The organism is Streptomyces sp. NPDC059695, assembly GCF_042733785.1.
Taxonomy (GTDB): Bacteria; Actinomycetota; Actinomycetes; order Streptomycetales; family Streptomycetaceae; genus Streptomyces.
This window is the reverse complement of the sequence record NZ_JBHWFF010000001.1, coordinates 173185-225170: the sequence shown is the minus strand read 5'-3', so window position 1 is coordinate 225170 and position 51986 is coordinate 173185. Positions and strand designations below refer to the sequence as shown.

Here is a 51986-nt window from a genome sequence, read left to right as displayed (position 1 = left end):
GTGGGGTCGGTTTCCGCCTCGCGACTGCTGGCCGTTTCCCGCCCGCGGGGGGGGGGGGGCGGGGGGGCCCCCGGGGGGGGGGGCGCCGGGCCGCGGGGGGGGGGGGGCGGGGGGTGGGGGGGGGGGAGGCGGGGGCGCGGACGTCGGGGGCGGGGTGCGGGTGGTGGCGGACGGGGCGACGGCGGAAGGGGAGGCCGTGCGGGGAGTGGGCGACGTCCCCCTCGCCGGGGCGGTGCTCGGGCCGGCGCTCGGCGGTGCGGCGTCGGGGGTCGGGTCCGGCGCCGGCAGGTCGGGCATCGTGAGGGAGAGGCCGTCCGGGACGGCGTGGTCCGACTCGGAGGTCAGGCCGACGGTCAGGCCGATGCCGGCGGCGAGGGCGCCGGTGATCAGCAGCGGCAGGGACATGCCGCTCCGGTCGCGCACGGGCGCCTCGGCGGCCCGCCGGGCCCGTGCCGCCTTCCGTGCCGCCTTCCGTACGTGCCGGGGCTTCCTCCCGCCTCCGTGGCGTCCGCGGGACCGGGACTCCCCGGCGGCCGGCGGCGGGGCCGGCGTGACGTCGAACATCTCGACGTCCTGGACGCGAGCCCCCCGCCCGCCGTCGTCGGGCCGGGCGACCATGCCGAAGATGTGGTCGTCCGGCGCGGGGTGAGGGGGCTGTTCGGGGGCGCCGGACGTGACTGCTGTGGTCAGGGCAGCCCTGTTGGGCATCATCTGCTCCAGATGTGGTGAAGCCGTGGACGTTGCGGCGAAGCCGAGGAGAATTTGACTGGCATTCAATGCAAGCGTCAACTGCGCCCAACGTGTGCCAAAAGGGAACGTTCGCGACGTTGATTCTTAAACAACCCTTAATAAGTGACGCAGGTCACTCCCGCGTCCCGGGCAGGTCGTCACATCAGCAGCGAGCCCGGGTCCCTCACGAGGGGGGCCGTGCCCACCGAGTTGCTCACGTTGAACGTGACGCTCCCCGCGCGGTAGCGGTCCTCGGTCCACTCGATGGGGCGGCCGTCCTGATTGCTCGTCAGATGGCGCTGGCGCAGGAGCGGGCTCCCCCGGCGCACCCGCAGCAGACGGGCGTCGTCGCTCCCCGCGGGGACGGCGTCGATGAGGTGCTCGCCGTAGTGCGCGACGATCCCCGCGCCCTCGGCCATGCTGTCCATGATCGAGGAGCAGTCGGCCGGCAGGGACTCCACGGTGGGCGCGACCCACTCCGCGTACGCCGTGCGCTCCACCATGACCGGTTCGTCGTCCAGGCAGCGCAGGCGCAGGACGTCGAGGACCCCGGCCCCCTCCGGCAGTGCCAGGCGGCGCGCCTCCTCGGGCGTGGCCGAGCGGCGCTCGCGGTGGAGGAAGCGGCTGGACGACCGGTACCCCATGGTCCGCGCCCACTGGGCGAAGCTGTGCAGCTCGGCGAAGCTGTGGCGGCGCTCCCTGCGGAGCACGATGCGCCGGGCCCCCTGCCGCGAGCCGATGATGCCCTCCGAGGTGAGCAGGGCGACGGCCTGGCGCACCGTGCCGCGCGACGCGGACCAGCGGTCGGCGAGGTCGCTCTCGGACGGCAGCCGGGCGCCGACGGCGTACTCGCCACTGAGGATCGAGCGGCGGAGCCCCTCCGCGATCTCCATGTACAGCGCCGTCACCATGCCCCCATCTCGTCCGTGACTGTGCGCACCCGGTCACGGGGTGTGCTGTCCCTGTGCTCAGCCTAACCCGGCGATCCCGCGCCGTACGGCCCTGTCGATTCACCTCAAGGCCGCGCGGTTCACCTGTGGTTCACCACAACCCGCTCTTCCGGGAGGCGCCTGGAACGCGCCATGTCCCGTTCACTTTCCGGACAGGAAGCGCGGGCGAACTAAGGGCGGCTTGTTCAGACAAGTTCCGTCACTCGCTTCTGGGAGAACCCGTGCGCAGAACCCCCGTCCGCGGCGCCGCAGTCCTGCTCGGCGCCGTCGTCCTCACCACCGTCACCGCCTGTGGCGCCGCCCCCGAGGGCGCCGACGGCGCCAAGGGCGAGGGCGCGAAGTCGGCCACCGCGGCATCGGCCAAGGACTTCGGCGGCATGGACGCCCTCGTCGGGGCGGCGAAGAAGGAGGGCGCGCTCCACGTCATCGCACTGCCGCCGGACTGGGCCAACTACGGCGAACTGATCAAGGCGTTCGAGACGAAGTACGGCATCAAGGTCGAGAGCGAGAACCCGGACGCCTCCAGCGCCGACGAGATCGCCGCCGTCAAGTCCCGCAAGGGCCAGAAGCGCGCCCCCGACGTCCTCGACCTCGGCATCGCCTTCGCCCGCAGCGGCGCCGAGGAAGGCCTGTTCGCCCCGTACAAGGTCGAGGCCTGGGACAAGATCCCCGAGGCCCAGAAGGACGCGACCGGCCGCTGGTACAACGACTACGGCGGCTACGTCTCCATCGGCTGCGACGCCAAGCGCATCCCGAACTGCCCCAAGACCTTCGCCGACCTCCTCAAGCCCGAGTACAAGGGCAAGGTCGCCCTCAACGGCAACCCCACCAAGTCCGGCTCCGCCTTCGGCGGCGTCTACGCGGCCGCCCTCGCCAACAAGGGCTCCTTCGCCGACATCCAGCCCGGCATCGACTTCTTCGGCACGCTGAAGAAGAGCGGCAACTTCATCCCCGTCGAGTCCACCCCGGCCACCGTCGAGAAGGGCGAGACGCCCATCAGCATCGACTGGGACTACCTCAACGCCGGCTACGCCGACCAGTTCAAGGGCAAGGGCGTCGACTGGCAGGTCGCCGTCCCGACCGACGGCGTGTACGCCCAGTTCTACTCCCAGGCCGTCAGCAAGGACGCCCCGCACCCCGCCGCCGCCCGCCTCTGGATGGAGTTCCTCTACAGCACCGAGGGCCAGAACCTCTGGCTCAAGGGCTACGCCCGCCCCGTCCTGCTGCCGGCCATGACCGCCGACGGCACCGCCGACAAGACCTTCGTCGCCAAGCTCCCCAAGGTCGACGGCACCCCCTCCTTCCCGGCCTCCGCGGAGCTCGACAAGGCCAAGGCCACCCTCGCCGAGAAGTGGGACAAGGCCCTCTCCTGATGTCCTCAGCCACCCCCCTCCAGGGAACCGCCGGCGGCCCCGGCCGCCGGCGGCGCGGCCCCCGCACCTGGCTCGCCGCCCTCCCCCTGATCGCCTTCACCGCCCTGGCCTTCGGACTGCCCCTCGGCGCCCTCCTGTACGGCGCCGTCACCCGCACCGACCCGGCCACCGGCACCACCGCCCTGACCGGCGAGCACCTCAGCCGCTCCCTCCAGGGCCCCTACCTCGGCTCCCTCGTCGGCAGCCTCCAGCTCTCCGCGCTCACCGCCCTGATCGGCTCGGTCCTCGGCCTCCTCATCGCCCAGGCCGTCGTCACCTCCCGGTCCGGGGCCCTGCGCTCCGCCGTCCTCACCGCCTCCGGCGTCCTCGCCAACTTCGGCGGTGTCCCCCTCGCCTTCGCGTTCATCGCGACCGTCGGGATCTCCGGCGTCGTCACCCAGCTCGCCGACCTGACCGACCTCGGCTGGAACCTGTACTCCTTCGGCGGCCTCACCGTCGTCTACCTGTACTTCCTCATCCCCCTCATGGTCCTGGTGATCCTCCCCGCCCTCGACGGCCTGCGCCCCCAGTGGCGGGAGGCCGCGCAGAACGCGGGCGCCGGCGGGCGGCAGTACTGGCGCCACGTCGGCATCCCGGTCCTCGCGCCCTCGCTGCTCGGCGGGTTCGTCCTGCTCTTCGGCAGCGCCTTCGCCGCCCACGCGACCGCCGCCGCCCTCGTCGGCGGCTCCGTCCCCCTGGTCACGCTGAAGATCGCGGACGCCCTCTCCGGCAACGTCCTGGTCGGCCAGGAGAACGTCGCCCTCGCCCTCGGCCTCGACATGATCCTGATCGCCGGCCTGGTCATGGCGGTCTACCTCCCCCTCCAGCGCAGGAGCGCCCGATGGCTGCGATGACCCCCACCGCCCCGGACGTCACCCCGGAGCCGGGGACGCGGACGGCGGCCAGGCCCACCACCCCCGTACGGACCCGGCGACGACCCCGCGTCTGGCGAGGCCTCGTCCTCGGCCTCGGCGGCGCGTACTTCCTCGTCCCGCTCATCGCCTCCTTCGTCTTCACCGTCCACACCCCCGGCCAGGGCGTCTCCTTCGAGGCGTACACCGCCCTGCTCTCCGCCGACGGCTTCACCGAGAGCCTGCTGCTCTCCCTCGGCCTCGCCGCCGCCACCATCGCCCTCGCCCTGCTGCTCGCGGTGCCCGCCCTGGTGGCGGTCCGGCTCGGCGCACCGCGCCTGCGGCCGGTCGTCGAGGTCATGTGCATGCTGCCCCTCGTGGTGCCGCCGATCGCACTCGTCACCGGGATCAGCACCGTCCTGCGCTGGGGCCCCGACCACCTGTCGCGGACCCCGCTCTACCAGACGTTCCTCGCCGTCCAGAACGAGGACTTCCCCTTCGTCCTGGTCCTCGCCTACACCGTCATGGCCCTGCCGTTCGTGTACCGCTCCCTCGACGCGGGACTGCGCGCCGTCGACGTCCCGACCCTCGTCGAGGCCGCCCGCAACTGCGGCGCGTCCTGGCCCTACGTGATGCTCCGGGTGATCCTGCCGAACCTGCGCTCCTCGCTGGCCGGCGCCGCGTTCCTCACCCTGGCCCTCGTCCTCGGCGAGTTCACCATCGCCTCGATCCTCGGCTTCCGGCCCTTCGCCGTCTGGATCGTCTCCATCTCCGGCGCCCAGGCCCGCATGTCGGTGGCCGTCTCCCTCCTGAGCCTCCTCATCACCTGGGCGCTCCTCCTCGTCCTGTCCCGGGCCGGAACGGCGCAGACCGGAACCCCCGGAGCCCCCCGCACCTCCCGCAAGGAGTCCTGACCCATGACCTCTGCCACAGCGGAACGGACGGAGTCCACCGCCGCCACCGGGGCCCGCGTCGAATTCCGCGGCCTGCGCCGCGCGTTCGGCTCCACCGTCGCCCTCGACGGCCTCGACCTCACCGTCGAGCCCGGAGAACTCCTCGCGCTCCTCGGCCCGTCGGGCTGCGGCAAGACCACCGCGCTGCGGGTCCTCGCGGGCTTCGAACGCCCCGACGCGGGCGAGGTCCTCGTGGACGGGAAGGACATCACCCACGTCCCGGCCAACCGCCGCGACGCCGGCATGGTCTTCCAGTCGTACAGCCTCTTCCCCAACCTCACCGCCCGCGACAACGTCGCCTTCGGCCTCCGCGTCCGCAAGGCCGGGGCCGCCGAGCGCCACGCCCGCGCCGCCGAACTCCTCGACCTCGTCGGCCTGCCCGAGCACGGCGACCGCTACCCGCACCAGATGTCCGGCGGCCAGCAGCAGCGCGTGGCCCTCGCGCGGGCCCTCGCCCTGCGCCCCCGCGTCCTGCTCCTCGACGAACCCCTCTCCGCACTCGACGCCAAGGTCCGGCTCAGCCTGCGCGAGGAGATCCGCCGCCTGCAGCTCTCCCTCGGCATCACCACCGTGTTCGTCACCCACGACCAGGAGGAGGCGCTCTCCATGGCGGACCGCGTCGCCGTCCTCAACGCCGGGAAGCTGGAGCAGTGCGCGGCGCCGGCCGAGCTGTACCGCCGCCCCGCGACCGCCTTCGTCGCCGAGTTCGTCGGCACCATGAACAGGCTTCCCGGCCGCCTCACCGACTCCGGACTCGTCGAAGCGGCGGGCAGCCGCCTCCCCGTCGACGGGGACGTCTCCGGAACCCCCGACGTCGAGGTGCTCGTCCGCCCCGAGAACGTCACCGTGACCGCCGACGCCGACGGCGAGGCCGTCGTCGTCGCCACCTCCTTCTTCGGCTCCGTCACCCGGGTCCACCTCGACCACCGCGGTACGACCGTCAAGGCGGACCTCGCCTCGCGCGACGCGGGCGAACTGACCCCGGGGACCCGCGCCACCGTCGGCCTCGCCCCGCACCCGGTCCTCGTCGTCGCGCGGGCGGAGCGGTGAGCGGACTCGCCGCCGTCCTCTTCGACATGGACGGCACCCTCGTCGACACCGAGGTCCTCTGGTGGCAGGCCACGGAGGAGGTCGCCGCCCGGCTCGGGCACCGGCTCACGGACGCCGACGCGCCCGAGGTCGTCGGACGCGCCGTCGAGGACACCGCCGCCCACCTGGTACGGGCCACCGGCGCGCCCGACACGGAAGGCATCGTGACGACGCTCACCGCCGCCTTCCAGCGGCGGGTCGACGAGGGCGCCCCGATGCGCCCGGGCGCGGACCGGCTCCTCGCCGAACTGGGGCGGGCGGGACTGCCGTTCGCCCTGGTCAGCGCCTCGCCGCGCTCGGTGGTGGACTCCGTGGTCGGCGGCGCTCTCGCGCACGTCCCCTTCGCCTTCACGCTCTCCGCCGACGACACCGCACGGACCAAGCCGCACCCCGATCCGTACCGCACGGCGGCCGAGCGGCTCGGCGTCCCGGCGGCGGCGTGCGTGGCCGTCGAGGACTCGCCGGACGGGGCCGCCTCGGCCGACGCGGCCGGCTGCGCCGTGCTGGTCGTCCCCTCGCTCCTGCCGGTCCCTCCGGGGCCGGAACGGGTCTTCGCGCGGAGCCTGGAGGACGTGTCCCTCGACGGCCTGCGCCGCCATGTCCGGGCCAGAACCGCGGCCCGGAGCGCGGAGCGTCCGCAGCCGGGGAACGACGCCTGACGGAGGACCGGTACGGCGGCCCCCACCGGCCGGCCCGGCCCGTGACCGTCCGGACACGCCTCCCGCGTCCGGACGGGGGGCTGGGCGCCGCGACCGCCCCGTGGCCGGTCCGGACCGGCGAGGACCCCCTCGGCCGCCGACCCCGCCCCCTCCCCGGGGACCCGTCGAGTGGTCCCCCCGGCGGTCCCGTTCCTATCCTGGAGGAACGAGAGGTGAGGAGGGCCGCGATGGCCGCCGTCGCCGTGCACAGCGCCGTCCTGGGGGACGGGCGCCCCACGCTCCCGTACGCGGAGACGGGCCGGCCGGGAGGCGTCCCGCTCCTCCTGGTGCACGGCTATCTGGACTCCTGGTGGACGTTCGAGCCGCTGCTGCGCCTCCTGCCCCCCGGCCTCCACGCGTACGCCCCCACCCAGCGGGGCCACGGCGACGCCGACAAGCCGGCCGACGGCTATCTGCCGGAGGACTTCGCCGAGGACCTGATCGCGTTCATGGACGGCGTGGGCATCGAGCGGGCGGTCCTGGTCGGTGGATCGAGCGGCGGCGTGCAGGCCCGGCTCGTCGCCGGCCGCCGGCCGGACCGTGTGGCGGGCCTCGTCCTGCTCGGCGTCCCGGCCACCCTCGCCGACAAGCCGAGGTCCGCGGAACTCTGGGAGACCGTGAAGGAGCTGCGGGACCCCGTGGACCCTGCGACGGCGGCCGCGCTCGTCGACGGCATGACCGCGACCCCCATGGGGCGGGGCTTCCTGCAGACCGTCGTCGACGAGAGCCTCAAGGCCCCGGCCCACGTCTGGCGCGAGACCCTGCGCGGCCTGCTGGAGACCGACCTCGGGGCCACCCTGACGGGCATCCTCGTCCCGACCCTGGTCGTCTGGGGCGACCAGGACCCCGTCCTGACCCGCGAGGACCAGCAGACGATCCTCGACGCGATCCCCGACTCCCGGCTCGTCGTGTACGAGGGCGTGGGCCACGTCGCGTACTGGGAGGCCCCGGACCGCGTCCTGCGCGACCTGACCGCCTTCCTCACCGACCGCACCGCAGGACCGGCGGCCCGGGGCTAGGTCCTGGACGAGACGGACCCCGACGCGGTGATCAACGCGAGCAGCGGCGACGCGGACGGGGCGGTCACCGCCGAGGGCGGCCTGCACCTGGCCCGGGCGACGGCCCGGCGGGGCGTCCGACTGGTGCCTCCGCGGGGCCGGAGAGTTCCTGAGCCCCTGAGGGCCGGGAGCGCGGGAGGGGCGGTCAGACGGGGACGGGTCAGACGGCGGGGAGGGACGGGTCGGGCGTCCACGGGGTGGGGGCGTTGAGGGCCCAGCGCTCGTGGTCCCGCCAGGCGCCGCCGATGTACAGGTAGGCGGGCGAGACGCCCTCGTAGCGGAAGCCCAGCCGCTGGACCAGCGCGAGGGAGGCCTTGTTGTCCGGCTGGATGGAGGCCTCCAGCCGGTGCAGCCGCAGCTCCTCGAAGGCGTGCTCCAGGATCAGGGAGATCCCCTCGGTCATGTACCCCTGGCCCGCAGACGGCGCGAAGGCCGCGTATCCGAGGGACGCGCCCTGGTAGCGGCCCCGGATGATCGAGTTGATGTTGACCGTGCCGGCGAACGCCCCTGTCTCCCGGACACGGATCAGGAACCCCAGGTTGCTTCCGTCGTCGAAACGGTGCATCCAGGTCTGGAACTCCTCGGCCGTGGTCGGCAGTTGCATCCAGGGACCGTACAACGCGGAGCTCGCCCGCACGAGTGAGCAGAACTCGTCCTGGTCGGAGAGGGTGAGCGGGCGCAGTTCGACACGTGTCGTCTTCTTGGGCATGGGTCCACGGTAGGGCCTGCGAGGAGTTCCGTGATCACCCGCGGCGCGGACCCGGGCGCGGAACTGCCGGACGACTGCCGCCGCCGAGTGCCGACCCCGCCGGTCCGGCGTGCCTACGCTCCTGACTCCCGATCACCGCGAGACAGGAGTTCGTCATGGAGAGTCCGACGCGCAGGGCGACCGCGGCCGGTGCCGCCGCCCTGCTGGCCGCGGGCCTGGTGGCCGTGGTCGCCGGCGCCGAGAGCGAGGCGAGGCCGGCCGGGTCCGACCGCATCACGACCGTGGCCCAGCTCAAGGAGAACATCGGCGTCGCCGCCGAACGGGAGCGGCAGGACGGCGCCGCCGAGATCGGCGGGAACACCGGCGGCCAGGCCACGCGGCTCACGTCCCGCGCCGCCTGCTGAGGCGGGGGTGACCACCGTGGGCGGAGACGAGCAGGCGCGGACCTGGTGCCCCAGCGGCGACGCGCACGCGCCGGAGTCCGTCGTCCTGGGCGTACGGTCCGGGCCGGACGGGGGCGTGGTCTACCTCGCCGATCCGGTGCCCGCGTCCGAGGTCCTCGGGGACGTCCCCGAGGACATCGAGCCGCGCAGGGTCCTGCGCTTCGCCTCGCACTGCGCGAGCGACTGCGTCAACCGCAGGGGCTCCGACTGCACCCTCGTCGAGCGCGTCCTGGTGCGACCGGTCGCGCGCGAGGACGGCTCCGTCCCGCGGTGTCACCTGCGGCCCCGGTGCCAGTGGTGGACCCAGACCGGCGTCGCCGCGTGCCTGCGCTGCCCGGCCGTGTCCACCCGCCACCGGGTCGACGACACCCTCGCCGAGCTCGTGGCCGACCCGGCGACGACGAAGGAGCAGCTCGACGCCTGGATCGCGGCTGCGGGCTGACGCGCCGCCCCGGCCCGCCGCCCGGGCGGAAGGAGCGGGCCCCGGCCTCCACGCGAGGCCGGGGCCCGCTTCAGTCGTGCGGTGCCCCGCCGTCCGCGGGGAGGCCCAGGCGCCCGGCCAGCGTGGTGAGCGCCGGGCCGAGGGGGAGTCCGACACGGGTGAGGGCCTCCCGGTCGCCGCGGGTCGGGTCCCGGTTGACGATCAGTACCGGCGTCCCGGCGCGCGCCGCCTGGCGGACGAACCGGAGGCCCGACATCACCGTGAGCGAGGAGCCCAGGACCAGCAGCGAGGTCGCCTCCCGCACCAGCGCGCGGCAGTGCTCGACCCGCCGGGGCGGGACGGCCTCCCCGAAGAAGACCACGTCGGGCTTCAGGACGCCGCCGCACCGCGCGCACGGCACCACACGGAAGTCGCCCACCTGTGCGTCGGTGAGGTCGGCGTCCCCGTCCGGGTTGATCCCGGCCGCCACCGGCTCGAAGCCCGCGTTGGCCTCCTCGAGCCGCCGGGCGAGCTCGTGGCGCGGACTGTACGCACCGCAGGAGAGGCAGACCACGCGGGCCAGGCTGCCGTGGAGCTCGACGACCCCCTCGCTGCCGGCGGCCTGGTGGAGGCCGTCGACGTTCTGGGTGATCACGCCGGAGAGCAGGCCGTGGCGAGCGAACGCGGCCACGGCCCGGTGCCCGGCGTTGGGCCGGGCGCGGCCGAAGGTGCGCCAGCCGAGGTGACTGCGCGCCCAGTAGCGGCGCCGGGCCCCGGCGCTGCCGGTGAAGTCCTGGTACGTCATCGGCGTGTGCCGGCTGAGGCTTCCGCCCTCGCCCCGGTAGTCGGGGATGCCCGACTCCGTGGAGATGCCCGCACCGCTGAGCACCAGCACACCGCCGCCGCTCAGCGCGTCCGCGACCGGCCCCAGGTCCGTCGTACCCGGGGGCAGGTCCTCGTCGGGGGTCCAGCTCAAGGTGGGGCGCATGCGCATGCCGCCAGGGTACGGAACCGGTGCCCGGTGCGCGCCTGCTCCCGCGGGGTGACGGACGGCGACGGAGCTGTCACGGGGTCCGCGGCCCCGCCCCGACGCCGGCCGGGCGCGCCGAACACCCGGATTCCGCGCACCCGAGCGAGCGACCCGTCAGTTCATCAGGAGAAGGCGTGTCCCGGAAACGAGCTTCCTGTTCACGCTGGTGCTCTGCACGAAGATGGTGAATTCGTCGTTGTGGTCCGGCTTGACGCGCGTCTCCACGTCCGGAAGGCCGAGCAGCGCCCGCGCCTGGGGTCCCGTGTACACCCGGTCCGTCTTCTTCTCCAGTACCGCTATCTTCTTCCGCGCCTGAATCTTCTCGGGCTTGCTCAGCTGATAGAACGCACAGCCCGTGCGGTAGGAGTTTCCGGAATCGACGACCCATTCCCGGATACCCGCGTCACGTCCCACCGGAATGAGCTGGTATTCGGCCGCGTCCACCGGGGTGAGACCGGCCGCCTCGATCGTTTTGCTGTTGACGGTCTCCGCTCCCGTGGAGAACACCGCCCGCGATCCGCGAATGCCCTGGGTGCGACCCACCATGAACTTCTCGGTGGCCTCGCGGATGACCTCGCCGGCCTCCTCCAGGCCCCGGGTGCTCGTGGCGTCCCAGACGGCGATGTTCTCCTTCGGGAAGCCACAGTTCATGGCCTCCCGCTTGCCCATCTGGTCCGGTACGAGAACGGCCAGGGTCCAGTTGTCCTCCTGGGCCGCGATCATCCCGGCCACGGCCCCGACCAGTTCACGCGCGCCGAGTCCGGAGGCGTCCGCGCAGCGGTGACTCGCGTTCTCCTGACCGTCGGTCAGGACGAAGGTCAGGAAGCTGTGGTCGCCGTACAGCTGGGCGGTCTGCGCCAGCTCCCGCTGGGACTTGAGCGTGGCCGCGAGGAGCGCGGTCATTCCGCCGACCCGGTACAGCTGCTTCAGCGACGGCATCCGCAGAACGTCCTTGTCGTAGATGACGCATTCCACCTTGTCGGCGAACACGTACACCGTGACACGGGTTTCCTGGTCCAGCTCCCGCGACCTTCGGGCGAGATAGGCGATCTGCTGGTCGGCCACCTCGACGACCTTGCGGCTCAAATGCGACATGGACGAACTCGCGTCCAGGACCAGGGCGACGTGATTGATGTAGTTCTGAGCTCCGGACAAGACAACTTCCCCCTCTTTCCGACCGATGACTCCACTCTCTCACCCACCACTGACAATCGAGCCGACGGAGAGAGGGGACCCGTGGCACTTGTCGGTTCGCGGTGGTGCGAGAGAACTCCGGGCCGTGCCCGGCGGCGGGGTCGTTCATGAACCGGGGTCGTCACTCGGGGCGGTTGAAGCGGTGCGCGGCCCATGACAGCGCGAGCGCGCCGGTGACGAGGAGCACCCCCGCTTCGAGGTACAGGGGCGGTTGGTGCCCGGCCCACTCGATGCCGGCCGTCGCCGTCTGGTCCGGTACCCGGAGCGCGATCGTGCGGCGGAGGAGATCGACCGCGTACGCGAGAGGGTTGACGTCCGACAGGGCCCGGGCCCAGCCGGGCAGGGACGCGAGGGGGAAGAAGCCGCCCGAGAGGAACAGCAGCGGCATCATCACCACGCCCAGCAGCGTGTGGAACGTCTCGGCCCTGCGCAGGGTCACGGCCAGCGCCAGGGCCAGGGCGGTGATGGTGAACGAGGCGAGGAGCATGCCGGCGAGGAGCAGCACCAGCAGCACCGGGTCGTACGGCAGACCCACCACACCGGCCAGGCCGAGCAGCACGGCGCCCTGGACCGCGGCGGTCAGGGAGCCCCCGGCGCAGCACCCCAGGAGCAGGGTGGAGCGGCGGACCGGGGCCATCAGGAGCTCGCGCAGATAGCCGCTCTGCCGGTCCGTGATCAGACGGATGCCGACCATGATGGCGGGGGTCTGCACCGTCATCATCAGCATGCCCGGGAAGAGATAGGTCTGGTAGCCCACGCCCAGGGACGACTGGGGGATGAGCGTGGCCAGGCCGCCGCCGAGGATGAACAGGTAGAGCACCGGGTGCAGGATCATCAGCGCGGTGTGGCTGCGCTGGCAGGCCAGGCGCAGCAGATCCCGGTGGACCAGCGCGTGCACCGCGCGCAGTTCGAGCCGTAGACGGGAGGCCCGCCCGCCTCCGGTCCCGGCCCCGGACCTCCACGTGAGGGTGCTCATCGGCCACCGCCCGCGCCCGGCGCGGCCGGGTCCATGCTGCGGCCCGTGTGGTGGAAGAAGACGTCGTCGAGCGTGGGCGGCGTCGCGGACGCGGCGCGCACCGCGATCCCGGCCGCCTCCAGGGCCGCGCAGAACCGTGGGATCCAGGCGCTGCCGCCCGGGACCCGCAGGCGGATGCCGTCCGCGTCGACGTCGACGGCGTGGCCGGAGGGTGCGAGCCGGCGCACGATCCGCAGCGCCGCCGCGTCGTCACCGGTGCGCAGCACGACCCGGTCGTCCCCGATCGCGGCCTTCAGCGCGAGGGGAGCGCCCTGCGCCACCAGTCGGCCCCGGTCGATGATGGCGATCCGGTCGCAGTGCTCCGCCTCCTCCAGGTAGTGGGTGGTGACGAACAGCGTGCTGCCGTGCTGCGCGCGCAGGACGCGCAGGTGGTCCCAGACCTGGGCGCGGGCATGCGGGTCGAGTCCGGTCGTCGGCTCGTCGAGGAACAGCACCTCGGGGGCGTGCAGCAGTTGGCGGGCGATCTCCAGTCGCCGCCGCATGCCGCCGGACAGGGTGCGCACGAGGGAGCGGCGGCGGTCGGCCAGGCCGGCCGTGTCGAGCACCTCGGCGGTTCTCAGCCGGGCCTCCCGGCGGGGCAGACCGTAGAGGCGGGCATGGATGTGGAGGTTCTGCTCGGCCGTCAGATCCGGGTCAACGGCGCTGTGCTGGAACAGCATCCCGACCCGTCGCCGCACCTCGTGGGGCTGCGTGAGGACGTCGGCACCCGCCACCGTGGCCCGGCCCGAGGTGGGGCGGGCGAGGGCGCACAGCAGGGAGATGGTCGTGGACTTCCCGGCGCCGTTGGGGCCGAGGAAGGCGAACGTCTCGCCCCGCGTCACGTCGAGGTCCAGGCCGCGTACCGCGTGGGTGGTCTGCCCGTCCGGCCCCGGGTAGCTCTTGACCAGACCGCGCGTACTCACGGCGTACTCGGGCTCGGGAGGGTGGTGCGCGGGGGACGGGCTCGTGGGCGCGGCCGTTCCGACGCCCGCCGGGGCGAGTGCGTCGGGGCCGGTGTGTCGTCGCATGTGGTCTGGTCCTCGTCTGTACGCCGCTGCTCCAGCTCCGGCCGCGGCCCCTGCTCGGGTGGACGACTCCGGCCGGCGGCTGCCCGGGACAGCCGCCGGCCGGATGGTGCCGACGGTGCTACGCGCAGCTGATGCCGATGCAGACCGTGTTGAGGAGGGTCAGCAGGCCGATGCACTCACAGGTACCGGCGAACGGGGCGCCGTCGACGCCGACGGGGTCGGTCTCCGGGAGGGCGTGCAGGCGGGCCAGCAGCTCGAGGTCCTGGTTCTCCATCGTTCTCTCCTTCTTCTGTGGTGGCGGCAGCGTTGTTGTGCCGCTCGACCCGGCATCCGGACCGTCCAGCGCCGGGAGTCTGTGGGGCGGATCCACACGGGGGCAGGGCAGGGACGACGTCGTGTGCGCCGTCCGCCTAACCCGCCTGTTCGACCAGCCAGTGCCGCGGGCCGCCGTGGCGGAGCCGCAGGAGGAAGGCGAGGATCCCTGCGGACCCGTCGCTCCAGCTCGTGGAGACGTCCCCGTACTCGTTGGGGAAGACCACCTGGCCCCGGCGGTGGGTCCGCTCGGCCAGGAGGAGGCCGGCGAGGTCCTCGGCCATGTCGTGGTGGACGCGGTCTCCCGTGGCGTCCGCCATGTCGAGCAGGAAGTCGCCGTTCCCCGCGAGCCCGTGGCACTGGGTGAGCGCGGCGCGCGACGCGCGTTCCGTGACGGCGTGTGTGCTGCGGTGGGCGAGGTCGCCGAACCTGTCGTCCCCGGTGTCCTGCCACAGCCGGAGCAGGAAGGTGCCGATCCCCGCCGAGCCGTGGCACCAGTAGGGGGCCGTGGGCACGTCACCGGCCTGTGCGGGCCACTGGGCCGTCTCGCCGGTCCGTACGCAGGCGGCGAGCAGGTCCTCGCCGACCTCCAGCGCCAGCTCCCGGTGGTCGGCGCGATGCGAGAGGTCCGCGGCGGCCAGGAGGAAGCAGCCGATGCCGGACGTCCCGTGCGCGAAGCCGAGATAGCGTTTGCCGCCCTCCGGGGAGTCGGCGTCGGCGGGGACCGCCCAGCCCACTCCGCCGGACGCGCGCTGTGCGGAGGCGGTCAGCCGGTCGGCCGCGTCGACGACGACGTCGGCGAAGCGCGCGTCCCCGGTGTGCCGCCACAGGTGCAGGGCGGCGAGGCCGCCACCCGCGGTGCCGTGCGTGACGTCGTGGTGCGGCGTCACCTGCTGCGGCGCCAGGGCCAGGGCCACCGCGTGGTCCGTGAGCCGCCGGTCGTCGAGGGCGCGGCCGGCGTCGTACAGGGCCCACGCGGTCCCGCGGCCGCCGAAGTGCAGGCCGGGGCGCGGGGAGCGGAGGTCGGTGCGGTCCGCGATCCAGTGGCCCGCGGTCGAGAGCAGTCCGGGCAGGCGCGGGTCGCCGGTGAGGGTGAAGTACCGGGTCAGTACGGCCAGGACACCGGCCGCGCCCTGCTGCACGGTGCAGGGGTCGCTCTCCCCGGCCTGGGTCGACACGGGCCACAGCCGTCGGTCGTCCGCCGGGGTCATCGAGTCGACGAGGTGATCCACGAGCCCCGCGACCGCGTCGTCCAGCAGCCGGGGCGCACGGTCCTCCGCCGTCCCCGCCACCGTACGACCCGGTGACGCACCGGCCGCCGGGGCGGTTCGCCCGGGCCGATCCGCCGGGGCCGCCTGCCGCAGCGCCGCACGCGCCGCGGCCGGGTCCCAGCGCTCCGCGGGATCGTCCCGCATCAGGCCCAGGATCGCGTCGACGAGGGCGTCGGGGAGCCGAAGCGGCCCGGTGCACGCCGTCAGCCAGGCGGCGAGCCGCTGCTCGTCCGGTCGGCCGGCCGGCTCCTCGGCCAGCAGGTTCGGCACCTTCCCGGCCAGGACGAAGCACACGGTGGCGCCGAGGCTGTAGTAGTCGGCCGTCGGGGACACGGGTGCGTCGGCCAGGCGCTCGGGTGCGCTGAACCCGGGGGTCCCCACGCGGGTCGGGAGCGCGGTCTCGTCCTCCAGGACGGCCAGTTCCAGATCGATGAGGCGCAGTTCGCCGTCCGGGCGGACCATGACGTTGGCAGGGGTGAAGTCCCGCAGGACCAGTCCGCGCTCGTGTGCCGCCGCCACCAGGTCCACCAGGCGCTCGACCTGGGCCAGCGCGTCGGCGCGGTAGCGCTCGCCGCCCACGTCACGGAAGCGCTCGGCCACCCAGGTGCGCAGGGTCACGCCCGGCACCTCGTCCTGGGCCAGGAACAGGTGCCCGCCGTGCTCGAACACGGCCACCGCCTCCGGTGCCAGACCCGTTCCGCCGAGCCTCTCCAGCGTCCGCGCCTCGGCCCGCAGCCAGTCCCGGACGTCGCCGCCGGAGGCGTCGCCCTCCACGTGCGGCCGGGCCTCCTTGATCACCACGCCGGCGCCCGTCCGGGCGTCGCTGCCCCGGTAGACACCGCCCTTGTTCGTCTGCCGGATCGCCTCCCGCACCTCGAAGCGGCCACCGAGCACCACCGGACGAGCTTGCGCCCCCTCCCCGCCGCGCGGCGCCACCGGAACCGCGGCGGGGAACGGACAGACGGCCCAGGGCGGCGGGGAGTACTGGCCCGTGCGCTTGTCCTCCACGGGGTTGCCGTCGGGGTCCACCATGAACCACACGAGCAGCCCGTCCTCGGACAGCCGGCGCCGGCCGACGAAGGAGCCGTAGCGGTAGTGGACCAGGCTGCGGACGGCGTACGGCTGGTCGGACAGGATCCGGGGGCCGGCGAGTCCCGCGGTGGCCGCGTGCAGCTCCTGGGCGAGCGCGGCCGCCTCGGCGTCGGAACGCGGGTAGACGGTGATGAACTTGCCCGAGCTTCCCCGGGGCGTCGCACGGGAGTTGAGCGCGCTGACCTGCTCCAGCGACCGGGCGAACTTGAATCCCGAACGCTCCCGCAGGAGCACGCCCAGGGCCTTGGTGAGGACCGCCGGCGCGGACGCGGCCGTGGCCGACACGTGCAGCTTCCACCCCTGGTCGCGCGGGGTCCCGCCCAGGGCGGCGACCCGGCACCACATCTCATCCGTCTCGACCGCCCAGCGCGCACCCGTGCCCGTGGCGTGCAGCGCCTGGCGGAGGAGGTCCTCCAGCTCGACTTCGGTGGTCTGGCTCGTCATTCCGTGTCCCTCTCAACGGTGGCAACCGCTGACGGGAAGGTGCCCGGTGACATTAACGGACCAACACACACCCACCTCCATTCACCGCATCCAGCGAGCGTGCGACGCGATAACCCCCGGGAGAGGCGCGCCCGGCGCAGTGACCGGCGCATTTACCCGATCGGGCTCAGGCGGAGCAGCCGGAATCGGCCAGGACGTAGTACCCGGGCGCCGACTGCCTGAGGGTGTGCGTGGTGAACGTGTTCCACAACCCCATGGCCTGGCCGGATCCCGTCGCGTAGGTGTAGCCGCCGCTTTGGTACGCGCGCCCGGCCACCGTGTGGTCGTAGTTGCTGGAGGTGTGGCACGTGGGGGTGTATCCGGTCGTGGTCGCGGTCACGGAGGCCGAGACGGCGCCCGCCGCACCCGAGGCGTCGACGGCGGCGACGGTGTAGCCGTACGCCGTCCCCGTCGCCAGACCCGTGTCCGTGTAGGAGGCCGAGGAGGTGGTGCCCACCTTCGTACCGGCGCGGTAGACCTGGTACGAGGCGGCGCCGGTTACTCCGTTCCAGCGGAGGGACACGGTGGTGTCGGCGGTCGAGGCGACCGTGAGTCCGGTCGGGGCGGGCAGGGAACCGGGTCCGGGCTCCTGTCCCGCGCCGTCGAGCCCCCAGAAGCGGGCGGTGTGGTAGCTGGAGCAGACGGCGTCCAGGTAGTAGGTGCCGGTGGCGCCGCACTGGTCCGGGCCGCTGCCCGGGTCGACCGCGAGGCCGTGGGGCATGCCGGAGACGGAGTAGACCTGCACGGCGGGGTGGCCGGACGCGTCGTCGTACTCGCTGAGCGTGGTGCCGCCGCCGAGACTCGCCGTGCGCGCGGGCGTCTGGCCGATGCCCCAGACGTCGGTCCACTGGTCGCGCAGCTCGGTGGCGTTGGCCGGCTTCACGGTGGTGTCGGCGGTGCCCTGCCAGATCGCCACCCGGGGCCAGGACGTGGTGCCCGCGGGGGCGGCGGACCGCACCAGGGCACCCCACTGCGCGGGGGTCTTGTCCGGCGGACTGTACATGCACGTGTAGGCGGCGGACACACTGGTCGCGCAGGACGACGGGAGCCCGGAGTCGACGGAGCCGCCGGCGAACACGTCGGGGTAGGCGGCGAGCAGGTTCGCCGTCATGCCGCCTCCGGCGGACAGGCCGGTGACGTACACCCGCCGGGTGTCGCTGCCGTACTGGGCGACGGCCTTGTCGACCATCTGGCGGATCGACAGGGCCTCGCCCTGGCCGCGTGCGCTGTCGCCGGGCTCGAACCAGTTGAAGCAGGAGTTGGCGTTGTTCGCGCCGCTCGTCTGCGGGAGGACCAGCGCGAAGCCGTAGCTGTCGGCGAACTTCGGCCAGCCGGAGTTCGCGTAGTAGTCGCTCGCGCTCTGCGTGCAGCCGTGCAGCGCGACGACGAGCGGCGCACCGGACGGCAGGCCGTCGGGCACGTAGGCGTACATGGACAGATTGCCGGGGTTGGATCCGAAGCCGGTGATCTGGGTCAGACCGGCGGCGGACGCCTGAGGGGCCCCGGCGACCAGGCCGCCGGTCAGGGCCAGTGCCCCCGCCGCGGCGGTGATCCAGCGGCGGCCGCGGCCCGCGGGGCGGCGGCTCTTCGTGCGGCGGTACGGAAGGTGCGGCTGTCCCATGACGACGGCCTCCTGTCGGGGTGGACACGGGTGCGCCGGCCGAGGGTGCCGGTGGGGGCCGGGGTCGGTCGGTGTGGCGTGAATCATCGGGGCACCCGCACGACCGGGACATGGGCCGGGCAGACAGCCTTGGCCGGGACCCTGTGTGACGGCGATCCATGGCAGTCGAGGCTGCCGCCCGGGTATCGCCGCGCCAGGAAGGGAGCGGGTCCGGGCGCGCAGCCCGCCCCCGGACCCGCGGAACACCTCGACGTTTGATCGCCAGGGCCACGGCTGCCAAGATCATCTGTTAGGGCTGCAGGGCCGTCGCATCGGCGGCCCGGGAGCAACAGGCAACGGGGAAAGCGGCTTTGATGATTCGTACGCGTTCAAGGGCGATAGCACTGGTGGCGCTGGCGGCCCTCGCCACCAGCTGTGGAGGTGCGGGCGCCGACACCCCGCCGACGACGCCCACGGGCAGGAGCGCCGCATCAGGAACAGCATCAGGATCAGGATCAGGCCCCGGCGGCTCGGCTGCCGGCGCGGTGGACTTCGACACGGTCTTCAAGACCGAGGAGAGGTTCAAGCAGGCGTTGCCGGACCTGGCGTCGATGGCAGGGTGGACTCCGCAGGACGCGAGCGCGCTCATCGAAGAGGATCCCAGGCCCGCGGGGCAGTGTGCTTCGGACACCGACTGGGAGTGCGCCAAGATCGCACGCGGCGACGCCACCTTCGAAGCGTTCGGCGAGGAAGCCGACTTCGACATCACGGCCTTCGCCGACCAGACGGGCGCTCAGGAAGCCTGCCGCAAGGAATCGACCTGGTCGGCCAAGTACACCAGGGCGCTGGATCCCGCCACCGCCCACTCCCTGGCTCAGGTCTTCGTTCCCCGGATCCAGAAGGCCGCCGCATCATCCTGAACCACACAGGGGCGTACACGTGGACCGGCGCGTCAGCCGGCGCATCTCGGCGGACGCGCTCATGATCGATGCGCCTGGTCCTGGTCGCGTGTCCAGGCGTTCGGAAGCAGACTGAGAGAGGGACCTGATGTCGGACGGAGTCGCATGGGTGGACAGCTCGGGGGAGTTCGAGCTGGGCTACTGGCTGGTGTTCGCGCGCGACGTGCAACCGGTCGAGCTGCTGCGGCGGCTCGGCGCGGCGGCTGAGGAAGCGGTCGAGCGGACCAGGCTGGAGGCGTCCGACATCGAGCTCACCTCCGACGACATCGTGGTCCGCGTGGGTTCTGCTGCGGGCTGGGCCTATGCGGTGGTCGAGGGCGGGCCGGTGGGTGACGCGGGTGAGGCGCTCCGCGAGGCTTCGCGCGGGGCCGCAGCGATCGGCCTCTGGCGGACGGTGAACGCCGACACGAGGTTCGAGTTCGCCCAGGACGGCCGGCTCGTCTGCGGTTTCGAGCCCGAGGACATGGCCGGTGCGTTCGGTCTCGCCGAGGCTGCCTTCGGCGTGGACCTGCCCCGCGGGGACGTGCTCACGGGCACCCTGCTCTCAGGCCTCGTCACAGCATGAGACAAGGCGGCCGGGTGGGGAACGGTCTCCACCGCCCCCCACCCGGCCGCCGCGTGTTTCCGCCGCGCTGTCGCTAGTTGGTCCTCACCTGGCAGAACGTGTTCGGGTCACAGGAATCGAACCCTGGGGTCTCGACGAAGTACGCGTCGTTGTCGAAGAGCCGGACCTTCGGAGTCCACCGGCCGAGCGCCCCGCCCTCGAAGGTGTTCTGCGACAGCGGGATGCTCGCGCGTCCGCACACCTCGTTCCAGGTGGGGATCGGGTAGCGCTCGTCGTAGAACAGCTTCCACTGCCCCGCCGTGTCCTTGGCCGTGTAGAGCTGCACACATTGGGAGCCCGACTGGATCGTCTGGCCGCCGCTCTCTCGTGAAGCCGCGAACGGGTACTCGTCACAGCTCACGTTCGGCGTGAGGGGATGCGGGTCCCACTTGGCCACCGCGAGCTTGCACAGGATGCCGCGGTTCGCGGTCTGCGCGGCGGTGTCCTCGAGGCGGTGCAGCGGCTTGTTGTGCGGCTTGCTCCCGGGATGGCTCGCGAGCTTCTGCTTCATCAGCCAGTAGTACGCGGCCGCCGCCGGGTTCCGCTTCGTGTTGACGGTGAAGCTGGGACGGAAGTTGGAGAAGACGCAGCCGGGCAGCTTGCCGGCGAACATGTTGTCGCAGCGGATCTTCAGTACCGGTTCGAAGATGTCGTTGGTGGTGGTGGCCCCGCCGTCCATCTCCCCGCCGATGATCCAGTTGAGACCGAAGGAGTTGGACGACGGTGTGGCCGGCACGGTCCAGTTCCCGGTGGCGGTGACGGTCGCCGAGTGCCTTTCGAGGGTCGTCCAGATCGGGATGCCGCTCCAGGTCGGTCCGCTCATCTGGCAGCCGGTGCCGCAGAAGAACTGCACGTTCGGTGAGACCTGAGCGACCTCCCCGGTGAACGAGACGGGGGTGAACGTCCATTTCTGTGTGAAGGTCGGGCTGTTGACCTTCAGCTGGATGGTCTTCTGCAGATTGAAGACGACCACGCCGACCGGCACCTTGTTGACCAGCTTGGTCATGGTGAGCGTCTCACCCATGCACGCGTCGAAGCGGGTGTAGCTGCGGCTGAGGGGACTCGTGGAGCAGACCAGTTGCTCGGTGACGTCGGCGAGCCGGCCCGCTGGCATCTGGGCCGGAGTCCTCGGTGACTTCTTCGCAGGGGCGGGCCCGAACGAGATGCACGTCTGCGTGCCGGGCCTGCCCGGGACGTCCTTGCACGAGGGCGCGGTGTCGGAGCCTGCGACGGCGGAGCGCAGTCCCGCAGCCGCAGTCTGTCCGAAGGCCTCCGGAACGTCCGGAACGTCGAGGTCTTCAGGACCACTGAGATCGGGTTCGGGCAGAGTGATGTCCGGCATCCCGTCGTAGACACCGGGCACGAAGGCCACGGCGTCGAAGGCTATGTCCTCCGATCCGTTTCCGTCCGCGGTGAGGGTGGACAGCCGCACCACGGGGGTGCCGTCGAAGCGGTACGCCCCCAGCGACACCCAGCGGTTGCCCGTTCCCGGCTGGGAGAGGGTCTGGGTGACGGTGCCCAACTGCGTGTCGACCTCGTAGCGGGCGCTCTTGGTGTGCGCGCCGTGGTCGGGCAGGTGCACCATGACCTTGGCCTGGCCCCGCACGGCGCTGCCGGCCCGCCAGGTTCCGGTCACCTTCAGTCGCCGGCCCTTGGCGTCGTCCTGGCGGGTGTGGGCGAAGTAGAAGTGACCGCCGAAGCCGGCCCCGAGCTGGTGAGTATCGGCCTTGGAGGGATAGACGGTCTCCGTGCCGTCGTTGGAGAAGGACAGGGTGAAAGAGCCGTTGCTGTCCCAGTACTTCGGGCAGTTCGGGCGGATCGAGGGAACGGTGGTGGGGACGTCGTCCACGATGATGGCGTTGCTGGGCAGGCCGCTGTTGCCGCAGGCGGGCGGGTACGCCGTGCCGTCGGGCTCCTCCGCGTACGTGCCGTCGAACCGCATGAACTCGTTGCCGCAGGTGAGAGAGCAGTCGGGCTTCCACACGGCCGACTTGTTCCACCAGCACTTGGAGTCGACCCGGCCGCAGGGGCCGGTCGTGTTGCTGGTGTTGCTGGCGTCGTCGGAAATGAGCCCCGGGTCGCAGTTGTTGGAGATGTCACAGAACAGGTTCTCCGGGGGCTTCACGCGAGCCCGGTTGTATCTGTTGCTGCCGGTGACGCTCGCCGCGCCGTCGGGGCCGTTCCACCAGGCGGCGCGGAAGGCGGCCACCATGGTGCCGGGCGACTCCAGGTACGCCGGCGGATGGGCGGCGAAGCCGAGCACCTTCTCCTGGTACGGCCACAGCTGCGGTCGGGCGGCGGCCGAGGCGTCGTCGTTCCCGGTGGCGTTCTCCATGAAGGGCAGCCGTCCGGCGTCCCATTCGGGGTTGGCCGGGTTGTTGAACCAGCCGAGGCCCCAGGCGCCGCTGTTGGCGGGCGCCTCGGCCTGCGGGTGGAAGCCGGAGTTGTACGCCCAGAGGGCGTAGTACCAGTTCTCGAGTCGGGACGGTGCGCCGTCGTTGAGGGCCAGTCCCGCAGCGCGGGTCTCGTTCCACTTGCCCACCAGGATCTGCAGACCGGCGGCGACGTTCGTGGCGTAGTCGAGGGCGACGGCCCGCTGCTTGTCGTACGGCCAGGCCGCGCCACCGTGACCGTCCTCCCGGCCGGCCATCCGCATGTGGTCCGTGACCTGCGTGATGCCGTAGCCGCAGTCGGCCTTGGACCAGTCGATGTCCCAGTCGTTCGCCTCGGTGCTGTCGTACAGGTTGATGCCGTAGTAGTTGCCGATCAGGGGGTTGGCCGTCACACCCGGGACGGCCACCCGGGACGCCTGCCACATGTTCGACTCCTGCGCGGTCAGACCGAGCAGCACCTGCGCGGGAACCCGGCCGCCGCCGTCGACCGGCGGGTTCAGGAAGAGGGACTGCGGCATGTAGGCCGGCATGCCCAGGTTCTTCCAGTTCGCCGGGCGGGACACCTTGGAGTTCAGGTTGCCGGTGACCGCCTGGTCGACTGCCCACTCCACCTGGCGGGGCTTGGGCTGCATCGCCTGGTTGCGCGGGTCGTTGCGGGGGACGGCGCAGGTGCGCTCTTCCTCGACCGGGTTGGTCGGATCGCCCGCGGCGCTGAGCGCCACAGGCCCGGTGGGGGGAGCGGTGGTGAACAGCGAAGCGCCGTGCGTGGCCGGCTTCTTGGACCGTCGCGTGGCGAGACGCGGCGACAGCGCGGTGCCCTCGGCCGCGCGCGGCCCGGCCCGTCGGGCCGGGTCCACGGTGAACGCTGTCGTCCGACCGGTGCCGAGAACGGTCATCGCGATGTCGACCGGTCGGGCCCGGCCCGTTCCCGCGGTCGCCGGCGGGAGTCGGGAGTCCCGGCCGTCCGCCCAGCGCACCGAGGTCAGTGCGGCCTGCCCGTCCGTGCTGACCGCGGTGTCCTTCGGGACCCCGGCCAGTTGCCGCACGGCGGTGGGCAACGGGGCCAGCGTCTTCGCGGTGCCCGTGATGAACACCTTGCCGTCACCGGTCGTCAGTCCGACTGAGGTCCTGGCGCCCTCCGCCAGGACGACGGGCCGCTGCGGACGTCCCGTGCGGATCGCGACGGCGTCGTTCAGGCGCTTGACCCGGGCCGTCGACCGACGAGGGGTCCTGTCGAGGAGGGTGACCCCACCGGTGGAGTCGACGGAGATCCGGTAGGGGACGCCGTCGGTCTTGGCGAGGGTGTGAGAGCGTCCCCGGGGGTCGATCGACACGAGCCGCGCGCCCTCGGCCCCGATGACCTTGTCGTCGCCGGCGGGAACTGCCGAGGTCACCTGGGTCTTGGTGACGATCGGGGTACCGAGGCTGCCGGACTCGGCGTCGACGGTGACGAGTCGGGTGCCTGGCCGGTCCTCGGAGCCGGACTGGGTGAGGACGGCCCGCTCACCCAGGCCGCAGCCGGGGTTGTAGTAGGACAGCGAGGCCTGGAGGTCGAGCTTGGTGACCTTCCCGGTGGGGAGGTCGACGACGGCCGTGAAACCGCCGCGCGCCATCAACCGCTGGTCGTTCGTGAAGGTCCGCGGCGCATAGACGACCACGGCGCGGCGGCCGGACTCGGTCACGCACGCGTTGCCGATCCACGAGTCGACGTCGAAGCCCGCCTCGGAGAGCGTCGCGGTGGTCTGCCACCGGTATCCGTCCTGCCGCCGCGCGGTCAGGAGGTGAAAGCCGTCGGCGTCCCCCGTCGTCGTCCAGGCGACGTCCCCGGACGTGTTCCAGCTCGCGCCGAGAACCTCGCTCCGTGCCGCCATGGGCACGTCCGTCTTCTCGGCCGGACTGACGGCGGTGGCTGCGACGGTGGGGGACGACGACCGGTCCGGTCCGGGCTGCTGGGCCCAGGCCGTGGCTTGTATCAGACCGGTCAGCATCACTCCCGAGGCGAGAACCGCCAAGGGAGCATGTCTTCTGCGTTTGAAAGGCATGAGCGTTCCTTCAGTGACGGAGGCACACAGGGAGAGGGGAAGGGGATTTCCGTAGAGCCGGCCCGGAGGAGGGGGACGGCTGATCGCATTTCCCGCGACGACCGCCAGGCCGCACTCGACGGCGGGCGGGGGCGACCGGGCTCGGCCCGTACCGTCCTCGGCTCCTCGCCGTGCGCGCCGCGATCCGCGGGAAGCGTCCAGCCGGGTGCTACCCGGTCGCGAGGGCCTCGGTGGCCTTGCGGACCGAGGCATCGATGGAGCGGCGGTCCGCCTCCAGCTCCGCACGGTGCGCCCGCACGTACCCCTCTTGCAGGCGGGTCTCGGCAGCGTGCCAGACCTCGGCGACCCGCAGGGCGCCGCGGCAGGCGGTGTCGGCGACGGCGGTGGACGTCTCCAGGAGCGTGACGGGGTGCGGTTCAGGGGCGAAGCGCGCGTCGTCGAACAGTGCGACCGGATCCTTGTAGGTGAAGCCCTTGCCCTTCATGCAGGCCGACCAACGGCCGAACACCGCTTTGACCGCAGGGTCCTTGAGGGACTCGGGGAAGGACCGGCTGAACAGCCCGGACGCCAGGGGCGTGGCGCCGTAGGTTTCCGTGCCCAGGCGCCGGCGCGCCTGGCCGAAGCAGCCGTCCTTGGGGATCTTCCGGCCGTGGAAGGTGCCGGCGCGCACCTCCGGACCCGCGGCGGCCAAAGCCTCCGGAGGCAGGCCGCTGCCTCCGAGGACGACCTCGACGTCCGGGGAGCGCCGGGGGGCGTTCTGAGCGGCTCGCAGCGTCTCCTGATAGCGGGCCGCCTGGGCCGGGTCGGGCTGGAATCCGCGGGTGGCGGCGGCTGCCGTGTCGTGGATCCCGTAGCGCCAGTCCATCTCGTTGCGCGGGCCGAGCGGCGGCAGGTCGGCGGGCGGCGCCCACTGCAGGCCGAAGTCCTTCATACAGGTGCGGACCAGCGTCCGTTCGGCCGACACCAGGGTCGTGCGCTGCTCTTGCGTGGGCCGGTACGCCATCAGGGGCAGCGTCCAGCCGGAAGTATCGCTGGGCTGCTGCTCAGCGGTGGCGCTGTGCGGGGGCCCGGCGGCCACGGCTTCCCCGTCCCGCCCCGCCGAGCAGCCCGCCGCGGCGAGTGCCACGGCGGCGGCCAGGAACACCGCCGGCACTGTGCTGATACGGCGTCTGCCGAGGAGCATGACGAATTCCTCCGTGGGGGCGGTAGGGGAGAACCGGGGCCGGTGGCTAGCAGCCGATGAACTGGATCGACCGGTTGTTGTTCGAGGTGGGTCCCAGGTTGCGCCCGGAGCGCGGCGAGAAGTAGTCGAACTGGGTGTCGGTGGCACCGGCCCCGTAGCCCTTGTAGTAGTAGACGACGCCGCAGTAGCCCTCGAACCAGTTGTAGGCGGAGGCCGAGTTGTTCGCGACGATCTGGCCCATGCCGTCGTTGGGTCCGCCGCAGAAGGTGAGCGGGTTGGAGGTGGAGCCGTCGGAGACCGACTTGAGGTCCCAGATGCTCTTGCCGATGTTGATCCACGCGCCGCCGTAGTTCGGCCGGTAGTAGAAGCGGAAGCGGAACTCCTCGGACTGGGGCGAGCACTGTTCCGAGATGCCGAACTGCGTGTTGTACGCGTTGCGCTGCTCGTACGGCTGGTCGTAGAGCGGGTTGCCCTCCGCGAGCGCGGAGCCCGCCGTACCCAGGGCGCTCGCCGCCATCAGGCCCGCCACGACGGCGGTGCGGGCGCGGTTGCGGCGCTTGTTCGGAGAGGTCTTCATGCGGACTCCTGAGGTCATGGCCGCACCGGGTCGCATCGCGGCACCTGACCGCCGTCCGTCCGGTGCGCAGGGGGAGGGGACGTCCGGAGACCGCGGCGGGCCGCTGCCGGACGGCTCGAACTCTAGGTCCGCTCAGGAGCCGTCCCACCGTCCCGGCTGTCTCCGGGACATCCCGGGACCGGTGGTCCCGCTCTCGGCGGGGCTGCCGGGGAGGGGGCGCGATCGTGGGGGCCCCTGGGTGTGGACTCCACGGTGTGCCGTGTCGACCGGAGGCCGTCGTGAACCGTGGTGAATTCGGCAAGGCGCCGTCACAGAACCGTGAAGGACGCGCGGGAACCTGGTGTCCATCGCAGCGCGGATCGTGCGCTGTCGTCGGGGGGAGTACCACCATGAGCACCGTTCGCAGAGCCGCCGTCGTCCTCGTCGCCGTGTCCGCACTGGCCCTGACCGCGTGCGGGCCCTCCGAGGACGGAGCCGCGGGCGGGCCCGCCGCGCCGACCGGGACGCCCTCGGCCACCGCCTCCCCCTCCGTGAAGCCGTCCGCCCCCGCGAAGCCGTCCCCGCCGCCCGCGAAGCCGTCCACGCCGCCTTCCAAGCCGTCGAAGCCCTCCTCGCCGGCCTCTCCGACGACCGATCCGGACTACGACGTCTTCCCCTGCAGCACCTACGACGTGACGTTCACCGCGAACCTGGCCGAGCCCACGACCGGCAGCTATCTCCTGAAGGTCACGAACAAGACCGGCAAGCCGTGCCGGGTGCTCGGCCACCCCGTGGTGACGTTCGGCGCCCTCGACGGGCGGGCGACGGCGCGCGGCACGGCCCCGGGCATCGAGGAGGCCATCAGGCTCGCACCGGGGGAGACCGCCTACGCGGGCCTGATGGGCGGTCCGAAGGGCGCCAAGAGCAAGACGGTCTCCTCGATCGCGCTGACCATGGAGACCGATTCCGACCTGAAGCAGGTCCCGCTCAAGGCCTCGACGCCCGGCCTGAACGTCTCGGACGACAGCTCCGTCACCGCGTGGACGGACAACGCCGAGGACGCGCTCAGCCTCTGACGGGTGGGCGTCAGCCGCCGCCCAGGACCGTCTCGTACGCCGCCTCGCGGACGTCCGGCTCCGGGTGGCGGCGCAGCTCCACCACGACCGCGCGCCAGGCCTCCGGCCAGTCGAGGCGCGTACCGAGGGCCGCGGCGAGCCCGACGGCGAGGATCCCCTCCACGAGGCCGCCGTCGCTGCCCAGGACCCGGACCGCGGCCAGGGCGGGGCCGGGGTCGGCGAGCGGACCGCCGTACCGGTGGACCTCCTCCACCTCGTCGGCCACGCGGGCCGCACGGACGGGCCGGCCCCCGACCGCCGCGGCCAGCTCGCGGAGCGCGAGCAGCAGTTCGGGCTCGGGGGCGTGCGGATCGATCGCCCGTACGAGGAGGTCGTCGCGGGCGGTCGCGACGACGGGTTCCGACGCCAGCTGCCGGGCCAGGGCCGCGCACAGGCGGGCGTCCCGGAGCCACGAGCCGACGAGCGACGTCAGACGACGACGCGCCGGCAGGTCCGCGCCCCGCCCGCCGCCCTCCGGCTCCCCGGCCGCGACCGACTCCAGGAGCCGGTCCACCACACCGTGGAGCAGACTGCCGGGCGCCACACCGCCGATCGGGTGCGGCAGCCCGGACTGGGCGAGCTCCGCCAGCCCGTAGCCCGCCCGTTGGTTCCGCGGCGAGGTGCAGTCGACGTAGAGGTCCGCGAGTGCCGTGCCGGCCGCCGGCGAGAACCGCGCCCAGTCGGAGAGCCCGATCAGTGCCCGTTCCGCCGTGTGCTCCTCCGGGGCGAGGGCCAACCCGGCCATGAGCGTCCCGTACCGCGACCGGTGCGCCGGGGCCAGGTCCGCGGGGCTCACGGCCGTGAGCGCCTCCCGCGCGGCGTCGGGACCGTCGGCGGCCGCCGACTCCAGCAGCGCCCACATCTCCTCCGCGGGCAGCAGCGTCGTGGCCAGACCGACCAGGGTGGCGTGCACGTCCGGATGGGTCCCCGGGGTGCGGGCCACGGCGGACAGGAGGGCGGTGGCGGCGTCCCGGGGCAGGTGACGGGCGGCGAGCCGGGCGGCCGTCTTCCTGACGGTGACCTTCACTCCCGTCTCGCGGGTCAGGACGTCACGGAGCAGGGCCGCGACATCGCTGGGCCGGGCGTGGTCGGCGACCCGGGCGGCGGCCGACCAGGCGGCCACGGCCCGGTCGTCGCCCGCGTGGTCGAGCAGGGCGCCCAGGGCCGAGGCGGGGTCGTCGGTGTGGGCGGCCGCGTCCAGAGCGGCCGCCGTGAGGGGGGCGTCCGAGTCCCGGCCGGGGCCCGGACCCTCCTGTCCGGCCACGGCCGGTGCGGTGTACCGCTGGAGCAGGGCCCTGCCGTACCGCGGCACGGGGGCCGCCGCGCGGAGCAGCGCGGCGCGTTCGTCGAGGCCCCGCCCCGTGTCGGCGACGGCGGCCTCGGTCAGCCGTACGGCGGCCTCCTGCTGCCGGGGCAGCCAGCGGTCGGCGTACCGGAAGGGGGGCAGCGGACGGGGTGCGCCGCCCGCGGGGAAACGGCCGCCCGGGGGAGGGCTCTCGGGCAGGGCACGGTCCAGCAGGTCCGTGCGTTCGGCGGCGAGTACGGCGAGCACCTGGGGTACGAACGCCGCGGACGGCTCCCGCGCCAGCAGCGCGCCGACGCGCTCGCCCCGGGTCGCCGGATCGGCCAGCCAGGCCGCGGCGATCTCGCCGAAGCGCTCGTCCGGGCAGGCGCGCAGGGCCGGTTCGAGCCGCTTCTGGAGTTCCGGGATCCGGTGCGCGCGGCGTCCGGCGGAGCCGACCAGCGCGAGCAGGGGCGCGGTGTCGCCGGAGGCGGCGGCCCGGTCCAGCCACGGTCCGAGCGCGTCGAGCACGGCGTCCGCCCCGCCGCCGCGCAACGCGGGTCCCAGAAAGCCGAGTTCCACGGTGCCGGTGTGTGCGGCCAGCGCCTCGACGAGGCGCACGCCGGTCGTGGGAGCGGTGGAACCCACGTCGCCGGAGAGCAGGTGCACGGCCAGCCTCCGGATCGTGTCGCGGGTCCCGTCCGAGCAGTCACGCGCCCGCAGGGCGTCCAGACACAGCCGTTCCAGGGACACGGGCACGGGCAGGGAGCCGGGTGCGGCGGGACCGCCGGGCGCCTCGGCCGCGAACGCCGCCGCGAGCAGCGGAGCGGACAGCTCGGCGGCGGCGGACAGGGCCTCCCCGCGGACGGGGTCGCGCTCGTTGGTGAGCCGTCCGGCGGCCAGCGCGAGGACCTCCACGACCTGCTCCGGATCGCGGGAGTGGCCGGCGTTGGCGATCAGGTGCTCCCAGACCGTGCCGCGCTCCTCGGGATCCCGGGTGCGGAGGGCCGCGAGGAGCTCGGGGCGGGCCTCGGCGGGCGGGAGCAGCGCGAGGAGGCCCCAGAGGTCCCGGCACGAGCGGCGCTCGGCGCGCGCCGTCTCGATGTGGGTACGGGTCCGGGCGTGCCGTTCGGCGGGCGGCAGCAGGGCGAGCAGCCCCTGGTGCTCGCGGACGTTCGTGAACGGAAGGGCCGCGGCGACGACGGCGTCCGCGAAGCGGGTGCGGCGTTCCGGTGGCATCGACCGCACCAGGACGGAGAAGGCCTCGCGGTGGAACCACCGGGCGCCCAGCAGGGGCAGGGAGGGCGGATCCGCCGCCGCCAGCTGTCGCAGGACGGCCGGGCCGGGTGTCCGTTCCCACCGCACGGCGGCCCGGTCGGGGGCGCCGAACCAGTGGGCGACACGCTCGGCGTCGACCGTCACGAGGTCGCCGAGCCGGTCGAGCACCGGACCGGGGAGGTCGCGGGGTCCGTACCGCTCCATCAGGTCGAGTACGCGTTCCGGGGCGGCGGGCAGGGCCGCGGCGATCCCGGTGGCGTGCCGCCGCCACCGGAGATCGCGCAACAGCTCGGGGATGTCCTGGAGTTCCCGCTCCAGCTGGTCGAGGACCGGGACGGGATGGCGTACGGCCAGCGCGGTCCGGTCCTCGGCGGCGAGCGCCCCGGCGAGTTCGGGCAGGAGCCGTGCGGTGAACTCCGCGGAGCAGCCCGGCAGGAGGCGGGCCGCGTCCCGGTCTCCGTACTCCGCGCGGACGCGGAGCACCAGCCGCTCGGCGAGCGCGGACCTCCGGCCGTCCCGCAGGAGGCGGGCGAGGTCGGCGCGGACCACGGCGGGCGCGTCGTCGTGGGCGGCCTCGACGGCGGAGTCCGCGACGGGCAGGCGCCGGGCGCCGCGGAGCGCGTACCGGCGGACCACGGGGTCCGGATCACCGAGCCGCGCGGCGAGGTGGTCCGGTTCCCCGGCGGCCAGGGCCGCCAGCGCGGCGAGACGCCGTTCGTACGGGCCGCGCGCGTCCAGGACGGCGAGCAGGGTCCGCAGGGCGTCGGACGCGCCCGGTCCGCTCCGGGTGGCGAGCCGGTGCGCCGTGACGGCGGTGAGCCGGAGCCGGGCGGCGTGCGGCAGGGGTTCCAGGGTGGTGAGCAGCTGTTCGGCAGTCGTGATCATCGCGGGCATTGTGCCCGAGGGCGTGGCACCGGCCCCAGCGAATATCCCGTACCCCCGCGGGCACCGTCAGGGCCCCGCGGTGGACTCCCTCGACATCCGGCACAGCAGCGCGGTGACCGTGCCGGACGCCGCCGCTCCGAGCGCCGCCCACGTGGCCGGGTGGGTCCACACGGCGGTGTCGAGCTGCTGCGCGAGCACGAAGACGCCCATGACGACGACGAACCAGCCGAACGCCCGCCGCAGTGTCTCGCGCGGGACGCGTCCCGCGATCCGGCCGCCCGCGAGACTGCCGACCACGGCCGCGGCGGTCACGGTCAGGGCCAGGGGCCAGTCGATCCCGACGCCCGAGAGGTGCCCGGCGAGCCCCGCGAACGAGTTCATCCCGATCACGAGCAGCGAGGTCCCCACCGCGATGCCCATCGGCAGCCCGCCGAGAACGGCCAGGGCCGGGACGACGAGGAAGCCTCCGCCCGAACCGACCAGTCCCGTGACCGCGCCGACCGCGAGGCCTTCCGCCGCGATGTGCTTCAGGGGGAGGTCGGCACGGGCCCGTCGTGTCCTCTCCCGCCCGGGGCGGGGCCTGCGGAGCATCGCCGCCGCCGTGGCGAGCATCATCAGGGCGAAGGAGACGAGCAGGACCGTGCCGGGGACGTACGCGGCCAGCCGCCCGCCGACGTAGGCGCCGGCCATGCTGAAACCGCCGAAGAGGAGGCCGGTCCGCCAGCGGACCCGGTGGGCGCGGGCGTGCGGGATCAGGGCGGCGAGGCTGGTGACGCCGACCACGAACAGCGAGGTCGTGATCGCCGCCTTGGTGTCCTGCCCGGCCAGGTAGACCAGGACCGGCACGGTGAGGATGGATCCGCCGCCCCCGAGGGCGCCGAGGGTGACGCCGACGAGGAGGGAGGCGGCGACGACGAGCGCGGTCACGGCGTGCCCCGGAGCTCCGCGATCACCGTGCGGATGTCGGCGCGGGGTCCACGGTTGTACGGCAGCTTGGACAGCAGCACCCCCATGGCGCAGGAGTTGCTGAGCGCCGCGTAGGTCAGGCCCGCGCCGATCGCCGTGCCGATCAGATGGGCGCCCGGGACGAACACCCCGGCGATCCCCGTGGCGAGGACGACCGAACCGGCCACGAGACGGACCTGGCGCTCCATGTCCCAGCGCTCCGGACCCCGGTTCAGGGGGGCTCCGGCCGTCTCCCAGGCGGTGATGCCGCCCTCCAGGACCCGGAGGTTCGGCAGGCCGGCCTCCGACAGGGCCCGCTCCGCCTGGGCGGCCCGCTGTCCGGAGCGGCAGACGAGCACGACGTCCTCGTCGAGGTGGGTCAGCAGCTCGGTGCGGTGCTCGCGCAGCGTGCCCAGGGGCACGTTGTACGAGCCCGGGATGTGCGCCGTACGGAACTCGCCCGGCGTGCGGACGTCGAGCAGTCGCGGCGCGCGCCCCTCCTCGACGAGGCGGTGCAGTGCGGCGGGGGTGAGGGAGGGGGTGGTGGTGCTCATGGAATCCTGTTCCTGTCGGCCCGTGGATACCGAGGGGGGTATGCGCGGGAGTGTGAGGGGCCCCGAGGGGGAGGGGGTGAGGTCAGGCGTCGACGGGCTCGGCCGTGGGCGCCGTCAGGGCCCAGGCGGCGTATCCGCCGAGGATGTCGGAGACGTCCCCGAAGCCGCGCTGCCGCAGCAGGCTCGCGGCGATGGACGAGCGGTGGCCGCCGGCGCAGTGCACGACGAGGGCCCGGTCGGCGGGGAGCTCGTGTGCGCGGTGAGGGAGTTCGCTGAGGGGGATGTGCAGGGCGGCGTCGATGAAGCCGTTCGCCTCGCGCTCGCCGCAGGTGCGCACGTCCACCACGACCGGCGGCCGGTCGCCCGCGAGGGCCGTGCGGAGGTGTGCGGCGGTGACCCGGCCGGCGGGGGAGACCTCCCCGGCCAGGGCCTCCAGTGCGTGCTCGGGGTTGCGCAGGTAGCCGGCGACCCGGTCGAAGCCGATCCGGGCAAGGCGGGTGACGACCTCCTCCTCGCGGTTCTGGGGCGCCATCACGACGAGTTCGGCCGCGGGGTGCAGCACGGTGCCGGCCTGCTCGGCGAAGCGGCCGTCGGCCGGAACGTTGACCGCTCCGCGCAGGTGCCCGGACGCGAACTCCTGCGGGTCGCGGGCGTCCACCACGATCGCGCCGGCGGCCCGGAGCCCGGTGAAGTCGGCGAGCGTCAGCGGGCGCGGGGCCGATGTGTCGTAGCGGGCCCGGTCCTTGCGGTTGAGCTCGGCGTCGTACGCGAAGTAGCCGGGCGCGGCCGGCTGCCCGGCGGTGACGAGTGCGACGAACTCCTCGCGGGTCATCGGCGCACAGGCGTAGTTGGTGGCCCGCTGCTCGCCGATGGTCGACTGCTTCTCGGTCGACAGGTGCTTGCCGCAGGACGATCCGGCGCCGTGCGCGGGGAAGACCCGGACCTCGTCCGGCAGTCCCATGAGCTTGTTCTGCACGCTGTCGTGGAGCATGCCGCCGAGCTCCTCGGCGGTGACCCCCACCGAGGCCAGCAGGTCGGGGCGGCCGACGTCGCCGATGAAGAGCGCGTCACCGGTCAGGACGCCGTACGGCACCTCGTCTCCGGCGCGCTCGTACACGAGGACGCTGATCGACTCCGGCGTGTGACCGGGCGTCTCCAGGATCTCCAGGGTGACGTCGCCGAGGGAGATCCGTTCGCCCTCGACGAGCTTGCGGATCGGGTACTCGGTCTCGGCGCGCCGGCCGTAGCCGATCCAGGCGCCGGTCTCGTCCGCCATCTCCAGGTGGCCGGCGACGAAGTCGGCGTGGAAGTGGGTGTTGATGACGCCGGTGACGGTGAAGCCGTGTGCGGTGGCGTCGGCCAGGTACTCGGAGACGTCCCGGCGGGGGTCGACGACCACCGCGAGGCCCGTGCGCTCGTCGGCGATCATGTACGACGCCTGGGAGAGGCAGTCGAGGTAGTACTGGGTGAAGAACACGGCAATCCCTTCGTCAGGAGCGCACGCCGAGGGGGACTCGCGCCCGTCTCGATACCCCCCTGGGTATTTACGTACTCGACGGTAAAGCGGGTGCGGGAGGGAAGTCAAATACCCCCCTAGGTATTTTGAAGCGTAGGGGGGCGCGCTCCGATGGTGGTGGGGGGCAATACCCTAGGGGGTATAGTGACCAGTGGGAACACCGGCCCGGCGGGTGGCGTACAGGAGCCGAACCGGCTCCGTTAGGAGATTTGCCGGACCGGCAACAGCGGTGGCCCGAACCGGACGCGATGCGCGACGGTGGGGCGGTGACCGAGAACATCGCAGCGGGAGCGCCCGCGTCCGAGATCCCCTCGCCCGTCGACACCTACGTCGGAGACCCCGCGGTACGGGCGAAGTGGGACGACCTGTACGCCGACCGGCAGCAGCTGTGGAGCGGCCGGCCCAACGGTGCGCTGGTGGCCGAGACCGCCGGCCTCACGCCCGGCCGGGTGCTCGACGTCGGCTGCGGCGAGGGCGCGGACGCCGTCTGGCTCGCGCGCGGCGGCTGGGACGTGACCGCGCTGGAAGTGTCGGGCGTGGCGCTGGAGCGGGCGGCCGGACACGCGCGGGACACCGGTGCCGACGTGCGCTGGGTGCACGCCGGCCTGACGGAGGCGGAGCTCCCTCCGGGCACCTTCGACCTGGTCTCCGCGCAGTACCCCGCCCTGCTCCGTACGCCCGAGGGCAGTGCCGAGCGCGCGCTGCTCTCGGCCGTCGCCGTCGGCGGCGTGCTGCTGCTGGTCCACCACGCGGGGATGGAGAACCGTCCGGCGGACGACAGCGGCTTCGACCCGGCGGACTACGTGTGGCCGTCGAGGGTCGCGGCGCTGCTCGACGACGACTGGGTGGTGGAGGTGGACGAGCAGCGGCCCCGGGTGTCACCCGAGGGCGGGGCGGGCGCCCACCACACCGACGACGTCGTCCTGCGCGCACGCCGCCTGCGCTGACGGGGGCGAAGGGACGAGGGGGCGAGGGGCAAGGGGGCGAGGGGCAAGGGGGGCGAGTGACGCCGCCCGCCGCACGGGGGCAAGGGGGGCGAGTGACGCCGCCCGCCGCGCGGGGGCGAGGGCGGCGAGTAATTCCGCCCGCCGCACGGGGCCGAGGCGGCATCATGGCGTGATGGATCATCGCTTCGTCGGCATACCCGAGTTGACCACCGTTCCCCGTGTCGCTGTCGTCGTCGACGTCATGCGCGCCTTCACCGTCGCCGCCTGGGCCTTCTCGCGTGGCGCCGAGCGCATCGTCCTGGCCCCGACGGTGGATGAGGCGCTCGCCCTCAAGGAGCGCCACCCGGGCTGGCTGGCCCTGAAGGACGGGGCCCCGGCAGCCGGATTCGACGCGGTCAACTCGCCCGGTCAGCTCCGGACCCGCGATTTCGCCGGGCGCACCCTGGTGCAGAAGACGACGGCGGGAACCGTGGGCGCGCTGGCCGTCGCCGACGCGCCCCTCGTCCTGTGCGCGAGCTTCGTGGTGGCCGGACCGACGGCACGGTACCTGCGGGGCGAGGCCGCCGGTCCGGTGACCTTCGTCGTCACCGGCGAGGAAGGCCGTGCCGACGAGGACCTGGCCTGCGCGCAGTACATCGGCGAACGCCTCGCGGGCGAGGGCGTCGACGCGGCTCCCTACGTCCACCGCGCGAGGAACTCGCGCGCGGCGGCGGAGCTCGACGCCGGGATGCGGAGCGGATGCCACCCGGACGACGTCGAACTCTGCCTGGAGGTCGACCGGTTCCCCTTCGCCATGGTGGCCCGCCGAGAGGATTCCCTGACGGTGCTGCGGCCCGTCACCGCGCCCGGGACCCCGGCCCGCTGAGGGGGCCGTCAGAGCTCCGCGCCGAGCTCCCGCGCGAGCAGCACGGCCGTCTCCGCCACCAGCGCGTCGTCGGCCGGGGCGTCCTCGTGCGGCCGGGTGGTGAGCACGGCGAGGACGATCGGCGTGCCGTCCGGCCGCCACGCGACGCCCACGTCGTTGGCGCCTCCGTAGCGTCCCGAGCCGGTCTTGTCGGCGAGGCTCCAGTCGGCGGGAAGTCCGCGGCGGAACCTCTCGGCGCTCGTGGTGTTGCGCAGCATCCAGTCCGTGAGCCGCTCGCGGTCGTGGGGCGCCAGCGCGTCGCCGAGCACGAGGCGGGCGTAGGTGAGGCCGACGGCGTACGGCGTGGTGGTGTCGGTGACGCGCCACGGCTCCGCCGAGTTGAGGTCCGGCTCCCAGCGGTCCAGCCGGGTGACGCGTTCCCCGATCGAGCGGCAGAAGCGGGTCACGGCGGTCGGGCCGCCCAGTTCCCCCAGGAGCAGATTGGCGGCGGCGTTGTCGCTGAACCGGAGGGTCGCGTCGCAGAGTTCGGCGACGGTCATGCCGTGCGCGAGGTTCTCGGCCAGGCCCGTGATCGGCGCGTAGCCCGACGCGGTGGCGTACGCCTCGGTGTAGTGCAGCCGCCGGGCGAGGAACTCCCCGTCGCGGTCGAGGTCCCGCAGCACGGCCGCGACGGCGAGCGTCTTGAACACGGAGGCCATCGGGAACCGTTCGTGTGCCCGGTGGGCCACGGTCCTGCCCGTGCGCAGGTCACGGGCGAACACACCGAGCCGCGCGGTGTGCGTCCGCTCCAGGCGCCTCAGCCGCGCGACGACGCCGCCCGGCACGGGTAAGGCCTGCGCGGTTCCGCCGCCCAGGGCGAGCGCGGCGGTGAGTGCCGTACCGGCGCCCAGGGCGAGCGCCGTACGACGGGACGGGGTGGGTCGGTGCGTGTGCAAGGGGTGCTCCTCCGTGATCGATCGTGACCTTCGTACGTGTACACGCCGTGCCGGACCGTTCGGTTGAGCCGCGCGGCCTCGGCGTGGCGCCGGACGGTCCCCGCGCGGCGGGTGTCAGCCCAGCTGGCGCCGGACCAGTTGGTGGAAGAGGCCGTCCGTGTCGGCGAGGAGTGCGGCGGGCGTGCCCTCCTGGACCACGCGCCCGTCCTCCAGGGCGATCACCCGGTCCGCGTCCATGATCGTGGAGAGACGGTGCGCGATCACGACCCGTGTCGCGTTCAGGGCGCGGGTGGACTCGATGACGGTCCGCTGCGCCTCGTTGTCCAGCGCGCTCGTCGCCTCGTCGAAGAAGAGGACGCGGGGACGGCGGATCAGCGCCTGGGCGATCATCAGCCGCTGGCGCTGGCCGCCCGAGACGGTGCCGCCGCCGTCGGCCAGCATCGTGTGCATGCCCATGGGCATGGCCTTGATGTCCTCGGCCAGGCCCGCCATCGAGGCCGCGGCCCACACGTCCTCCAGGGGATACGTTCCCGCGCCGCGGATGCAGTCGAGGACGGAGCCGGAGAACGGCTGGGCGTTCTGGAGGACGACGCCGCACTGCCGTCGCACGGCCGCCTGGTCGAGGCCCGCGAGGTCCTGCCCGTCGTACCGCACGGCTCCGGACAGCGGCCGGTCGAAGCCGATGAGGAGCCGCAGGAGCGTGGACTTGCCGCAGCCGCTGGCCCCCACGATCGCGACGAACTCGCCCGGCCGCACCCGCAGACTCACGCCGTCCAGGACCAGCGGGCCGTCCTCCGCGTAGCGGTACGACAGGTTCTCGGCCTCGATCGCCCCGGTCAGCTCGCCGGGCGGGGCGCTGGAGCCCCCGACCTCCGGCATCGCACGGAACACCGGCCTGATCTGTTCGAACATGGGCTGGACGGCGGCGGCCGACAGCAGCGCGCCGGTCAACTGCGTGACCGAGGACAGCATCATCGTGACGGCGGTGCTGAACGTGAGGAACTCGCTCGCGGACAGGGTGCCGCGGGCCGGGCCGGCCAGGAGCGCGAACATCACGAGCGTGCACAGCGGCAGGCAGACCGCGCCGAGGACCGCGAGCACGTTCTTGATCCGCCCCACGCGCCGGTGCAGCTCCCGGGTGCGGGCGAACGGACCCGCCCAGGCGGCGTACGCGAAGCTCTCGGCCGCCGCGACCCGCAGCTTCGGCAGGCCGCGCAGGGTCTGGAAGGCCTGGTTGTCGAGCTTGTTGCCCAGCCGGATCAGCCGGCGCTGGTACCGCAGCTGCCACAGGCCGAGGCCCAGGAAGAGCGCGGCGGTGGCGAGCAGCAGGGCGAGCGCGACGAGAGCCAGGGGCACGCTGTAGACGAGGAGCAGCACCAGGTTCACCGTGCCGACCGTCCCGGCCTGGACGATCACCGGGCCGATGCCGGACAGGACCCGCCGGATGCCGCTGACGCCCATGGCTGCCGCGGCCAGCTCACCCGTCGAGCGGCCGCTGAAGAAGGTCGTCGGCAGGCGCAGCAACCGGTCCCAGACGGCCGGCTGGAGGGTGGCCTCGACGCGGCCCTCCATGCGGAGGATCGCGGTGTTCTGGAGCAGCATGAACGCGGCCGACACGACGCTCGTCGCGATGATCGCGAGACCCGCCTGGACGATGAGTCCGGTCTCGGCCGCGGGGACGTACGCGCCGAGCACCTTCCCGGTCGCCACGGGAACCAGCGCGCCGAGGGCGACCGCGACGAGCCCGCCCAGGAACAGGTCCCGGAGCTCCGACCGGGTGCCCCGCACACTGAACCGGAGCAGGCGCGCCGGACCGAGCGGCCGCTCGGGCAGCGGTCGGTAGAACATCACCGCACGGGGTGCGAGGGCCGCGGCACCCGCCTCGCCGAGGCGCACCCGCTCGCCGGTGGCGGGGTCGAAGGCCGTGTACCGGCCGCGCCGCCACAGCAGCGCGACCGGCGCCCCGTCGGCGGCGCGGTGCCCCACGAGAGGGCCGCTGTCCTCGCGCCACCAGCGGTCGCCGAGCCGGACGCCCCGGGTGCGGATCCGGGAGGCGAGCGCGATGCGTTCGACGGGGTCGAGGTGCCCGGGACCGGCGCCGCTGCCGGGCGGGTCCGCCAGGGTGATGCGCGCCTCCCGGGCGACGGCCCGGCACACGGCGTAGGTCGCGTCGTCGTCGGCGCGGTCCGGTGACGGGGTGCCGCCGGAGCGGCCGATGGCGGCGAGCAGCGTGCGGTCGGCCCGGGTACGGGCCGCACGCCCCGCCTCGATCCCCGCGGCCGCGCGGTCCTCGTGGTCGCGTTCGAGCTGCTCGATCCAGCCGTCCAGGGCGTACAGCAGCCGGTACTGCTGGTCGACCATGCCCTGCCAGGTCTCGGGGTCGACCAGGAGGGTGCCGGCCCCGTGGCCCGGGTCCTGGGCGCTCGCGTACGCCGCCCCGTACGCGAGGGCGCCCGGAGGGACCCGCATCCAGAGGACGTCGTCGTCGGCCGCGCCGGAGGCGTCGTCGTCCAGGGCCGCCTGGTACAGGACCCGCAGCCCGCGCCCGATGCCGAGCGCGAAGGCGTGCTCCAGCGGGCTGAGGACGGGTTCGGCGGGGCTCCCGCCGTAGGCGCTCCGGTCCTCGTACCACTCGTCCACGTACCCGTTCCCGTACGGCCCGCCGGACGCGTACGCCGGCTCGCGCAGCTCGATCCGGCGCAGCAGGCAGCCCTGCGAGGGACGGCCGATCAGGGTGTGCGCCGGGCCGTCCACCGGGCCGAGCAGCAGCGTGCCCGGCCCGAGGCGGCCCAGGAAGTGCCAGGGTCCGAGCCGTGCCGCGTCGACGGCGAACAGGTCCATCGCGCCGTCGACGACGAGCCAGAGGACGTGCGGGCCTTCGAGGGCGAGGCCGCGCCGTCCGGCACCGTCGACCGCGCTGCCCAGGGCTCCCAGGGCCGCGACGACCGGATCCGGGGCGCCGCCGCTCGGCCGCGCGCCGGCGAGGTCGGCGGACGGGTGGGGGACGTTCACCTCAGTGCTCCTTGACCAGGGCGGCGTACGGGCCCCGTGCCGCGACGAGTTGCTCGTGCCGCCCGCGTTCCACGACCGCGCCCCGGTCGAGCACGACGATCTCGTCGCTGTCGCGCACGGTGCTCAGCCGGTGGGCGATGACGACACAGGCACAGCCGCGCCGCCGCAGGTTGTCGATGACGGTCTGTTCGGTGGCCGCGTCGAGGGCGCTGGTCACCTCGTCGAGGATCAGGACGTTCGGGCGGCGCACGAGGGCGCGGGCGATCTCCAGGCGCTGGCGCTGGCCGCCGGAGAAGTTGCGGCCGTCCTGCTCGACGCGGGCGTGGATGCCGCCGGGGCGGCGGGCGACCTCGTCGTACACCGCCGCGTCCCGGAGCGCGGCGACGACGGCCTCGTCCGGTACGGAGGGGTCCCACAGCGCCACGTTGTCCCGGACGGTCCCCTCGAAGAGGAAGACGTCCTGGTCGACGAAGGAGACGGAGGCCGCGAGCGCGCCGCGCGGGATGTCCTCCAGACGCATCCCGTCGATGCGGATCACGCCCTCCCACGGTGTGTACAGCCCGGACATCAGCCGCGAGACCGTGGACTTGCCGCTGCCCGAGCCGCCGACCAGGGCGACCTGCCGGCCGGGGCCGACGGTGAGCGAGAAGTCCTTGAGCGTCGGGGCGTCGAGGGGGCTGTATCCGAAGGTGACGCCCTCCACCACGACATAGCCGGTGAGCCGGCGGGTGGGGGCGTGCGGCGCGCGCCGGGTGTGGACCGGATCCACGGGGAAGTCCTCGACGTCCCTGAGCCGGGCGATGTCGGCGGCGAAGTCCTGGATCCGGCCCGCGACGCCGTTCAGGCGGGTGATCGGCGCGGTGAACCCGGTCACGAGGGCCTGGAAGGCGACGAGGAGTCCCACGGTGAGGTGCCCCTCCACGGCCCGGAGACCGCCGATCATGAGGATCAGCGCGCTGTTCAGGGTGGCGAGGGTGGGCGCGACGACCGCCAGCCACGCGCCCGGCACGCCGAGCCGCTGCTGCACGTCGAGGGTGGTGGCGTGCTGTCCGGCCCAGCGGCGGAAGAAGCCGTCCTCGCCCCCGGTGGCCTTCATCGTCTCGATGAGCTGGAGGCCGCTGTACGCGGTGTTGGTGAGCCGGGCGCTCTCGGCGCGCAGCTTCTGGGTGCCCGTGGCCCGCACGTGGACGACCACGCGCAGGGCGAGGACGTTGAGCAGGGCGATCAGCACGCCGACGACGGTGAGCTGGGGGTCGTACGTCCACAGCAGCACCGCGTAGAGCAGCACGACGACGGCGTCGACGGCCGCCGCCGCCAGGTCACGGGCGAGGGTCTCGGCGACGGCGTCGTGGGACTGGAGGCGCTGGACGAGGTCGGCCGGACTGCGCTGGGCGTAGAAGGCGAGCGGGAGCCGGAGCAGGTGCCGCAGGAAGCGGGCGCTGCCCAGGGTGGAGGCGATGATGCGCCCGCGCAGCAGATTGGCCTGCTGGAGGGAGGTGAGGACGGCGGTGAGGACGAGGGCGGCCGCCATCGCCGCGAAGACGACACCGAGCAGAGAGGTCTGGTTCCCGATGAGGAACATGTCGATGTACGTACGGCTGAGGGCCGGCACCCAGGCGCCGACGGCCACCAGGAGCAGGCTGGCGACGACCGCGGCGGCCATCGTGCCCGAGGTGCCGCGCAGCCGTGCGGGCAGGGAGGCGAGGACGCCCGGCCGGCGGCCGCCGCGCCGGAAGCCGGGGCCCGGTTCGAAGGTGAGCACGATGCCGGTGAAGCTGGTGTCGAACTCCTCCAGGGGGACGAAACGGCGCCCGCCGGCGGGGTCGTTGACGTACACGCCGGGGCGGCCGAGGCGCCGGCCCGTGCCCTCGTAGACGACGTAGTGGTTGAACTCCCAGAACAGGACGGCGGGGGCGGCCACCTCGGCGAGGGCGGTCAGGTCCATCTGCATGCCCTTGGCCCGCAGTCCGTGGCCGCGGGCCGCCTTGAGCAGGTTCCCGGCCCGGGAGCCGTCGCGGGAGACCCCGCAGGCGATGCGGAGCTCTTCCAGCGGGACGAAGCGGCCGTGGTGTCCGAGCACCATCGCGAGGGCCGCGGCACCGCACTCGACCGCCTCCATCTGGAGCACGGTGGGTGTGCGCACGGTCCGCTGCCGCCGGCCCGCGGCGGGCCTGCGGCGGCGTCGGTCGACGGGGGCGCGGCGTCCGGACGCCCGGCCCCGGGGCGACCGGGCCTCCGGCACGCGGGATTCGGCCGTACGGCCCCGGCGCGCGCTCATGGCAGCAGCCAGTCGACGGGGTGCTGCGGGGGGAGGCGTACGGCGCCGGTGACGGGCGTACCGGACACGGGGGCGTGCGGGGGACCGTCCGAGGAGGACCAGGCGTAGCCGGAGGCGTTGGCGGGGGAGCGGTCCGGGGTCACGAGCACCGCGACCGGGTCGCCCTGGCGGGCGAACCGCGCCGCGAGTCCGGGATCTCCGAGGAAGGAGTCCAGCTGGGCGCGCGTCCGGGGCGCGCTGCCGATGGCCGTGACCCGCCCGCGGAGCACGCCGAACCGGTCGCGCGGGGCGGACTGCACGCCGAGGTCGACGGGGGCTCCCACGCGGAGGGTCGCGGCGGTCTCGCCCGGCAGGTACAGGACGGCCACCAGCGGGGCCTTCGGGTCGGTCACGCGCTCGACGGTCGCCACGTCGGCGCCGGTGGTCACCACCGAACCGAGCCTCGCGTGGAGCGTGATGACGCGACCGCCCGCGACGGCGCGGACGGGCCGGTCGCCCCGGTCCGTGCGGACGGTCAGCAGGGGCGCGCCGGCCGCGACGGGCCGGCCCTCGTCGGTGAGGACCTCGGTGACCTGGCCGGCGACGGGGCTCTGGAGCAGGTAGCTGCCCTCGGCGTGGGTGAGGAGGCCGGGGGCGTTCACCCGGGACGTCACCGTGCCGGTGAGGGCCCAGAAGCCCGCGGCGGCCATGACCACGACGGTGACGGCGAGCACGAGGCGGCCCTGGGGACGTGCGAGACGCACGGGCACGTCGAGTTCTTCGGGTGATTGCAGCTTGGAAAGCGCATTGCGGCGGAACTGCACGGACTATTCCTTCGGCTGCGTTCTCTCGCACGGTCCGCGGTCGGGAATTTCGCGGTCGGGGTCAGGGGGGAGTGAACCCCGGAACCGGGGTGGTTCCGGGGTTCACGGTCGGCGTCGTGCTCAGATGCCGGCGATGCCCGCGGTGTTCACCGAGACGCCGGTGATGCCGGTGGCGAGGCCGGGCACGCGGCCGACGAGGCCCTCGACGCCCTGGACCGTCTGGAGCGAGCCGACGGTGCCGAGAACGTTGGTGACGTCGCCGGTCAGCGCGCCGGCGAGGCCGCCGGAGACGGTGACGAGACCGCCGGAGACGGCGTCGAGGTCGGCGTCGGAGATCTCAGCGGTCTCAAGGTCGTGACGCATGATGCGCACCTTTCGTTTCATGGGGGGAATCCGTCTACCGCGGCCGCAGCGGGCTTGATCCAACCATGTGGACGGCTGACCGGAGAAATTCGATCGGCGCTTTTCTGTGGGTGTTTCTGCACGTCGGCGGGCGGCGGTGCATTCAATTTCACCGAATGCCGACACCTTCTCCTCGGAACCGGGTAACAGATTCGGCGGCCCCGTCCCGCACGCGGGACATAAGGGATGGGCGGGTGCCGTTCGGGCGCCTCCGGTACCGCTCGTGTCGGCGAACGGTGAAGGCGCCGCCCCTCCACACGTACACGTTGTGCAGGTTTGCCTCAGGGGGTGACGGGCTTCGCCCCGGGCGCCACGCCGAGGACCCGGTCGAGGTAGGCGTTGGCGAAGACGCCGGAGGGGTCGACGGCGTCGCGCAGGGCGGTGAAGTCGTCGAAGCGGGCGTAGCGCGGGCGCAGGGCCTCGGCGTCGAGGCCGTGCATCTTGCCCCAGTGCGGGCGTCCGCCGTACGAGCCGAGGATGGACTCGCACGCCCGGAAGTACGCGTCGTAGGCCATGCGGTGGTACTGGTGGAAGGCGATGTAGCAGCTCGCGCGGTCGTACGCGGTGGAGAGCCAGATGTCGTCGGGCGCTGCGAAGCGGACCTCCAGCGGGAACGACACCTTCGCGTCATGCGTGTCGATCCAGCGCCCGATCTCGCGGAGCGCGTCCACGGCGTGCTCCCGCGGGACGGCGAACTCCCCCTCGTGGAACCGTACGTCGCGGGGCGAGGCGAAGATCCGGTAGGACAGGTCCGACCACTCGCGGGTGGACATCGCCCGCGCCGCGAAGCGCGTGATCGGCGGTACGACCCCGGGGAAGCGGGTGCCGATCCGGTTGAGGCCCTCGAAGCCGGGGCCGCTGACCGTCTCGTCGAGGCGGCGCGCGAAGGCGCCGATGGGCTTCAGCGGGGTGTCGGCCGGCGTCCGGCGGAAACGGCGGGTGAGGGTCGTCGTGCTGTGCGGGAACCAGAAGAACTCGAAGTGGTCGTTGGTGTCGGCGAGTTCGTGGATGCGGCCGAAGGTCTCCGAGACGGGCATGGCGGCGTCGTGGGCGTGCAGGGCGAAGAGCGGCACGCACTGCAGGGTCACTGCCGTGATGACGCCGAGCGCGCCGAGACCGACGCGGGCCGCCGCGAAGAGCTCCGGGCGCTCGTCGGGGGAGCAGGTGGCCACCGACCCGTCGGCGAGGACGAGTTCGAGCCCCCGGAGCTGCGTGGCGATGCCTCCGAAGCGGGTTCCCGAGCCGTGGGTGCCGGTCGAGACGGCACCGGAGACGGTCTGGCGGTCGATGTCGCCGAGGATCTCCATGGCCAGACCGTGCTCGGCGAGCAGCGGGTTCAGCCGCCACAGCGGCATGCCCGCGTCGACCGTGACGAGCCCCGTCCCCCGGTCCACCGACCGCAGGCCCGCCAGGCGGTCCAGGCGCAGCTGGACGTCCGGGGCGACGGCGACCGGGCTGAAGGAGTGACCGGCGCCGATCGCCTTCACCCGGTGCCCTTCCCCGGCCGCGGTCCTCACGGCGTCGGCCACCTCGGCGGTGTCCGCAGGATGCAGGACGCGTACGGGACGCGCCTGCTCGTTTCCCGCCCAGTTGCGCCACGCGCTGGTCATGACCGGAGTCCTCTCGGGTGGATCGACGCGGCCGCGGCCCGGTCCGGGCGGCGGTTCCCGGCAGAGTGGACTTGGTCATCCGTCCAAGTCAAGGGTGTTGGACGCTTGACTTGGACAGGTGGCCAAGAGACCGTGGCGGGGCCGCGCAGGTCTGGAGAGAGGCCACAGGGTCATGACACAGCAGCCGTACGCCACAGGTACGCCGACACCCGCTCCGCACCGGCCCGGGGGCGCGACCGCACCGGCGGTGCTCCCCGGCCCCGTCGGGGTCCCCGTCCTCCAGGAGGCGACGGCCGGCCTCCAGCCGCCGTTCGCCGTCGTCGACCTCGGCGCGCTGCGGGCCAACGCCGCGCAGATGACCCGGCGTGCCGGCGGCAAGCCGATCCGGCTCGCCAGCAAGTCACTGCGCTGCCGCGCGCTCATCGGCGACACCCTCCGGCTCCCCGGGTTCGCCGGCATCCTCGCCTTCACCCTGCCCGAGGCCCTCTGGCTCGCCGAGGAGCACCGGGACGTCCTCGTCGGCTATCCCTCCGCCGACACGGACGCGCTCGCCCGGCTGGGGGCGGACGAACGGCTCGCCGCGCGCGTCACCGTCATGGTCGACTCGATCGAGCACCTCGACCTCGTGACCGCCGCCCTCGGCCCGACGGGTGCCACCGTCCGGGTCTGCCTCGACCTCGACGCCTCCCTGCGCCTCGCCGGCGGACGCCTCCACCTCGGCATGCGCCGCTCCCCCCTGCACACGCCCGGCCAGGCCCGGGACCTGGCCCTGGCCGTGACCGCCCGCCCGCGTCTGAGGCTCGTCGGCGGCATGTCGTACGAGGGTCAGATCGCCGGCGTCGGCGACGACGGGCCCGGCCCGCGGGCCGGGCGCGCCGCCGTCCGGCTCATGCAGCGGCTCTCCACCCGCGAACTGCGCGAGCGGCGCGCCGCCGCCGTCCGCGCCGTCCGCTCCGTGGCACCCCTGGAGTTCGTGAACGGCGGCGGCACCGGCAGCCTGGAGAGCACCTCCGCCGAACGGGCCGTCACCGAACTCGGCGCCGGCTCCGGCCTCTACGCCCCAGCGCTCTTCGACCACTACCGAGGGTTCCGTCCGCACCCCGCCGCCCACTTCGTCCTTCCGGTCGTGCGCCGCCCCGGACCGCGCCACGCCACCGTCCTCGGCGGCGGCTGGATCGCCTCCGGCGCCCCGGGCACCGACCGGCTCCCCGTGCCCGTGTGGCCGCCCGGGCTGCGGTACGTCGCCCAGGAAGGCGCGGGCGAGGTGCAGACCCCCCTCACCGGTGACGGCGTGGCCGGGCTGCGGGCGGGCGACCGGGTGTGGTTCCGCCACGCCAAGGCGGGCGAACTGTGCGAGCGCGTCAACGAACTCCACCTCGTGGACGGCGACCGGATCGTCGACGTCGTCCCGACCTACCGGGGCGAGGGCCGGGCCTTCCTGTGACCGCCCGCCCGGGAGCCCTCCCTGCTCACCGGCCGGCGGCGCCGCTGGGATACGTTGATCCGGTTCACCGCCCCGCCCCCGCCAGGGAGACGCCATGACCCGCCGCTCAGCCGACGAGCGCCGCGAGCAGCTGGTCGAGGCGGCTCTCCGCGTCATGATCCGCGACGGGGTGGCCAAGACCACGACGCGCGCCGTCGTCGGTGAGGCGGGCCTTCCCCTGGGAGCCTTCCACTACTGCTTCCGCTCCAAGGAGGAGCTCCTGCACAGCGTGATCGAACGGATCACGCTGAGGAGCGTCCCGCCCGCCACCGCGACGCGGGCGGGAGTGGACGGGCTCTCGACGCGCGACATCATCTTCCGCACCCTGCACGCCTACTGGGACCAGGTCCGCGAGCGGCCGGCCGAGCACATGGTCACCTACGAGCTCACCCAGTACGCGCTGCGCCAGCCGGGCCTGGCCGATGTGGCCCGCCGCCAGTACCAGCACTACCTCAAGGTCTACAGCGACCACCTCGAAACCATCGCCCGCCTCGCGGGCTTCGGCTGGACCGTCCCGCTCCCGGCCCTGGCCCGCTACGGCCTGAGCGTCATGGACGGACTCACCCTGAACTGGCTGATCGACCGGGACGACGCCCAGGCCCGGGCAGCCCTGGACACGTACGCCGAACACCTCACCACCGTGACCGCACCCCGCACACCCGGGGCCCTCGGAGCGCCCACCCGCGAGGGCGCCGCGACGGCACCCTGACGAGGGCCGGACGCGCCTGGCTCGCTGCTCTCGACGGCCTCGCCGAGATCGAGACCCGCGAGCCGGCCGGTGAGCGGGAACGGCGCCGGAGCGCGCCGACTCGCGAACAGGTGCATTTCGGACAAGGATGGCCCATCGTGGACCCGTACTCGGCGCGTGGCGGAGCGGTCCCGAGGGCCCCCCGCGGTGACGGGGGCGAGCCGCGGCCGTTCACCGCGCAGCGTGCCGATCCCCTGCGAAAGGTGTGCGCATGTACCCCGCGCTCAGTACCGACGCGCTGGCCAAGCTGCGTCAGCCCCGCCCGTACCCGGCCGTGTCGCTCGTCATGCCGACGCACCGCCGTGAGCCGGACGACGCGCAGGACCCCGTGCGCCTGCGCAACCTCCTGGCCCGGGCCGAGAAGGACCTCCAGGACGATCCGGGCGTGACGCGGGAGCGCCGTGCGGACGTACTGAGCCAGCTGGAGCGGGCGGCCGCCGAGGTCGACCTCGTCCACGCGGAGGACGGCCTCGTGATCTACGTGGCGCCGGGCGAGCACCATGTGTGGACGGTGGCCAGGACCGTACCGGAACGGGTGGTCGTCGCCGACACGTTCCTCACGCGCAACCTCGTCGCCGCACGCGCCGCCGAGCGGCCCTACTGGGCGCTGACCGTGGCGGCGGACCGGGTCTCCCTGTGGAACGGCTCGCCCGAGCGGGCCGCCGAGCACACCGGCGACGGCTTCCCGCTGACGCGGAGCCTGGCCGACCCGGACGCGGAGCGCAAGGAACGGGTCGGGGACCTGCCGAGCACCTTCCAGGACGAGGACACGCGCACCTTCTTCCGGGAGGCGCACCGGGCCCTGCGGACCGTCCTCGCCTCCGAGCCCCGCCCGCTGTACGTGATCGGCGAGGCGCCCGCCGTCTCCCTCCTCGGGGAGACGGGATCCCTGCCGCAGGGCACGGCCACCCTCCACCAGGGCGGTCTGGGACACGGGCCCGAGGGGGCCGTCCGCACGGCGCTGGCGCCCCTGCTCGCCGCCCACGAGGAGGCCGTGTCGACCACCGTACTGGCCGAACTGGACGCGGCCCGGGGCCGGCGCGAGTACGCCGGAGGTCTCGACGAGGTGCACGAGGCGGCGAAGGAGGGCCGGATCCGGCTGCTCGCCGTCGAGGAGCACTACCGCGCCGTCGTACGCGACTACGGCGACCACCTCGAACCCGCGGAGCCGTCCGACCTCGACTCCCGCGACGACATCGTGGACGACATCGTCGAACAGGCCCTGGAGACGGGCGCCGAGGTGCGGTTCGTCCGCGACGACACCCTGGCGGGGGCGGACCGCATCGCCGCCGTCCTGCGCTACTGAGCGACGGGGACCGCGAGGTACCGAGAGAGGATCACCGCATGTCCGAGCTCATCGTCATCGGCTACGACGACCACGCGGCCGCGACCAAAGCCTTCAGAGAGGTCCAGAGGCTCCGCGACGACCACGTCGTCGACCTGAACGGCCTCGCCGTCGTCCGGGTCGACGAGGACGGCGAGACCCATGTGGACACCCCCGCGCGGAAGGAGGAGATCGCCGTCTCCGCCACGGCCGGCGCCCTGTGGGGGATGGTCTTCGGCATGCTGATCCTCACCCCGGGCATCGGGGTCGTGGGCGCGGCCCTCGGCGGTCTCATCGGCAAGCTGACGCAGATGGGGGTCGACAGCGGCTTCCGGAAGAAGGTGAGCGACCTCCTGGCGCCGGGTTCGGCCGCGGTCGTGATCATGGCCTCCAAGATCACCGAGGACCGGTTCGCCGCCGCCATGGAGCCCTTCGGAGGGACCGTCCTCAAGACCTCCCTGCCGGCCGAGAGCGAGCGCGAGCTCGCCGAGCAGCTCGCCGGACCCACCCCCGAGACCTCGGGCTGATCCGGGCCGCAGGCCGATCGAAGGCCACCGGACGCCCACGGGCCGCCGGCTTCCGCGGAGAAGCCGGCGGCCCGTCGGCGTCCCGTGGCGGACGCGCGCGGCCTCAGAAGTCGACCGCGTCGCGGATCAGCGGGCAGGTCATGCAGTGGCCGCCACCGCGTCCGCGGCCGAGTTCCGCGCCGACGATGGTGATGACCTCCACCCCCGCCTTCCGGAGCAGGGCGTTGGTCTGGGTGTTGCGGTCGTACGTGAAGACGACACCGGGTTCGAGCGCGACGGCGTTGTTGCCGCTGTCCCACTGCTGGCGCTCGGAGGCGTAGACGTCCCCGCCCGTCTCGATGACCCGGAGCCCGGGCAGACCCAGGCCCCTGGCGACGACGTCGACGAACGCGGTGCCGCCCTCGTCGGTGATCTCGACGCCCGTCGCCCCGTCACCCGGCCGGAGCGAGAAGGTGTGGACGGCGTCCATGATGGTCGGATAGAGCGTCACGATGTCGCGGTCGGCGAAGGTGAACACGGTGTCGAGGTGCATGGCCGCGCGCAGCTTCGGCATGCCCGCCACGATGACGTGCTCGGCGGCGCCCTTCGAGAACAGGGAGGCGGCGACCTGCGTGATGGCCTGGCGCGAGGTGCGCTCGCTCATGCCCATGAGGACCACCCCGTTGCCGACCGGCATGATGTCGCCGCCCTCGAAGGTCGCCTGGCCCCAGTCCCGCTCGGGGTCGCCCCACCAGACGGTCGCGTCCCTGAAGTCGGGGTGGAAGGTGTAGACGGCCTTCATCAGCAGGGTCTCGCCGTGACGGGCCGGCCAGTACAGCGGGTTGAGGGTGACGCCGCCGTACAGCCAGCAGGTGGTGTCGCGGGTGTAGAGCGTGTTCGGCAGCGGAGGCATGAGGTACTCGCGCGCCCCGACGCCCTCCCGGGCGAGGGACACGTACCCGGAGCGGTACGCGTCGGGCAGGTCGGTCGTGGACAGTCCGCCGATGAGGAACTCGGCCAGCTCCCGCGGGGCGAGGGAATCGAGGAACGCGCGGGTGTCGTCGACCAGTCCCAGACCCACCTCGTTGGGCACGATCTTCCGGTCGAGGAGCCAGGACCTGGCCTCGGGGATCGCCATGGTGTCGGCGAGCAGCTGGTGCAGTTCGACGACGTCGACACCGCGCCGGGTGAGCTCGTCGACGAAGTCGGCGTGGTCACGCTGGGCGTTCTCCACCCACATGACGTCGTCGAAGAGCAGATCGTCGGAGTTGGTCGGGGTCAGCCGCCGGTGCGCCAGGCCGGGAGCGCAGACCAGCACCTTCCGGAGCCGTCCCACCTCGGAGTGCACGCCGAGCGGGGACGTGGCGGAGCGGGTCTCGCTGCTTGTCATGGTCAACCTTTCCGAGGGAAGCCGGACACGTGTCCCGACGGGTTCAGAGCTCGATCCAGCCGGCGGCGAGCGCGATCACACCGATGACGGCGCCGACGACGGAGACCACGCAGAGGACGGCCTCGGCCGGGGAGAAGGGGCGCCGGTTCTGCTCCCGCCGGGCCTTGACGAACAGGAAGGTCGCGGGGGCGTAGAGGATGAAGGAGACGAGGACGAACTTGAGCCCGGCCGCGAAGAGGAGGAACGCCGTGTAGACGGTCGCGAGGACGGCGACGACCAGCTCGCCGCGCGTGGAGCGCCCGGAGACCGCTTCCGTCCGCGGCCGCAGCGCGATCTTCAGCGCGAAGGCGGCGGCCAGGAGGAAGGGGATGAGGCTCAGGGCGCTCGTCAGGTCGAGCGCGAAGTTGAACGCGTCGTCGGAGAAGGCCGTGACGACCAGGACGACCTGGCTGAGGCAGGTCGTCATCAACAGGGCCGGGACCGGGACGTCGTCGCCGCTGGAGCGCCCGAGGAAGCGCGGCATGTCCTTGTCCTTGGCCGCCACGAACAGCACCTCGGCGGCCATCAGGGTCCAGGCGAGGTAGGCGCCGAGGACGGAGACGATGAGCCCGACGCTGACGAAGGCCTTGCCCCAGGTGCCGACGGCGGCCTCCAGGACGCCCGCCATCGACGGCTGCCGGAGCTCGGCGATCTCGGCCATCGGCAGGATGCCGTACGACACGATGGTCACCGAGGCGAAGATCGCGAAGACGCTGAGGAAGCCGAGGATCGTGGCCCGTCCGACGTCCTCCCGTCGCCTGGCGTGCCGCGAGTACACGCTGGCGCCCTCGACGCCGAGGAAGACGAACACGGTGGCGAGCATCGTGCCGCGGACCTGGTCGAACAGCGAGCCCGCGTAGTCGGCGCCGGCGAAGTTGTCGGCGAAGACGGTGGGGTCGAGGTAGAAGAGCGCCAGGATGACGAAGACGAGGATGGGGACGATCTTGGCGACGGTCACGATCCGGTTGATCGCGGCGGCCTCCTTGACTCCCCGGCGGACGAGGAGGAAGAAGCACCAGAGCCCGACGGAGGACAGGACGATCGCGAGTGCGGTGTCCCCGTCGCCGAGGGCCGGGGCGACGGCGCCGATGGTCGACATGATCAGGACCCAGTAGGTGACGTTGCCGACGCAGGCGCTGGCCCAGTAGCCGAACGCCGAGAAGAAGCCGAGGTACTCGCCGAAGCCGGCCTTGGCGTACGCGTAGACGCCGGCGTCCAGGTCGGGGCGGCGGACCGCGAGGGTCTGGAAGACGAAGGCGAGCATCAGCATGCCGAGGCCGGCGACCGCCCAGGCGATCAGCGCGCCCGCGACACCGGTCTCCTGGGCGAACCGCCGCGGCAGGGAGAAGACGCCCGCGCCGACCATGGAACCGACGACCATGGTGGTGAGCGTCAGCAGCGTCAGCTTGGCCGTGGGAGGGGACCCGTCGGAGGAGGTCTCCGCCCGCCCGTGCTCGTCGGTCTCCACCCGTTCCCCCGCTCATGCTCATGCATCGACCGGCCTGCTGACAGGGGAATCTAACGGCACATGGGCGGGTTTGTTCTCGTTTGTACACGCCGTTGCCCGGGAGGGCCGCCCCAATGGCCGAGCGCCGTGTGAGACTCTCCGCATGGACAGGGGTCGGGAGTCGCGGTGGGAGAAGGACGCGATGACGGTGGAGATCATGTTCGCGCTCGTGACCGCGGCCTTCCTGGCGGCGATCGTGTTCGGAGCGTTCCTGGTGCCCGCGCTCGCGGTCGGTGCGTCGGAGCCCGCGGGGAGGGGCCTGCTCGTCGCCGGGACCGTGCTGGCCGCCGTCGCCGCCGTGTGGCGGGTGGTGCGCGTCCTGCTCCGGTTCGACGCGGTCCGGCGTCAGGGGCGTTGACGGCGCGGGGTGGAACGGGAGAGGGGGGGGCCCGCGCGGGGGGGGCGCGGGGGGGGGGGGGCGCGGCCCCCCGCGGGGGGGGGGCCCCGGGGTGAACCCATCGGATTGAAACACACTCCGCGCGCCGAC

The 51986-nt window shown here is 73.3% G+C and carries 42 protein-coding genes; 18 read left to right on the top strand and 24 right to left on the bottom strand.

Features of this window, described 5'->3' with window-relative positions; translation table 11 throughout:
- Positions 1-887: 887 nt before the first annotated feature.
- Complete coding sequence (locus ACFV2S_RS01005) at positions 888-1640, bottom strand: GntR family transcriptional regulator (RefSeq protein ID WP_385552914.1); 753 nt, start codon at positions 1638-1640, stop codon at positions 888-890.
- Positions 1641-1933: 293 nt separating this feature from the next.
- Between ACFV2S_RS01005 and ACFV2S_RS01000 the strand changes: the two genes are divergently transcribed.
- The 6 genes from ACFV2S_RS01000 to ACFV2S_RS00975 all read left to right on the top strand — a co-directional run bounded on the left by ACFV2S_RS01000 (position 1934) and on the right by ACFV2S_RS00975 (position 7701).
- Entirely contained in the window at positions 1934-3052 is a 1119-nt protein-coding gene (locus ACFV2S_RS01000; protein WP_385553560.1) for an ABC transporter substrate-binding protein, read from the top strand.
- Positions 3052-3945: an ABC transporter permease gene (locus ACFV2S_RS00995; RefSeq protein ID WP_385552911.1), complete on the top strand. Its 894-nt coding sequence runs from the start codon at positions 3052-3054 to the stop codon at positions 3943-3945. Before ACFV2S_RS01000 ends, ACFV2S_RS00995 begins: the two co-directional genes overlap by 1 nt.
- Entirely contained in the window at positions 3933-4856 is a 924-nt protein-coding gene (locus ACFV2S_RS00990; protein WP_385552908.1) for an ABC transporter permease, read from the top strand. The genes ACFV2S_RS00995 and ACFV2S_RS00990 overlap by 13 nt, the downstream gene beginning before the upstream one ends.
- 3 nt (positions 4857-4859) lie before the next feature.
- The gene (locus tag ACFV2S_RS00985) at positions 4860-5945 is read left to right on the top strand and encodes an ABC transporter ATP-binding protein (RefSeq protein ID WP_385552906.1); all 1086 of its coding nucleotides are present in this window, start codon (positions 4860-4862) and stop codon (positions 5943-5945) included.
- Complete coding sequence (locus tag ACFV2S_RS00980) at positions 5942-6643, top strand: HAD family hydrolase (RefSeq protein WP_385552903.1); 702 nt, start codon at positions 5942-5944, stop codon at positions 6641-6643. The genes ACFV2S_RS00985 and ACFV2S_RS00980 overlap by 4 nt, the downstream gene beginning before the upstream one ends.
- Before the next feature lie 227 nt (positions 6644-6870).
- Entirely contained in the window at positions 6871-7701 is an 831-nt protein-coding gene (locus ACFV2S_RS00975; protein ID WP_385552900.1) for an alpha/beta fold hydrolase, read from the top strand.
- 199 nt (positions 7702-7900) lie between these two features.
- On the opposite strand, the gene ACFV2S_RS00970 is transcribed toward ACFV2S_RS00975, so the two are convergent.
- Positions 7901-8449, bottom strand: coding sequence for a GNAT family N-acetyltransferase (locus tag ACFV2S_RS00970; RefSeq protein WP_385552897.1), 549 nt, complete (start codon positions 8447-8449; stop codon positions 7901-7903).
- A 155-nt stretch (positions 8450-8604) separates the two neighbouring features.
- Between ACFV2S_RS00970 and ACFV2S_RS00965 the strand changes: the two genes are divergently transcribed.
- Both ACFV2S_RS00965 and ACFV2S_RS00960 read left to right on the top strand, forming a co-directional pair.
- Entirely contained in the window at positions 8605-8853 is a 249-nt protein-coding gene (locus tag ACFV2S_RS00965; protein ID WP_383801979.1) for a hypothetical protein, read from the top strand.
- Between the two features lie 16 nt (positions 8854-8869).
- Positions 8870-9334 carry a hypothetical protein gene (locus tag ACFV2S_RS00960; protein WP_383801982.1) on the top strand — a complete coding sequence of 155 codons (465 nt, stop codon included), beginning with the start codon at positions 8870-8872 and terminating at the stop codon, positions 9332-9334.
- 70 nt (positions 9335-9404) lie between these two features.
- Here the strand turns inward: ACFV2S_RS00960 and ACFV2S_RS00955 are convergent, their stop codons facing one another.
- The 7 genes from ACFV2S_RS00955 to ACFV2S_RS00925 form a co-directional block, all read right to left on the bottom strand.
- Entirely contained in the window at positions 9405-10307 is a 903-nt protein-coding gene (locus ACFV2S_RS00955) for an NAD-dependent protein deacetylase (RefSeq protein WP_385552893.1), read from the bottom strand.
- A 150-nt stretch (positions 10308-10457) separates the two neighbouring features.
- Positions 10458-11498, bottom strand: a complete 1041-nt coding sequence (locus ACFV2S_RS00950) for a vWA domain-containing protein (RefSeq protein WP_385552890.1) — start codon at positions 11496-11498, stop codon at positions 10458-10460.
- A gap of 160 nt (positions 11499-11658) precedes the next feature.
- Positions 11659-12513 carry an ABC transporter permease gene (locus ACFV2S_RS00945; RefSeq protein ID WP_385552887.1) on the bottom strand — a complete coding sequence of 285 codons (855 nt, stop codon included), beginning with the start codon at positions 12511-12513 and terminating at the stop codon, positions 11659-11661.
- Entirely contained in the window at positions 12510-13580 is a 1071-nt protein-coding gene (locus tag ACFV2S_RS00940) for an ATP-binding cassette domain-containing protein (RefSeq protein ID WP_385552884.1), read from the bottom strand. Before ACFV2S_RS00940 ends, ACFV2S_RS00945 begins: the two co-directional genes overlap by 4 nt.
- Before the next feature lie 118 nt (positions 13581-13698).
- Positions 13699-13854, bottom strand: coding sequence for a VenA family class IV lanthipeptide (locus tag ACFV2S_RS00935; protein WP_383786023.1), 156 nt, complete (start codon positions 13852-13854; stop codon positions 13699-13701).
- Positions 13855-13990: 136 nt separating this feature from the next.
- On the bottom strand, positions 13991-16699 hold the full coding sequence (gene lanL / locus ACFV2S_RS00930) for a class IV lanthionine synthetase LanL (RefSeq protein WP_385552880.1): 2709 nt from the start codon (positions 16697-16699) through the stop codon (positions 13991-13993).
- Between the two features lie 166 nt (positions 16700-16865).
- A complete protein-coding gene (locus tag ACFV2S_RS00925; protein ID WP_385552877.1) occupies positions 16866-18359 on the bottom strand; it encodes a PHB depolymerase family esterase in 1494 nt (497 codons plus the stop codon).
- 524 nt (positions 18360-18883) lie between these two features.
- Here ACFV2S_RS00925 and ACFV2S_RS00920 point away from each other — a divergent pair.
- Both ACFV2S_RS00920 and ACFV2S_RS00915 read left to right on the top strand, forming a co-directional pair.
- A complete protein-coding gene (locus ACFV2S_RS00920) occupies positions 18884-19258 on the top strand; it encodes a hypothetical protein (RefSeq protein WP_385552874.1) in 375 nt (124 codons plus the stop codon).
- A gap of 127 nt (positions 19259-19385) precedes the next feature.
- On the top strand, positions 19386-19862 hold the full coding sequence (locus ACFV2S_RS00915; protein ID WP_385552872.1) for a DUF6461 domain-containing protein: 477 nt from the start codon (positions 19386-19388) through the stop codon (positions 19860-19862).
- A gap of 73 nt (positions 19863-19935) precedes the next feature.
- Here the strand turns inward: ACFV2S_RS00915 and ACFV2S_RS00910 are convergent, their stop codons facing one another.
- From ACFV2S_RS00910 to ACFV2S_RS00900, 3 genes are all read right to left on the bottom strand, one after another.
- A complete protein-coding gene (locus tag ACFV2S_RS00910; RefSeq protein ID WP_385552869.1) occupies positions 19936-24306 on the bottom strand; it encodes a hypothetical protein in 4371 nt (1456 codons plus the stop codon).
- A 238-nt stretch (positions 24307-24544) separates the two neighbouring features.
- A complete protein-coding gene (locus ACFV2S_RS00905; RefSeq protein ID WP_385552866.1) occupies positions 24545-25519 on the bottom strand; it encodes a hypothetical protein in 975 nt (324 codons plus the stop codon).
- Between the two features lie 46 nt (positions 25520-25565).
- Positions 25566-26096 (bottom strand): hypothetical protein, encoded by a 531-nt coding sequence (locus tag ACFV2S_RS00900; protein ID WP_385552863.1) that lies wholly within the window; start codon positions 26094-26096, stop codon positions 25566-25568.
- Positions 26097-26485: 389 nt separating this feature from the next.
- Between ACFV2S_RS00900 and ACFV2S_RS00895 the strand changes: the two genes are divergently transcribed.
- Positions 26486-27151: a DUF4232 domain-containing protein gene (locus tag ACFV2S_RS00895; protein WP_385552860.1), complete on the top strand. Its 666-nt coding sequence runs from the start codon at positions 26486-26488 to the stop codon at positions 27149-27151.
- A 10-nt stretch (positions 27152-27161) separates the two neighbouring features.
- Here ACFV2S_RS00895 and ACFV2S_RS00890 read toward each other — a convergent pair whose 3' ends face one another.
- From ACFV2S_RS00890 to ACFV2S_RS00875, 4 genes are all read right to left on the bottom strand, one after another.
- Positions 27162-30635, bottom strand: coding sequence for a hypothetical protein (locus tag ACFV2S_RS00890; protein ID WP_385552857.1), 3474 nt, complete (start codon positions 30633-30635; stop codon positions 27162-27164).
- 66 nt (positions 30636-30701) lie between these two features.
- Positions 30702-31562: a sulfite exporter TauE/SafE family protein gene (locus tag ACFV2S_RS00885; protein WP_385552855.1), complete on the bottom strand. Its 861-nt coding sequence runs from the start codon at positions 31560-31562 to the stop codon at positions 30702-30704.
- Complete coding sequence (locus tag ACFV2S_RS00880; protein WP_385552852.1) at positions 31559-32134, bottom strand: rhodanese-like domain-containing protein; 576 nt, start codon at positions 32132-32134, stop codon at positions 31559-31561. Before ACFV2S_RS00880 ends, ACFV2S_RS00885 begins: the two co-directional genes overlap by 4 nt.
- Before the next feature lie 82 nt (positions 32135-32216).
- The gene (locus ACFV2S_RS00875; RefSeq protein ID WP_385552849.1) at positions 32217-33611 is read right to left on the bottom strand and encodes a rhodanese-like domain-containing protein; all 1395 of its coding nucleotides are present in this window, start codon (positions 33609-33611) and stop codon (positions 32217-32219) included.
- 305 nt (positions 33612-33916) lie between these two features.
- Here ACFV2S_RS00875 and ACFV2S_RS00870 point away from each other — a divergent pair, with 305 nt between their 5' ends.
- Both ACFV2S_RS00870 and ACFV2S_RS00865 read left to right on the top strand, forming a co-directional pair.
- On the top strand, positions 33917-34597 hold the full coding sequence (locus ACFV2S_RS00870; protein ID WP_385552846.1) for a class I SAM-dependent methyltransferase: 681 nt from the start codon (positions 33917-33919) through the stop codon (positions 34595-34597).
- A gap of 172 nt (positions 34598-34769) precedes the next feature.
- Entirely contained in the window at positions 34770-35462 is a 693-nt protein-coding gene (locus ACFV2S_RS00865; protein ID WP_385552843.1) for a 2-phosphosulfolactate phosphatase, read from the top strand.
- An 8-nt stretch (positions 35463-35470) separates the two neighbouring features.
- Here the strand turns inward: ACFV2S_RS00865 and bla are convergent, their stop codons facing one another.
- From bla to ACFV2S_RS00835, 6 genes are all read right to left on the bottom strand, one after another.
- Positions 35471-36397, bottom strand: a complete 927-nt coding sequence (gene bla / locus ACFV2S_RS00860; RefSeq protein ID WP_385552840.1) for a class A beta-lactamase — start codon at positions 36395-36397, stop codon at positions 35471-35473.
- A gap of 114 nt (positions 36398-36511) precedes the next feature.
- Entirely contained in the window at positions 36512-39409 is a 2898-nt protein-coding gene (locus ACFV2S_RS00855) for an NHLP bacteriocin export ABC transporter permease/ATPase subunit (protein ID WP_385552837.1), read from the bottom strand.
- A gap of 1 nt (position 39410) precedes the next feature.
- A complete protein-coding gene (locus ACFV2S_RS00850; protein ID WP_385552834.1) occupies positions 39411-41687 on the bottom strand; it encodes an NHLP family bacteriocin export ABC transporter peptidase/permease/ATPase subunit in 2277 nt (758 codons plus the stop codon).
- On the bottom strand, positions 41684-42490 hold the full coding sequence (locus tag ACFV2S_RS00845; protein WP_385552831.1) for an HlyD family efflux transporter periplasmic adaptor subunit: 807 nt from the start codon (positions 42488-42490) through the stop codon (positions 41684-41686). Before ACFV2S_RS00845 ends, ACFV2S_RS00850 begins: the two co-directional genes overlap by 4 nt.
- Before the next feature lie 120 nt (positions 42491-42610).
- Positions 42611-42853, bottom strand: a complete 243-nt coding sequence (locus ACFV2S_RS00840) for a hypothetical protein (RefSeq protein WP_385552828.1) — start codon at positions 42851-42853, stop codon at positions 42611-42613.
- A gap of 320 nt (positions 42854-43173) precedes the next feature.
- Positions 43174-44502, bottom strand: coding sequence for a D-arabinono-1,4-lactone oxidase (locus ACFV2S_RS00835; RefSeq protein ID WP_385552825.1), 1329 nt, complete (start codon positions 44500-44502; stop codon positions 43174-43176).
- A gap of 172 nt (positions 44503-44674) precedes the next feature.
- Between ACFV2S_RS00835 and ACFV2S_RS00830 the strand changes: the two genes are divergently transcribed.
- From ACFV2S_RS00830 to ACFV2S_RS00815, 4 genes are all read left to right on the top strand, one after another.
- A complete protein-coding gene (locus tag ACFV2S_RS00830) occupies positions 44675-45946 on the top strand; it encodes an amino acid deaminase/aldolase (protein ID WP_385552822.1) in 1272 nt (423 codons plus the stop codon).
- 94 nt (positions 45947-46040) lie between these two features.
- Positions 46041-46694 (top strand): TetR/AcrR family transcriptional regulator, encoded by a 654-nt coding sequence (locus ACFV2S_RS00825; protein ID WP_385552819.1) that lies wholly within the window; start codon positions 46041-46043, stop codon positions 46692-46694.
- Between the two features lie 250 nt (positions 46695-46944).
- Entirely contained in the window at positions 46945-48039 is a 1095-nt protein-coding gene (locus ACFV2S_RS00820; RefSeq protein WP_385552816.1) for a chemotaxis protein, read from the top strand.
- A gap of 38 nt (positions 48040-48077) precedes the next feature.
- Positions 48078-48584, top strand: coding sequence for a DUF1269 domain-containing protein (locus ACFV2S_RS00815; protein ID WP_385552813.1), 507 nt, complete (start codon positions 48078-48080; stop codon positions 48582-48584).
- A gap of 103 nt (positions 48585-48687) precedes the next feature.
- Here ACFV2S_RS00815 and ACFV2S_RS00810 read toward each other — a convergent pair whose 3' ends face one another.
- Both ACFV2S_RS00810 and ACFV2S_RS00805 read right to left on the bottom strand, forming a co-directional pair.
- Complete coding sequence (locus ACFV2S_RS00810; RefSeq protein WP_385552810.1) at positions 48688-49953, bottom strand: arginine deiminase; 1266 nt, start codon at positions 49951-49953, stop codon at positions 48688-48690.
- A gap of 43 nt (positions 49954-49996) precedes the next feature.
- Positions 49997-51460, bottom strand: a complete 1464-nt coding sequence (locus tag ACFV2S_RS00805; protein ID WP_385552808.1) for a basic amino acid/polyamine antiporter — start codon at positions 51458-51460, stop codon at positions 49997-49999.
- Positions 51461-51602: 142 nt separating this feature from the next.
- On the opposite strand from ACFV2S_RS00805, the gene ACFV2S_RS00800 reads away from it, so the two are divergent.
- Complete coding sequence (locus ACFV2S_RS00800) at positions 51603-51857, top strand: DUF6332 family protein (RefSeq protein ID WP_385552805.1); 255 nt, start codon at positions 51603-51605, stop codon at positions 51855-51857.
- Positions 51858-51986 lie beyond the last annotated feature (129 nt).

Bases quoted from the DNA above. Each gene is read 5' to 3' on its own strand.
- ACFV2S_RS01005 (WP_385552914.1), bottom strand. From the start codon at position 1,640: ATGGTGACGGCGCTGTACATGGAGATCGCGGAGGGGCTCCGCCGCTCG.
- ACFV2S_RS00995 (WP_385552911.1), top strand. From the start codon at position 3,052: ATGTCCTCAGCCACCCCCCTCCAGGGAACCGCCGGCGGCCCCGGCCGC.
- ACFV2S_RS00990 (WP_385552908.1), top strand. From the start codon at position 3,933: ATGGCTGCGATGACCCCCACCGCCCCGGACGTCACCCCGGAGCCGGGG.
- ACFV2S_RS00985 (WP_385552906.1), top strand. From the start codon at position 4,860: ATGACCTCTGCCACAGCGGAACGGACGGAGTCCACCGCCGCCACCGGG.
- ACFV2S_RS00975 (WP_385552900.1), top strand. From the start codon at position 6,871: ATGGCCGCCGTCGCCGTGCACAGCGCCGTCCTGGGGGACGGGCGCCCC.
- ACFV2S_RS00970 (WP_385552897.1), bottom strand. From the start codon at position 8,449: ATGCCCAAGAAGACGACACGTGTCGAACTGCGCCCGCTCACCCTCTCC.
- ACFV2S_RS00965 (WP_383801979.1), top strand. From the start codon at position 8,605: ATGGAGAGTCCGACGCGCAGGGCGACCGCGGCCGGTGCCGCCGCCCTG.
- ACFV2S_RS00955 (WP_385552893.1), bottom strand. From the start codon at position 10,307: ATGCGCATGCGCCCCACCTTGAGCTGGACCCCCGACGAGGACCTGCCC.
- ACFV2S_RS00945 (WP_385552887.1), bottom strand. From the start codon at position 12,513: ATGAGCACCCTCACGTGGAGGTCCGGGGCCGGGACCGGAGGCGGGCGG.
- ACFV2S_RS00940 (WP_385552884.1), bottom strand. From the start codon at position 13,580: ATGCGACGACACACCGGCCCCGACGCACTCGCCCCGGCGGGCGTCGGA.
- ACFV2S_RS00935 (WP_383786023.1), bottom strand. From the start codon at position 13,854: ATGGAGAACCAGGACCTCGAGCTGCTGGCCCGCCTGCACGCCCTCCCG.
- lanL (WP_385552880.1), bottom strand. From the start codon at position 16,699: ATGACGAGCCAGACCACCGAAGTCGAGCTGGAGGACCTCCTCCGCCAG.
- ACFV2S_RS00925 (WP_385552877.1), bottom strand. From the start codon at position 18,359: ATGGGACAGCCGCACCTTCCGTACCGCCGCACGAAGAGCCGCCGCCCC.
- ACFV2S_RS00915 (WP_385552872.1), top strand. From the start codon at position 19,386: ATGTCGGACGGAGTCGCATGGGTGGACAGCTCGGGGGAGTTCGAGCTG.
- ACFV2S_RS00905 (WP_385552866.1), bottom strand. From the start codon at position 25,519: ATGCTCCTCGGCAGACGCCGTATCAGCACAGTGCCGGCGGTGTTCCTG.
- ACFV2S_RS00900 (WP_385552863.1), bottom strand. From the start codon at position 26,096: ATGAAGACCTCTCCGAACAAGCGCCGCAACCGCGCCCGCACCGCCGTC.
- ACFV2S_RS00895 (WP_385552860.1), top strand. From the start codon at position 26,486: ATGAGCACCGTTCGCAGAGCCGCCGTCGTCCTCGTCGCCGTGTCCGCA.
- ACFV2S_RS00890 (WP_385552857.1), bottom strand. From the start codon at position 30,635: ATGATCACGACTGCCGAACAGCTGCTCACCACCCTGGAACCCCTGCCG.
- ACFV2S_RS00880 (WP_385552852.1), bottom strand. From the start codon at position 32,134: ATGAGCACCACCACCCCCTCCCTCACCCCCGCCGCACTGCACCGCCTC.
- ACFV2S_RS00865 (WP_385552843.1), top strand. From the start codon at position 34,770: ATGGATCATCGCTTCGTCGGCATACCCGAGTTGACCACCGTTCCCCGT.
- ACFV2S_RS00850 (WP_385552834.1), bottom strand. From the start codon at position 41,687: ATGAGCGCGCGCCGGGGCCGTACGGCCGAATCCCGCGTGCCGGAGGCC.
- ACFV2S_RS00840 (WP_385552828.1), bottom strand. From the start codon at position 42,853: ATGCGTCACGACCTTGAGACCGCTGAGATCTCCGACGCCGACCTCGAC.
- ACFV2S_RS00835 (WP_385552825.1), bottom strand. From the start codon at position 44,502: ATGACCAGCGCGTGGCGCAACTGGGCGGGAAACGAGCAGGCGCGTCCC.
- ACFV2S_RS00830 (WP_385552822.1), top strand. From the start codon at position 44,675: ATGACACAGCAGCCGTACGCCACAGGTACGCCGACACCCGCTCCGCAC.
- ACFV2S_RS00825 (WP_385552819.1), top strand. From the start codon at position 46,041: ATGACCCGCCGCTCAGCCGACGAGCGCCGCGAGCAGCTGGTCGAGGCG.
- ACFV2S_RS00820 (WP_385552816.1), top strand. From the start codon at position 46,945: ATGTACCCCGCGCTCAGTACCGACGCGCTGGCCAAGCTGCGTCAGCCC.
- ACFV2S_RS00815 (WP_385552813.1), top strand. From the start codon at position 48,078: ATGTCCGAGCTCATCGTCATCGGCTACGACGACCACGCGGCCGCGACC.
- ACFV2S_RS00810 (WP_385552810.1), bottom strand. From the start codon at position 49,953: ATGACAAGCAGCGAGACCCGCTCCGCCACGTCCCCGCTCGGCGTGCAC.
- ACFV2S_RS00800 (WP_385552805.1), top strand. From the start codon at position 51,603: ATGGACAGGGGTCGGGAGTCGCGGTGGGAGAAGGACGCGATGACGGTG.